This is a genomic window from Mangrovicoccus sp. HB161399 (genome assembly GCF_013184745.1).
Classification (GTDB): domain Bacteria; phylum Pseudomonadota; class Alphaproteobacteria; order Rhodobacterales; family Rhodobacteraceae; genus Mangrovicoccus.
This window is the reverse complement of record NZ_JAATVU010000003.1, coordinates 94,159-149,766: the sequence shown is the minus strand read 5'-3', so window position 1 is coordinate 149,766 and position 55,608 is coordinate 94,159. Positions and strand designations below refer to the sequence as shown.

Sequence of the window (55,608 nt, the reverse complement as noted above, 5' to 3'; positions counted from 1 at the left end):
TTGCCGGTCTGCAGGAAGGGAATGCGGTTGGCGGAGGTCACCGGGACCAGCGCCAGGTCGACATTCAGCTTGGTCGCGATCAGCCGCGCCATGTCGATGTCGTAGCCCTGAGGCTTCATGTCGGTGCCGACCGAGCCGAAGGGCGGGAAGTCCTGCGGCACCGCCACGCGGATGACGCCTGCGGACTTGATGTCCTCCAGCGCGTCGGCCATCGCCATCGGCGCGGCGCAAAGGGCGGTGGCGGCGGCCAGTGCCGCGGCGAGGAAGCTGCGTTTGGTGATCATCTGTCGTCCCCGTGGGTGTGAATGAATTTCGGTCAGGTCCGGCGCGTCAGTGTCCCTGTCCGCCCGGCGCCGGGTCGAGTCGGAGGGTGTTCCTGAGGTCTTCGAGCGGATCGCGCGCATCGGGAATGCGCAGCCCCGCCTCCACTTCTTCGAGATGCGCCAGCGACAGGTCCGCGGCACGGTCCATGTCGCCCGCGATGATCGCGCCGGCGATGCCGCAATGGTCGCGGTGCGAGGCCAGCGCCCCCTCGGCCGGCTGGTAGCGCAGCGAGATGAGGATCGTACGCGCGGTGAGGTTGCGCATGATCTCCGCAAGCGGGTCGTTGCCGCCGAGCGCGATGATGCGGCAGTGGAAGTCGCCCATCAGATAGGTCAGCTGCGCCTTGTCACCGGCGTCGATCGCGGCGCGTTCCTCGGCGATATGCGCCTTGAGCCGCTCGATCTGGGCGGGGCCGAAGGGCGCGGAGGTCTTGAGGAAGCCGTATTCGACGGCGCGGCGCGCGGCGAAGACCGCTGCCGCCTCCTCGGCCGAGGGGCGGTTGACGAACCAGCCGCGGCGCGGGCGGACCGAGACGATGTGGCGGGTCTCCAGCCGGGTCAGCGCCTCGCGCACCAGCGTCCGCGACACGTGGAAGGCCTCGGCCAGCTGGTTCTCGCTCAGGCGGCTGCCCGGCGCGATCCGTCCCTCGACGATCGCCGAAAGCAGCGTCTTTTCGATCCCCTTGGGCATGTTCTGCCATCCCAGCCTTGCACATCTAACTTGTACACAAGGCTTGCACCCAAGACTGGGCAATCAGGAAGGGCTTTCCGTCCGGACAGGCATGCCTTTTTTCGGATGCAACAATATTGCGCACAGGAGCGCCGTTCTTGCCTATAGCTGCAACGGAAAATTAATAGACAGCGGGACGAGGGCGGCGCCGGCGGAAGGCCGGCCACCCCGCGCGCCTGTCCGGCAGGCAGGAAGGCCCGACTCGGCCGGCGCCGGGACTCTGTCCCGAGGGCAGCCGGGTCGGGCCCCGCCAGGCCACCAGCGGACCCGCATGGCGGCAGGCGGCGGATCAGGCCGGGGCGAAGGAGTCCCGGTAGGCCTCGCGCAGCACGTTCTTCTGCACCTTGCCCATCGTGTTGCGCGGCAGCTCGTCCAGGATCACGTAGCGGCGGGGGTGCTTGAACCGCGCCAGCCCCTTGGCCACCGTGGCCTCGATCGCCGCGATGTCGGGCGTCTCGCCCTTGCGCGGCACCAGCACCGCGAGCACGGTCTCGCCGAAATCGGGATGCGGCACGCCGATCACCGCGCTTTCCAGCACGCCGGGCTGCTCGTCGAGCACGAGCTCGATCTCCTTGGGATAGATGTTGTAGCCGCCCGAGATGATCAGGTCCTTGCCGCGCCCGACGATGGTGACGTAGCCGTCCGGATCGATCATGCCGAGATCGCCGGTCAGGAAGAACCCGTCCTCGCGCAGCTCGGCGGCGGTTTTCTCGGGCATCTGCCAGTAGCCCTTGAAGACGTTCGGACCGCGCACCTCGATCATGCCGACCTCGCCCTGCGCCAGCGCAGCGCCGGTTTCGGGGTCGGTGACCTTCAGCTCCACCCCGGGCAGCGGCATGCCCACGGTGCCGGCCCGGCGCTCGCCATCATAGGGGTTCGAGGTGTTCATGTTGGTCTCGGTCATGCCGTAGCGCTCGAGAATGCGGTGCCCGGTCCGGGCTTCGAAGTCGCGGTGGGTCTCTGCCAGCAGCGGCGCGGAGCCGGAGACGAAGAGGCGCATGCCCTTGGCCAGGTCTCCGGTGAAGCGGGGATCGGACAGCAGGCGGGTGTAGAAGGTCGGCACGCCCATCATCGCGGTAGCCTGCGGCAGGGCCGCGAGGATCTGGTCGAGGTCGAACTTCGGCAGGAAGATCATCGTTCCGCCCGCGGCCAGCATCACGTTGGTCGCCACGAACAGCCCGTGGGTGTGGAAGATCGGCAGCGCGTGGATCAGCACGTCCTGCCCGGTGAAGCGCCAGTGCTCCACCAGCGTCAGCGCGTTCGACAGCAGGTTGTCCTGGGTCAGCATCGCGCCCTTCGACCGGCCCGTCGTGCCGGAGGTATAGAGGAACGCGGCCAGATCCCCGCCCGTCCGCGCCACGGTTTCGAAATCGGCGGGCATGGCCCGGGCGATCTCCGCGAGCGTGCCCGAGCCGTCGGCATCCAGCGTCTCCAGCCGGGCGCCGCAGCGGGTGGCCATTTCCGACAGCGAACCCTCCTTGGCGCCGTCGCAGACCAGCAGCTTCGCCCCGGAATTCGTCACGAAATAGTCGAGCTCATCGGCGGTATAGGCGGTGTTCAGCGGCAGGAAGATCACCCCGGCCTGCGCGGCGGCGGCATAGAGCGACAGCGCCTCGGGCGATTTCTCCACCTGCACGGCCATGCGGTCGCCCGGCTCCAGCCCGCAGGCCGCCAGCGCATGGGCCATGCGCGCGGCGCGGCGCAGGAACTCGGCATAGCTGACCGTGCTGCCGTCGGCGAGCTGCAGGAACGGACGGGTGCTGCCCGCATGTTTCCCGAAGAGCGTGTCGTAGAGCGGATTAGCCATCTGTCTTTTCCCTGGCTCTGGAGGTCTCGTTATGGGCGGCGAGCGCCCGGACGGGCTGCGAAGCGGCGATCTCGCCCCGCTGGGCATAGGCCTCGTGGTTCGGGGTCACCTTTGCAAGGTCGTAGAGATAGTTGACCATGGCCCCTCCCGATTGCGCCAGCCCGTTCGGCGAGGTATCGGCACCGCCATGCACCGCATGGACCTGCGCGCCGTTGCCCAGGTGGAAGCGCGCCACCGGATCGGCAGGCTTGCCGTCGGGCCGCCTTGCATGCAGCAGGTAGCGTGCCGCCAGCGCCCGCATCCGTGCGTGGTCCTGCGGATCGTGCTCCAGCCCCTCCGCCTCTATCCAGCGCATCAAGCCGGGGATCGGCGAGAGGGTGACGAAGGTCTTCAGCCCCGGCAGCTCCGCGGCGAGATCCGCGGCGACCTGCTTGATCAGGAAATTGCCGAAGCTGATCCCGGCAAGCCCGTTCTGGCAGTTTGAAATGGAATAGAACACCGCCGTGTCCGCCTCCTGCGCCGAAAGCGCGGCGCGGTCGTCGTCCAGAAGTCCCTGGATCGAGCCCGGGATGCCGCTGGTCAGCGCCACCTCGACGAAGATCAGCGGCTCCTCCGGCATGGCGGGGTGGAAGAAGGCAAAGCAGCGCCGGTCTGCGGGGGCAAGCCGCAGCCGCAGGTCGTCCCAGCTCTGGATCGCATGGACCGCCTCGTAGGCGATGATCTTCTCCAGCACGCTCGCGGGGCTGTCCCATGTCACCGGGCGCGACACCAGGAATCCGCGGTTGAACCAGGAGCGGAAGAGATGCCGGAAATCCTGGTCGAGCGCCCTGAGCTCCGGCGCCTCGCGCGACAGGCGCAGCAGGTCGGCGCGCATCTCGACCAGCCGGTGGGTGGCGCCCGGCACCTGGTTGAAGCGGCGGATCAGCTCCTGCCGCGGCGGCTCGGCCGCGGCGAGGAAGGCGCGGTAGGCCTCGCCCGAGCGCGTGCCCTCATAGGCCTCCAGCGCCTCTCGCACCGCAGCCGGATCGATGTCCATCCGCCCGGCGAGATGGCGGAAGAACCCGGCGCGGTCCTCATCGCCGAGGAACTCGTAGCGGTCGAGCATCTGGCGGGCGAGGGTCAGGCCCTCGGTCTCGGCGGAGGCGCCCATCAGCGCCGCCGCCAGCTCCGCCATGTCCCGCCCGTCGGCCTTCGCGGCGGGACCGCGCCCGCGCCGCTCGAATACGGTGGACAGCAGATCGGCGAGGATGGTCACGGTTCTGCCCCCATCACCAGATCCGGCAGCCAGGTCGCGATGCCCGGGAAGAGGCACAGCAGCACGATCCCCGCCACCATGCAGCCGACATAGGGCAGCGAGCCGTAGAGGATGGTCTTCAGCTTGATGTCGGGCGCGATGCCGTTGATGACATAGAGGTTCAGCCCGACGGGCGGCGAGATCAGGCCGATCTCCATGTTGATGGTCAGCACCACCGCGAACCAGACCGCGTCGAACCCGGCCGTCTCGATGATCGGCATCAGGATCGGCGCCGCCATCAGGATCACCGCCACGGGCGGCAGGAAGAAGCCCGCGACCAGCAGGAACACGTTGATCGTGCCCATCAGCACCCAGCGGTTGACCTCGAGCTGGCTGATCCATTCGGCGATCGACTGGGTGATGTAGAGCGACGACAGCATGTAGGAGAAGACGCCGGCCGCGGCGATGATGAAGAGGATCATCACCGATTCCTTGGTGCTGTCGCGCAGCACGGTCCAGATCGCGCGCGGGGACCAGAGCGAATAGATCACCATGGCGATCACGAGGCAGAGGATCGCGCCGACCGCCGCCGTCTCGGACGGGGTCGCGATGCCGCCGTACATCGCGTAGAGCACGCCGACGATGATGATCAGGAACGGCACGACGCGGGGCAGGATCTCCAGCCGTTCGCGCCAGGAATAGCTGCCCGCGGACAGCGCCACGGAATCGCCGGTCTTCCAGGTCGACCAGATCGACCAGGCCATGAACAGCCCGACCAGCATCAGCCCCGGCACGAGGCCGGCCAGGAAGAGGCGGCCGATCGAGGTCTCGGTGGCGATGCCGTAGACGATCATGGTGACCGAGGGCGGGATCAGGATGCCCAGCGTGCCGCCCGCGGCGATGGAACCGGCGGCGACGCCGTCGGGATAGCCGCGCTTGCGCATCTCGGGGATGCCCATCTTGCCGATGGCGGCGCAGGTTGCGGGCGAGGAGCCGGACATGGCGGCGAAAAGCGCGCAGGCGCCGAGATTCGAGATCACCAGCCCGCCGGGCACTCGGGTCAGCCAGCGCTCCAGCGCCTCGTAGAGGTCCGCCCCTGCCCGCGTGGAGGCGATGGCCGCGCCCATGATGATGAACATCGGGATCGAAAGCAGCGCGAAATTGTCGAGCTTGCCGAAGAAGATCTCCGGCAGCAGTTCCAGCGAGCGCGGCCCGTCGAAGACGATCAGGAAGCCGGCCGAGACGATCAGCAGCCCCAGCGCGACCGACACGCCGGAGAACAGGACCAGGATCGTGGCGGCAGCCACGATGGCGGCAAGAAGCAGCGGATCCATCACTCGCTCTCCAGGTTGAAGGGACGGTCGACGCCGGTCGCCAGCGCCACCATGTCGGCGACCAGCTGCAGGAGCAGCAGGCCGAAGCCGACGGGAATGGCCAGGTAGGGGATCCAGAGCTTCACGCCCCAGACGCTTTCCGAGCGCCAGCCGCGGTCCCAGGCGAAATGCCAGAACTCGTAGCCGTGCCAGAACATCACCGCGACGATGGCGATGGACAGGCCCAGCGTGGCGAAGCAGAGCACCCGGCGCGCGCGGAACGGCAGCGCCAGCGGGATCAGGTCGACATTCACGTGGCCGCGCAGCCGCTGCACGTAGGGCAGCCCGACCAGCGTGGCCGCGATGACCAGGTAGATCACCGCCTCGGTCTGCCAGACGGTCGAGCCGTTCAGCACGAAGCGGATGAAGATCATCTGGCAGGTGATCAGCACCGCCGCCACGACCATGGCGGCGGAACACCAGCCGGCGACGGTCGATATGGCGGCGACGGCGCGCAGGAATCCGTTGTCGCCCGTGCGCGCGGTCACGGCGAAGCTGTGGGTCGCCATTTGCAGGCTCCGTTGCTAGGGGGCTGTCGGGGGCGGCCTGCGCCGCCCCGCAAGGTCACTGGACGGCAAGCGCCATGTCGAGCAGGGTCTGGCCGTCATCGTCCATGTCCTCGACGAAGGCCTTGTAGGACGTCTCCTGCGCGATGGCGCGCCATTCGTCGAATTCCTCGGAGGTCATGTCCTTGATCTGGACGCCGTTCTGCTCGAACACTTGCCGGGATTCCGCGTCTTCCTTCTTGGCTTCCTCGAGGTAGAAGGCCTGCGCCTTGGCCGAGGCATCCAGCAGCGCCTGCTGCTGCGCGTCGTCGAGCTTCCCGAAGGTGGTCTTGTTGATCAGGAGCGGCTGGTACATGAACCACAGCGCGTATTCGCCGGGCGGGGTGTAGCAGGCGACCTGCTCGTAGATGCGGTAGCTGACGAAGGACGAGGACGAGGTGTTCGCCGCGTCGAGCACGCCGGTCTGCATGGCGTTGTAGATCTCCGACGAGGCCATCGAGGCGATCGACGCCCCTGCCCCGGCCAGCATCTGCTCGAAGGCCTTGCCGGCCGCGCGGGTCTGCAGGCCCTTCACGTCCTCGGGCCCGGTGATGCAGCCCTCCTTGCCCGCAAAGCCGCCGGCCAGATAGCCATGGACCAGCGGCATCACGTCATCCTCGGCCATGATCTTCTCCAGCTCGTCCATGAAGGGGCTGGAGGTCAGGCGCGCGGCATGGTCGTGGTTCTTCACCAGTCCCGGCATCAGCGTCAGGTTGTAGGCCGGCTGCTGGCCGCCGGCATAGCTCAGCGGCAGCACCGTCATGTCGAGCTGGCCGCGGCTGAGCGGCTTGTACTGCTCGCGCGCCTTGAACAGCGACTGGCTGGGAAAGATCTTGATCTCCAGGTTGACATCGGCTGCCGCGACTTCGTCAGCGACGATCTTCGCCACCTGGTGGCGGACGTCCTTGTCGGACCATTGATGCGACAGGCGCAGTTCGGTGGCTCCCGCGGCGACGGCGCCCGCAAGGACAGCCACCCCGGCCAGGGCCGTGGTCAGCTTGAAATTCATGGTTTCCTCCCTTGGAACGGCGGATGTGCCTCCGCTCGCCTTTCACGCTAACCGACTCTTGTTTTTCACGTCAACCTCCTTGTATACAAAAAATGCACGCTTGCATCTCTCAGGAGGGGCCATGGAAAGACGCCGCGCCGACATCATCGCCGAGACCCTGGAGGAACGGATCTGCGACGGCACCTATCCCGACGGCGAGCGCCTGGACGAGGTGCGGCTGGCCGAAAGCTTCGGGGTGTCGCGCACGCCGCTGCGGGAGGCGCTGCAGAAGCTGGCGCTCTCGGGGCTGGTGGAGCAGCTCCCGCGACGCGGCGTCTTCGTGCGCCAGCCCGGCCCCGTGGAGCTGATGGAAATGTTCGAGGTCATGGCCGAGATGGAATCCGTCTGCGGCCGGCTCGCGGCCGGACGGATCTCGGACGAGGCGCTGGCCGAGCTCGACGCGGCCAATGCCGAATGCCGCAAGGCGGTGGCGGCGCAGGATGCCGATGCCTACTACCTGGAGAACGAGCGCTTCCACCACATCATCTACCGCGAATCCGGCAACGGATTCCTGGCGCAGGAAACCGGCGCGCTGCACCGGCGGCTGAAGCCGTTCCGGCGCATGCAGCTGCGCCTGCGAGGGCGGCTGCCGCAATCCATGTCCGAGCACGAGCAGATCGTCGCCGCCCTGCGCGCGGGCGACGGGCCGGCGGCGGCCGATGCCCTGCGCGCCCATGTGGCCGTGCAGGGCGAGAAGTTCCGCTTCCTGATGGCGCGGCTGAAATCAGCGGCCGAATGAGTCCCGCACGGCTTCGGCGTTCAGCGCGGTTTCGGGGATGCCGCCTCCAAGCGCGGTGATGACGTTCTCGGCCGAGGCCACCGCCACCCGGATCAGCGCCTCTTCGGTGGTGGCGCCCAGATGCGGCGTGAAGATCGCCCCCGGCGCGCGGCCGAGCCGTCCGGTCGGCGCGTCGTCCGTATAGACGTCGAGCCCCGCCCCCGCCAGCCGCCCCTCTTCCAATGCCCCGGCCAGCGCCTCCTCGTCCACCAGCCCGGCCCGCGCCGTGTTGACCAGCACCGCGCCGGGCTTGCACTGCGCCAGGCTCGCGGCATTGATCATGTTGCGGCTCTGCGGCGACATCGGCGTGTGCAGCGAGATCAGGTCAGCCGCGGCCAGCCCGGCCTCCAGCGTCTCCGGCCGGGCGAATCCGCCGGTCTCGGGCGCGCGCGGCGACCAGACCAGCACCTCCATGCCGAAGCCGCGCGCCAGGCTCTCGCCGGCCATCCGCCCGATCCGGCCCCAGCCGACGATCAGCGCGGTCTTGCCGAAGAGTTCGCCGAAGCTGCGGGAATAGCGGAATCCCGCCGTGCCGGACCGTTCGGCGGCGTCGCCCGCCGCAATGCCCCGGCTCGCCGCAATGGCCAGCCCGACGGCCAGCTCGGCCACCGAGCGCGCGTTCAGTCCCGGCGCATTGGCCACCAGCACGCCCTTTGCGCTGGCCGAGTCCTTGTCCACGGCATCATGGCCCGAGCCATGCACCGCCACCACGCGCAGCCTGTCCGCCGCAGCGAAGGCCGCCGCCGAGAAGCCGCCGTCGCGGGTGATCGCCGCCACGCAGCCGGGCACAAGCCGCGCCACGGTCTCCATCGAGGCATCTGGGCAGAGCACCGGCTCGATCCCGGCGGCGCGCAGCCGCGCGAGCCCCGCCTCGTGGACGGGCTGGACGATCAGGCATTTCATCGCGGCATCTCCGGACTGGTGAACACGCCTCCAAATGCCCGCCGCCGGCGCCGAGGGCAAGGCCCGCCGCGGCATGGTCAACCTGCTTCCGCAATCGCATTGACTTTCGCCTGCCGAAGCCCGATTCCGGCGTTCCGTCGGGTGGGCCCGGCGGCATCCGGGACGAGGGCACCGGAAGAACCGAAATGCGGTAGGGGGCATGGCGAAGGAAATCGAACGCAAGTTCCTTGTCACCGGCGACGGCTGGCGCGGCGCGGTGCTGCATGCCGTGGAGCTGCGCGACGGGCTGCTATCGGACCATGGCGGCCGCAAGGTGCGGATCCGCTTCTATGACGGGCATGCCACGCTGACCGTGAAGGGTCCGCGCATGGGGATCAGCCGCGACGAATTCGAATACGACATCCCGGCCGAGGACGCCGAGGCCATGCTGCTGCGGCACTGTCCGGGCGGCACGGTAGAGAAGGTGCGCCACCACGTGCTTCATGACGGGCTGGAATGGTTCGTCGACGAGTACCGCGGCTTGCTCGCCGGAACGGTCTTCGCCGAAATCGAGCTGCCCTGCGAGGAGGCCGTCTTCTCCTGCCCATCCTGGATCGGCCGCGAAGTGACCGGCCTCCCGGAGTTCCGCCAGGCGAACATGCTGGAGGCGCGCCGCCGGTTCCGGAGCAGCACGGGCTAGGCGGCTCCGGCAGAATCGCATCCGATGGTCCGCCATGCGGCAAGGTCTTGCATATTGTCACGGAGCAGCCGCGCAGGATCGCAAGCCATGACCGTCTGCCAGCCGGAACGCACCGAGGATTTCGTCACGCCGCCTTGATGCCTTCGGCCCCGCGGCGGGAAGTTGATCGTGTCCCATCCTGTGGCTTGGCTCACCGTGGCCTCGCGCCGACCGGCGGGTCCAGCTTGCCAGCTGCAGTTTTCCAAAGGCAGGCTGACCACGACGCCATCGCAGACTGGCGCGAGGGTTGCCGGTATCAGGTCGCGGCCGCGCTGCCCCACATAGCTCAGGCAGCCCCATCAGGATCGCGCCGACCGGCCTGCGGATCGGCACGCACTCACGCGATCCGGCAGGCCGTCCATGGCGTGCATGCACCGCTCGATTGCGATTTCGGCAGCCTCGAAGGAGGATTTGCCTCGCCGCGGCAATGCCGCAACGGCTGTACCCAGCCGGCCTGGGCCGGTTCCCGGTCTCCGCAGGGGCCGCGCCTGCCGGAGGGTCCGATGCTGCGTCACTCGCCGTTCAGTCGGGTCGCAGGTCCGGGAAAGCGGAGGGCGGACGGGCTGTCCCGGAAAAAGATCTTAACGCGAAGGACCGATGCCCCGGACCGCGCTTCGACCGGGACCCGCAAGCCCATGCCCAGCGTCCTGGCCCGTCGCAGGATGGCGCCGCTTTTGCAGGACGCCCGTCTTCGCCCAGTTTGACGCTTGCCGGAGTCCGGGCACCCGAAAAGAGGGTCCGGAAGCATGGGGCGCCACGCTGGAGGCTGCGGACGATCCGTTCCCCCCGCAAGGTCCGGCCCGGCTCGCATATCCCGCCCGGCCGGCGGCAGCCGCTATGCCGGAGCCAGCTGCTTGGACGCTCCCGTGACGTTCCATGAGAAGGACGGACGGTACCGTCCGGAGCCTCCGAGCAGCACGGCCGACCGCAGGACCAGCGCGGCGCGTCTCTGCGCACACCGATCGTCCGGGCACGGAAAACATCCGCCGGTCTGCACGGCTCCCCAGCCGCCCCCCGTGGGATCGCGCGGCGCGGCGGCAGAAGCATTGGAACCGGGCCGACGTGATCGGCAATCCGACGGCCGGGCGTTCGCTCCGGTCAATCGAGAAACGAGCGGGGTCGCAATGCTGCAACCCAAGCGGCCGCGGACCGCGTTCGCCCTTTGCACGGAAGGGAACGCCCATGCCACCAGGCTCTCCGCCCCGGCGCCGCTCGGGCGGGCCCTGTTCGCCGCGCAGCCTACACGCAGAGCAGGCGGTGCATCCGCCCCCCTAGATCGCGGTTCGTGGTGTTTCCGGTGGTGATAGAGTCGCGAGGCATGCCGGTTCCTGCGTCCTTGGACGCGCATGACGGCATGGCGAGCTTCTTGACAATTTTACAGCATGTCGCGGGCGAAGGGTGTACCGGATGACGCCGCCCTGAAAAGGTGCGGGAGCGCCATCGTGCTCCCCTCGCCCATGGCCGGGAGACAGGTGCCGGCCCGCGCATTGCCGGTTTCAAGCCAGCAAGGCCGGAAAAAAGGTGGTCCGGATTTCACAGGTGCGGCCCCATCGGACAAGGCGCAAGGCTGTGCTCACTGCAACAGGCAGGGCTGCGTGGACCCACCCAGGGATCAGAACAATCTGGTTCGGTTCCATCGGCCGCCAGACCGTTGAGAATGCCGCGCAGGAAGGCTTTGTCCCGGCCCCCTCTCCGGAGCTTCGGCGATCGCGCCCCCTCCGACGTGTCCCGCCGGACGACGTCCAGCGCATGACGTCGGAGGACCGCGATGGTCGCCGGGCCGCTGTCCTTCCGGTTGCGCGCCGCGTCCCCCCTGAACGAGACGTCGAGTTGCCGGTGCAGCGCGTTCCCGATCACTCAGCGGGCGCGAACGGCAGCCAGAAAAACCTCGAGCGCGGGCAGCCGGGACGGCGCGAAGAACCGGGTCGCGGAGGTGGTCCTGCCGTCGATCCCTCGCGACGCCTCGATCTGCCCGACCCCTTGGAGCCCGGGAATTTCATAGCGCTCCGCCGACCTCTTGGCCGGGACGACCATGGCCGTTTGCGTCTCCTTCCGGCGCAGGTTGCCGCCCCGCAGAGCACCGCGGCGAAGGCGTTGACGAGGCGCTCGCCGAGGTCATGGCGCGCGTTGCCCGCCCGCGGGTCGGGGATGTCATCGAAGGCGGAGAGAAAGATCTGCCTGGCAGCGGCGCGGCTCCGGGGATCATGTCCGCCGTCCAGACTCCATCTTGCCCTCCAGCCCAAGAGGCTATGCCGAGTCTATCAAATCCGAACGCGATTCTCCTGACCCCGGAGACGGGGATCGCGGTCCAGATGGAAACGGAGAAGTTGGCGGCTCGGCAGTTGAGAACTGGGCATGTGCCTGGCTCCTGCGTCCGGCACGATAGGCCGCGGAAGGAACGCCGGGGAACAGTGTCTGCCGACGGAAAAGTTCCGGTATCAGCTCGGGAAAAACGCCTTTGGGCGCGGTAGGATCAGGTCCTGCCGGGCCGTGAGCCCGCACCTCTGAAGTGGTCCACCCACAATGCGCGAAGTCCGGCAGGATTCCGGTGGACAGGAGGACTGCGGAATGTCTGGAAAGCGGAAGACATCGCCACCAAGCTTCGGCAAGTCGGCGTGCTGCATGGCCAGGGCTCGTCGATGGCCGGTGCGGTGCCCAGATAGGGATATCGCAGCATGCGTTCTGCCGGTGGCGGAAGCGGCATGGCGGGATGAACCGGACGCGGCTGCCGCGGCTGAAGGAACTCGAGAAGGAGAACCCGAGGCTGCGGCGGGCGGTGTCCGACCTGACGCCCGGGAAGCTGATCCTGGCCGAGGCTGCCCGGGGAAACTTCCGGGCCCTCCGCGCCGCCGCGAGTGCGCGGAGCATGTGCGCGAGACGCTCGGCACCTCCGAGCGCCGGGCCTGTCGGGTGCCCGGCCAGCCTCGCTCCACGCAGCGCAAGCCGCCACAGGGCCGGGAAGATGAGGCGCGGCTGACCGTCGGCGTCCTCGGGCTGGACCGGTGTCAATGGCGGAGCAAAATCCGGCCTTGTGGCGGCGCGAAACCAGGCCAGTCATGGGCGGGCCTGCGACTTTGGAGAGCATCATTTTGGGGCCAGAGTTGCCCTGCGCGGACTACGAGCATGATCGTTGGACTGGGGCGACAGGCCGTCAGGTTGCTTCCGGTTCTACCCTGCGGGAGCGGCTCCGGGCCAGGCGGTAGCTTTCGCCGTTCATCTCGAGGATGTTGACGTGGTTGGTCAGCCGGCCGAGCAACGCGCCGGTCAGGCGTTCCGTCCCGAATGCGGATTTCCGCTCGTCGAACGGCAGGTTGCTCGTAATCATGGTGGACCCGCGCCCGCAGCGCTGCGAGATCAGTTCAAACAGGAGCTCGGCGCCGGTCCTGGAGAGCGGAACGAAGCCCCGTTCGTCGATGATGGGCAGCTTGACGGCGGCCAGTTGCTTCTGCAGGCGCAGCAGGCGTCGTTCGTCGCGGGCCTCCATCATCTCGTTGACCAGCGCCGCCGCCGGGGTGAAGGCGACCGACATGCCCTATTGGGATGCGGCGGGGCCGGGACCCAAGGAGACGTGGGTCTTGCCGGTTCCACTGGGCCCGAGGGCGATGACGTTTTCGCGTCCGTCGATCCATTCGCAGCGGGCAAGTTCCAGCACCTGCGTTCGACCGCTCTCTCGGACGGGTCGCGGTCGCGGTCTCACTGTTGAGCTTGGGGATCGCCTTGAAGTCGAAGCTGTCCAGGCTCTTGGCCGCCGGGAACTTCGCGGCGTTCTGCGCCTTCGAACGGTCCCCCGGACCATTTGATCCGCTGGCGCGGACCAGCGTGAACTCCGCCGCTCGCGGTCGCGCCAAAGGCGCGCAATGAATGAACATGGCGGCGTCCGCCGCCGGGCAATTTTATCTCGACCAGACGCGCCGGGACCTGGACATGATCCACGCCCTCGGCGGCGCAATGGCGCGCAACCTTCTCGCATTCCCGCAGGAATCTCGGCAACTTCAGCGTCTTCAGATGGTGGGCAAGCAGGGTCTTCGGCGTTTCGGTCATGCTGCATCTCCCGTCAGCAGCGACATGCAGCTTGCCGTGGATGTGGTCCCGACTTCTGCGCGCGGCAGGCAGGGGCAGACATCGAGGTCGAGCTTTGGCGGCCTCTTCTCGACCTGGCAAAGCACGAGATGCTTCACGGCGCCGAAGCCCGCAGCACCGAGGTGCAAAGCCTGTCTGATGGCCGCATGTGAGGCTCGTCGATGCCGAAGGTCTCCGGCAGACGCAGAACCTGGACATGCTCCCGGCGTCCGGCCTTGACCAGGCGCGGGACCAAGCTGGCAGACAGTCCCGGCAGCCTGTTTGGCGAGTTGATCCCGTTCTTCGTGCCGCAGATCGATCATGCGTCCTCAGCGCGCTTCGACGACCGTCCTGTCGGCAGCTGGGATATCTGGATGAACGTGATCAACGTGGAAGCGGATCACGGCACGACCGAAGCCGCTCTGGTCGAAACCCTCTATGGCGAGCCCCATGACTGGCACACCGGAGGCTGGCGGGAGAAGGGCGCGTTTTCGTCATGCGTCCTGAGACCGCCGGCATGGGCGGGGCTGATCAGCGAGATACTTAAAGGCGATCCCGGGAGCTGGGTCTCCCACGTCTTCAAGACCCCGCTATGGCGCAGCGCGATCCGTCTGGAAACGGATGCCCAGATTGCTCCGATTTGCGTTCAATAGATACGTCTTGCCGGGCGATGCGGGTCTCATGATCGCGGATCATTCCAGGTGATGCGCTTCAATGAACCACCTGGGAGTTTCTCGAGCTGCCGCGCCGCCGCAAGGCCGGTCGGAGCCCCAAAGCGGGCGCATCACCACGGACTTGTTTCGTGGGTGCAGCATTACTATCGCTCGCGCAAAAGCCTCAATGTTGCGGTCAGCTACTCAGGCAACGAAAGTCGACTTTAGAGCCCCGGCGTCCCCCCGACGGGCCTGACCCGGCAAGGACAATATGTCGTCCCGCAGCGCTTCCGCATCGGCAGCCGCTTGGCTATCCAGAGGCCGTACCGGACGAGGAGCAGGGCATGAGTTACGGCAGGCACATCCTGATGGGCGCGATTGCCGCCGCGGCGGCAGCGATGGCGCTCTGGCCGCCGGGCGCCCTGGAGCCGCTCCAGGCCCGCACGCTGGCGGTGGTGATCGTGACGCTGGGCTTCTGGGCAACCTCGCTGCTGCCGGGGTTCCTCACCGCCATGGGCTTCTTCGCGGCGCTGCTGATCTCGGGACTGGCACCGCCGGACCTGGTCTTCTCGGGATTCACCTCGGCGGCGATCTGGCTGGTCACCGCGGGCTTCGTCATCGGCAAGGCGATCCAGGTCACCGGGCTGGGCCAGCGCCTGGCCGAGGCCGCGGCGCCGCACCTGTCGCGCAGCTACCCGATGCTGATCGGCGGGCTGATGCTGATGGGCGCGCTGCTGGGCTTCCTGATGCCCTCCTCGGTCGGGCGCGCGATGCTGCTGGTGCCGATCGGCATGGCGCTGGCCGACACGCTGGGGCTGAAGCCCGGAAGCACCGGCCGCACCGGCGTCGCCGTCTGCATCGCCTTCGCCGCCAACCTGCCCGGCTTTGCCATCCTGCCCGCCAACCTGCCCAACATGGTGCTGTCTGGCGCCGCCGACAGCATCCTGGGCATCCATTTCGGCTATGCCGACTACCTGGCGCTGCACTATCCGATCCTCGGGCTGGCGCGCTGCGCCATCCTCGTGGCGCTGATCCTGCGGCTGTTCCCGGCCGACGCGCCGGAGCTGGCCGCCGCGTCCGCGGCAGCGGCCGAGCCGGGCGGGCGGCAGCTGCGGCTGATGGCGGTCCTGCTGGCAACTCTGGCGCTCTGGGCCACCGACGGGCTGCACGGCATCAACCCGGCCTGGGTCGGGCTCGGCGCGGCAGTACTGCTGCTGCTCCCCCGGATCGGCTTCGTCACGCCCGCGCAGTTCCGCGAGTCGGCGGACTTCCCGACGCTCCTGCTGGTCTCGGGCGTGCTCGCGCTCGGCGCGGTGGTCAGCCATGCCGGGCTGGGCGCGGTTCTCGCCGACCTGGTGACCGGCGTGCTGCCGATGGCGCCGGGGCGGGATTTCCTGAATTTCGTCTCGCTGTCGCTGCTGGCGACGCTGACCGCGCTGATCGCCACCATGCCGGGCGTGCCGGCCGTGCTGACGCCGCTGGCCGAGCAGCTGTCGGCGCAGACCGGGCTGCCGGTGGAGACGGTGCTGATGACCCAGGTGATCGGCTTTTCCACGGTGCTGCTGCCCTACCAGGCGCCGCCCTACCTGATCGCGCTGGGGCTGGCGAAGGAGCCGCCGCGGGTCATCGTCAAGATGCTGATGATCCTCGCGGCGGTCACCTTCCTGGTGCTGGTGCCGCTCGATTTCCTGTGGTGGCGCCTTCTGGGCTGGATCTGAGCTCAGCCGCCGCAGGCGAATTCGCCCAGCCAGGCCTCGTCCGGGTCGAGGCCGGAATAGTCCAGCCCCTGCTCTGCCAGCCACGGGCCGAGCAGGCGCAGGAACGCCGACGGACCGGTCTGCACCGGGCGGAAGCGCGGATGCCAGGGCGCCGGGCGGTAGGCGCCGGACGGGTCGCGGTCGCCGCCGTTCCAGTCGCCCCAGGGCGCGGCAGGATGCAGATGCGCGCCGAGCCGGGAGTTCAGCACGACGCATTTTCCGACCGACTCCAGCGTTTCCCGGCTGATCGTGCCGGACGGCGGCTCGTAGGCGGAAGCCGGACCGAGACGGCAGGCGAACCCGTCGACCGGCGAGGTTCCGTAGGGCGTGGCGCGCACCCCCTCGAACCATTGCCGCCCGAGCTGGAACCGGCCGGCCAGCGCGCGGGGGCTGCCGTCATGGGTGAAGTCGCAGGCATCGAAGACCAGCCCGTATTCGGCGCGGATACTGGTCGAGGGCGCAGTGGCCCAGGCCATTTCGGCGCGGGTCCCGCGCGAGCGGATGGTGCAGTCCTCGAACCACGCGGTCGCCTGGCCGAAGATGAAATCGACATCGCCCTCGATCTCGCAGTCGCGCACGAAGGCGCGGACGGTGCGGTCCTTCGGTCCCTGCAGGTAGAGCGTGTCCTGGAAGCTCGACAGCCTGAGGCCTTCGGCATGCAGCCGGTCGGCCGAGGCCGAGAGCAGCGCGACCGCCTGGTGCTGCCCGCTGCCCGCCTGGCCCGCGGCGTTGAAGGCGGTGGGCTTGTCCATCGCCTCGGGGCGGTCGCAGTTGTAGGTGTTGACGATGCCGAACCCGCCCAGCCGCGTGCCGTCCGCTTCGACCCGCAGGACCGAGGCATTGGCCGTGGTGATCTTGTCCCGCGCGGCGATGCGCTCGAATATCTCACGTGTCTCTTCCGAGACGCCCTCGAACTGCGCGGCGAAGCGGCGGCGGTATTCCGCACCGGTCATCTCGGCGTCGATATTGTCCTCCAGCACCGCGCCGGTGCCGCGCAGCGTGAAGCTCAGCCAGCCGGTTCCGACCCGCACCCGCGGCAGATACACGAGCCCCGCGTGCCGCCCCGGGGCGAGCCCGATCACGACGTGGCGCGGATGGCCCGCCGCCTTCGCTCCGGCAATCGCGGCCTCGACGGCCATCTGCACCGCGCCGGGCGGCCCGGGCTCCACCGTCACGTCGGGCAGCGTCCAGGGCTCGGCAAAGGGGTCCCAGTGATCCGCCACCTCCGCGCCGAAGCGCCCCGCCCGGGCCAGCACCCGGGACCGGGTGAACCGCTCTGCCTGCGTCCCGCTCAGTTCGGGGCGCGCCGGAGTTCCGTCCAGCATCAGGCCACCCGTGCCTCGGCGGCGTCGCTGCCGCGCTCCAGATGGGCGGCATAGCTCATCATCAGCGGGCCGACGCCCTTGATGTCGTCGGCGACACGGCGCTCGGTCAGGTAGTATTCGGCCGAACCGTCGCGGAAGCGGTTCTCGAAATAGCCCAGACCTGCGACCTCGCAGATCTCCGCCATCTCCTGCCCGCCGCCCGCGCGCTTGCGCACCACCTTGGACGCGAGGATGTCGAAGAGGTCGGCGGGCGGCTCGGCCGCGAGGCCCAGCATCGCGGCCTTTTCCAGCGCATATACGAACATGGCGGAGGCCGAGCTTTCCTCGTAGTTGCCCTCCAGGTCCGGACGGTCGATGACCTGAAGCCAGATGCCGCCCGGCACGCGCAGCTCCATGATCCGCGCCAAGAGCGCCCGGGCCTGCGGCTCCAGCGGGCGGAACCGCTCGGGACCGGCGAGATCCGCGATGTCCACGAGCGCCATGGCCAGCCAGCCGAGCGCGCGCGACCAATGCGCCTTGTTGTGCCCGGTGTCGCGGTCCGACCAGGGTTGCTTGCGGGCCTCGTCCATCGCGTGCGCGTAGAGCCCGGTCGACTGCACCAGCGTCATCTCCAGCGCGGTCACCACCTGCGCGATCGCGTCCTCGACCAGCGCCTCGTCGCCGGTCTTCAGCCCGTAGCCGATCTGGAACGGCGCGCCCATGTAGAGGCCGTCGAGCCACACCTGCCACGGATAGCGCAGCTTGTGCCAGTAGACGCCGGATTTCGTCCGCGGATGGGTGGCGAGCTGGTCGATCAGGATCGCCGCGGCCGCCATGTATTTCGGGTCGCCGGTCACCTCGCCGAGATAGAGCAGCGCCTTGCCCGACATGATGTTGTCGATGTTGTAGTCCGAGACGTTGTAGCCCGCCAGCGACGTGCCGTCGCCGATCTGCGCATCCACCCGCGCCTGCATCTCGTCCAGCCAGCGCGCTTCGCCCGTCGCGCGGTGCAGCAGTTCCAGCCCGCGGTAGAGGCAGCCGTCCTCGTAGCACCAGGGCCCGCCCTTGTAGGGCGTGTAGGCAGCCGTGAAGGCTGCGAAATAGTCGGTCAGCATGGCTCTGGATCCTTCGTCGTCTCGAAAATCTCGATGGCACCGGTCACTTCGGCAAAGTCGGCACGGATGGTCTCGCGGCAGGCGGGGGCGACCCCGGTCGCCATCAGCGGCACGCCGGGCGCTGCATCCGGGTCGAAGCTGGCGCGGACGCGCTCCAGCACGATGCCGCGGATCGGGCTTTCCGGCAGGCCGAGCAGCGCCACCACGGCCAGCGTCACGCCGGTGGCGGTCACGTCGCGGAAGGTGACGCCCTCGATCACCGGGGTCGTCCCGTCCACCGCGGCCGGGATGCGGGTCTGCACCCAGTCGTCATGCCCGTCCGGGTCGCAGAAATAGAAGGCATTGGCGGCGAAGGGCGTCGGGACATCGGTCATGACGACATGGTCCAGCGTGACCCGCGCGACCGTCCCGCCCCTGCCCCGCCGGGTCTTGATCCGCAGCCCGCGGTCGGTGCCGTCGAAGCTGCAGGCGCGGATCGTCACGTCTGTGATCTCGCCCGACATCTCCGAGCCCAGCACCACGGCGCCATGGCCGCGCTCCATGTGGCACTGCACGACCTCCAGCCGCCGGGTCGGGGCGAGGTGGTCCTCCTGCCCCGGCGCGCGCTTGCCCGCCTTGACCGCGATGCAGTCGTCGCCGACCGAGAAATGCAGCCCCGCCAGCGTCACGTCCTCGCAGCTTTCCGGATCGAGCCCGTCGGTATTCGGGCTGTCATGCGGGTTCTCGATGAACATCGCGGCGGCGGTCAGCCGGTCGCAGCGGAAGGGATGCACCGTCCAGCTGGGCGAGTTGCGCACGGTGAAGCCCGACAGCTCGACATCCGGGGAATGGGCGAGGAACAGCGTCCGCGGACGGCGGGCGCCGTCGCGGGTCTCCTTCGGCCAGCTCCACCAGTCGCCGCGGTCGCCGCCGCCGTCGAGGATGCCGCGGCCGGTGACCTTCAGCCCTGCGCAATCGATCGCGGTCACGACCGAGGCGAAGGAGGTCTCGGGCAGGCCCTCCCAGGTGCCGATGACGCGGCCGTCCCCGTCGCGGGCGGGCAGCTGCGGCCAGCCGGCGCGGTCCGCCTTGCCCGCGATCTCGGCCCCCTCGGGCAGCCAGAAGGTGATGCCGGGCCTGAGGAAGACCGGGCCGGTGACATAGCGGCCGCGCGGCACCATGAGCGTGCCGCCCTCGGGCGTGGCGGCGACCGCTGCGGCGAAGGCGGCGGCATTGTCCTCCGCGCCGGCCTCCAGCCCGTGGTCGCGGGCATCGACAAGCCCGGCACAGCGCGGCGTGGAGAATTCCAGATCCCCCAGCTCGCAATCGAAGAGATAGTCATGCCCGGGCAGCAGGTCCTCGACGAAGACGGGCGCGGTCGTGGCCGTGCCCTCGTAGTACATCACGCCGTCGCGGCTGATCCGCCAGGCGACCGGATGCGGCAGCTTGTAGAGCGCGCCCGGGGGCGAGAGCAGGATCGTCGCCGAACGGGACGACAGGGTGACGAGACGGGGTGCGGTCATCGCGGATCGGGCCTCTGCGGAAATGGGCGGGGGGCGGCGGCACGCCGCCGCCCCCCTGGGGAGGAACCTCAGGACTTGATGTCGTCCAGCGCTTCCTGGATGGCGTAGATCATCTCGTCGGCCGCGGTTTCCGCGTCGATTTCGCCGTAGGCGAAGAGTTCGAGATTGTCTTCCATCGCGGCGCGGACGTCGGGATGTTCCATGTAGGGATGGATCGCCGGACCCTCGGCATTGATCACCAGCTCCTGTGCCGCGATCTGGCCGGGCTTCAGCACGCCCTCCTCGGTCAGCTGGGCCAGCGCGGCCTTGGAGGCCGGAACTCCGCGGGCGGAGCCCATGGCGGCGATTCCCTCGGGCTCGTTCAGCAGGCAGTTGACGATCTGGGCGGCGGCTTCGGGGTTCTCCGAGTTCTTCGAGATCGAGAACACCATCGACGCCTTGCGGTAGACGCCCTCGGTCAGTTCGCCCGCCTGGTCGATGATGCCGGTGTATTCAAGCTCCTGGCCCTCTTCCATCGGGTCGGAGATCTTGAAGTAGGTGCTGTCCCACTGGTAGCTGCCGGCGATCTCGCCCTTGGTCCATTTCGGGTTTTCGTGGATCGGCAGGTTGCCTGCCGCCAGGACGTCCGACCAGGGCTGGATGACATGGTTGTCGACCAGGCTCTGGTAGAAGGTGATCGCGTCGGCCAGCTCGTCGACCGACCACAGGATCTCGTTGGTATCGGGGTCGATCAGCGGCTTGCCGGTCTTCTGCGTGCCGTAGAGCGTGACCAGCAGCGTGCCGTCCAGCGCGATCCCCTCGAACGGGTAGTAGGCGTCGCCCAGCTTCTCCTGGAAGATCGGGCCGGCGGCCAGCAGGTCGTCCCAGGTCTTGGGCAGCGGCAGCCCCGCCTTGTCATAGGTGGTCTTGTTGAAGACGAAGAGGCGCCCGGTGGTCGAGACCGGCAGGCCGTTCAGCACGCCGTTGCGGCGCCCCGCTTCCAGCTGCTCGGGGGTCCAGTTCGACAGGTCGATCGCGTCGAGCTGCTCGAGATCGGCGAAGCCGTCGCCGCGCGCCGAGAAGATCGGCAGCCAGGGCCAGTTGATCTGCATGATGTCCGCCTCGGTCCGGCCGGCGATCTGGGTCGCGACCTTCTCGAAATGGCCCTGCCAACCGGTGAATTCCGGCTTGATCGTGTGGCCGTATTTCTCGCCGCAGACCTTCAGCGCCTCCTGCGTGGCCAGGTGGCGGCTGTCGCCGCCCCACCAGCTCATCCGCAGCTCGGCCGCCTGGGCAGCCCCGGCCAGGGCCGTGGTTGCAAGCGCGAGGCTCATCAATGCCGTTTTCATCCTGTTCTCCTCCCTTGGATGTTCAGTTGAGCGCGCCCTTGAGCGAGACATTCTCGCCCGAGGACACGTCGAAGACATGCGCGTGGCTGCCCGAGACGGTCAGGCCGACCCGGTCCCCGCGCTGCGTGTTGCGGTCGAATTGCTCGGACGGAACGACCGCGACGAAGGGGGCATTGCCGACCTTCGCGTGGAGGTTCACCTCGTGGCCCATGAATTCGATGTTGGCGACGGTGCCGGTCAGGCTGTTCGGGCTGCCCGCCGGGACCACGCCCAGATGCTGCGGGCGGATGCCCAGCGTCACGGGCCCGTCCTGGATGTAGAGCCGCCGCGCGAGGTCGTCGCCCGCCTCCACGGTCTGCCCGTCCAGCGTCAGCTGCGCGCCGATCCCGCGGGTCAGCACGGCCGGCACCAGGTTCATCTCGGGCATGCCGATGAAGCCCGCGACGAAGGCGTTTGCCGGGCGCTCGTACAGCGTCACCGGATCGGCCACCTGCATGATGTGGCCGTCCTTCATCACGCAGATGCGGTCGCCCATGGTCATCGCCTCGACCTGGTCATGGGTCACGTAGACCACCGTCGCCGGGCGTCCCTCGGCCTTCAGCCGCTTGTGCAGGTCGGTGATCCGCACCCGCATCGCGGCGCGCAGCTTCGCATCGAGGTTCGACAGCGGCTCGTCGAAGAGGAAGACGTCCGGATGCTTGATCAGCGCGCGGCCCACCGCGACCCGCTGGGCCTGTCCGCCCGAGAGCTGCTTCGGCAGCCGGTCGAGGAGCTTCTCGATCTCGAGGATCTCCGACACCTCGTCGGTCGCCGTGGCGATCTCGTCCTTGGGCTTGCCGCGCAGCTGCAGGCCGAAGCCCAGGTTGCGGCGCACCTTCATGTGGGGGTAGAGCGCGTAGTTCTGGAACACCATGGCAATGCCGCGCTTGCCCGGGACGAGATCGTTGACGACATTCTCGCCGATGCGGATCTCGCCCCCCGTTATGGTCTCGAGACCGGCGATCATCCTCAGCGTGGTGGACTTGGCGCAGCCCGAAGGCCCCACCAGCACCATGAATTCGCCTTCCTGGACATCGAGGTTGATCCCGTGGACCGCCTTGAAGCCGTTGCCGTAGGTCTTTTCGACCCCTTTGAGTTGAAGTTCAGCCATCAGCCTTTGACTCCTCCGGACGAGATGCCTTCGATGAAGTATTTCTGTGCCATGAAGAACACGATGAGGGACGGGGCGAGCGCGAGGACCGACATTGCGAGGATCTGGTTCCAGGCGAAGGCCTCGGTCGTGTCGATGGAGAGCTTGAGCGCCAGGCTCACCGGGTATTTCTCGACCGACGAGATGTAGATCAGCGGGCCGAGGAAGTCGTTCATCGTCCACATGAACTGGAACAGGCAGACCGAGATCAGCGCGGGCATCAGCATTGGCACGACGATGTAGATCAGCGTCTGCAGCGTCGTCGCGCCGTCGACGCGGGCGGCCTCCTCCATGTCGCGCGGGATGGCGCGCAGGAACTGGATCACCATGAAGACGAAGAATGCATCGCCGGCGAGCGCCGAGGGCACCCAGAGCGGCAGGAAGGAGTCCAGCCAGCCGATGTCGCGGAACAGCAGGTATTGCGGGATCCGCGTGACCACGTTCGGCAGCAGCAGCGTCGCGATCACGGTGGCGAAGAGGAACTTCTTCCCCGGGAATTCGAAGCGGGCGAAGCCGTAGGCCACCAGCGTGCAGGAGATCGCCGTCCCGATGGTCTTGGGAATGATGATCCACAGCGTGTTCACGAAGAACTTGCCGAACGTGTAGGGCGTCGAAGTCTGCCAGCCCTCGATATAGCCCGAGAGCGTCGGCTCCTTAGGCCAGAACCCGGCCGAGGAGAACATCTCGGCATTGGTCTTGAAGGAAGCGCCGATCAGCCAGATCAGCGGGTAGATCATGATCAGACCGACGATGGTCAGAAGGCCGTAGCGCAGGATCGAGGAACGCAGGGCCTGGCGGCGGTGCTTCAGCTCGATGGCGGTGGGCGGTTCGGGACTTTTCGCGACAGGAATGTCGGTAATGGCGGCCATTGGATCAGCTCCTCTTGTCGCCGGCGTAGTAGACCCACTTCTTCGACGACCAGAACGCGATGAGGGTCAGGACCATGATGATGGCGAAGAGCACCCAGGCGATGGCGGAGGCATAGCCCATGTCGAAGCTCTTGAAGGCCTTGTCATAGATGTAGAGCGGCAGCAGGTAGGTGGATTTCATCGGGCCGCCGTCGGTGATGATGTAGGGGCCGTTGAATTCCTGGAACGCCTGCACCGTCTGCATGATCAGGTTGAAGAAGATCACCGGGGTGATCAGCGGCAGCGTGATGTGGCGGAAGATCTTCCAGGGTCCCGCCCCGTCGATCGCGGCGGCTTCGTAGAGCGACTTGTCGACCGATTGCAGCGCGGCAAGGAAGATCACCATGGCCGAGCCGAACTGCCAGCAGCGCAGCAGCGTGATGGTGAACAGCGCGTTCTCGGGATCGCCGAACCAGTTGATCGGCTCCATGCCGAGGCTGCCCAGCATGATGTTCACCAGGCCGGTATCGGCGAAGATGTAGCGCCACAGCACCGCGATCGCGACCGAGCCGCCGAGGATCGATGGCACGTAATAGGCGGTGCGGAACAGGTTGATCGCCTTCAGCCGGTAGTTCAGCACGACCGCGATGAACAGCGCGAAGGCCAGCTTCAGCGGCACCGTGGTGAAGACGTAGATCAGCGTCACCTTCAGCGACTTGTCGAAGGTCCGGTCGCGGGTGAAGAGCTTCTCGTAATTGTGCAGCCCGACCCATTCGGGCTTGTTCAGCAGGTCATAGTCGGTGAAGCTGAGATAGAAGGATGCGAGGAAGGGGAAGGCCGTGAACAGCAGAAGCCCGATCACGTAGGGCGACACGTACCACAGCCCCATCCATTTGCTTTCGCCACCCATCATGCGGCTCCTTTCCGGTTTCGGGCGATCCGGGCGGCAGGGCCTGCCCGGAATGCGTCTCGGGATCCGCCGGGACTGCCCTCGCGGGCCCCGCGGAACGGTGTTCTGTCGTCGGACTGGGTCATGGTGATGACGGCGGCTGCACGGATCCCGCCCCGGCATTGCCGGGCGGTCCACGCGCCTGAAGCTCCTCCCTTGGACCGGGCTCCCCCGCCCGGGACTCATGGTTATGATTCCATGAAATCAGGGTATTCCAGCTTGCATGGGAGGTAACATGCCGGGTATGGGATAAAAAGATGGAGAAAACCGAACATTTCCCGCTCTCGCTCATGCCGATGCGTTCGCTGTCGCTCCGGCTGGCCCGCTCGGCGATCAAGATGCGCCACAATGCGCGCTGGCGGATCGACAAGCTGAACCCGGTGCACGACCTGGTGATGCCGCTGACGGGCAGCGGCCGCTACTGGATCGGCGAGGACGAATTCACGCTGGAACCGGGCGAGGCCATGCTGATCCCGGCCTATGTCCGCTTCCGCGGGCGGCATGATTGCGGCGACATGGAATATACCGGCGTGGCGCAGCACTTCATGCTGGACCTGTTCGGGCGCGGCGACGTGATTTCCCAGATGAAGCTGGCGCGCAAGGCGCGCTTCCCGGACTGGGAGGCGATGGAGCCGCTGGTGCGCCACTACCGCGAGTCGACCTCGCGGGCAAACACCACGCTGAGCCAGCACCACGCCTTCATGGTGCTCCTGCTGGCGCATCTGGAGGCGGCCTTCGAAGGCTGGCGCACCGAGGACACCACGCCCGAAAGCCAGGACCAGCTGTCGCTGCACATCATGTTCGTGGCCTCGCGGCTGAGCTCGGATCCGCTGGGGGCCGGCGTCGAGGACGCGCTGGCGAACGTGCCCTACAACCCGGACTACTTCCGTCGGGCATTCCGCGACCGGATGGGGATGACGCCGAAGAAATTCCGCGAACTCAAAAGGATGGAGTTCGCGGCGAACCGTCTGGGCATGGGGCTTTCGGTCAAGGAAGCCGCCCTGGAGCTGGGCTTCGCCGACCCCTATTTCTTCAGCCGGATGTTCAAGCAGTATATCGGCGACAGCCCGTCCAGCTACCGCCTCAACAAGGGCGCGGTGCCGCCGCCGGATTCCGGCGACGTCATCGTCTGATCACATCACCGCGCCGATCTGCCAGGGCAGGAACTCGTTGTCGCCGAGGCCCAGAAGCTCGCTTTTCGTCGCCTGCCCCGAGGCAGTCGCGATCACCATCTCCAGGATCTCGCTGCCCTTTTCCTGCAGGCTGACGCCCTTGCTCACCACGTCCCCGGCATTCAGGTCCATGTCGTCCGGCATCGCCTCGTAGAGCGTGTCGTTGGTCGCGACCTTGATCGTCGGCGCTGGTTTCGAGCCGAAGGCCGAGCCGCGCCCGGTGGTGAAGACCAGCACCTGCGCGCCGCCCGCGATCTGCCCCGTCGCCGACACCGGGTCGTAGCCCGGCGTGTCCATGAACACGAGGCCGGGGGTGCGGATCTGCTGGCCATAGGCCAGCACGTCGCGAAGGGGGGTCGATCCCGCCTTTGCGACGGCCCCGAGCGACTTCTCCAGGATGGTGGTCAGCCCGCCCGCCTTGTTGCCGGGGCTCGGATTGTTGTCCATCGAGCCGCCGTTCATCGACGTGTAGCCTTCCCACCAGCGGATGCGCTCCAGAAGTTTCTCCGCAATTTCAGAGCTTTCCGCGCGACGCAGCAGCAATTCCTCGGCCCCGAAGATCTCCGGCGTCTCCGACAGCACCACCGTGCCGCCGAGCCCCACCAGCATGTCGCAGGCAATGCCGAGCGCCGGATTGGCCGATATTCCGGAATATCCATCCGATCCGCCGCATTGAAGCGCCAGCGTCAGCTCCGAAACCGGGCAGTCGGACCGCTCCGCCTTGTTCACCTCAGGCAGCATCTCGCGGATCTTCGCAGCGATCAGCCCGACCGTCGCACGGGTCCCGCCATTCTCCTGGATGGTCAGCCCGTGGAAGCGCTCGCTGCCGGTGGCCTCGAACATCTGCTTCATCCGCGCGATCTGCATCACCTCGCAGCCGAGGCCCACGAAGATCGCCGCGCCGACATTCGGATGGGTTGCATGGCCCCAGAGCACGCGCTGCAGGTTCTCCCAGCCGGGGCCTTCGTTGTTCATTCCGCAGCCGGTGCCATGGGCAAAGGCGACCACGCCGTCGACATTCGGGTACTGCGCCAGGATGCCGGAGCGCATCACTTCCTCGGCCGCCTGCCGGATCACCGTGGCCGAGCAGTTCACCGTCGCGACCAGCGCGATCACGTTGCGCGTGCCGACCCGCCCGTCGCCGCGGCGGTAGCCGCGGAAGCTCCGGGGCGCCATCTCGGGCACCGTCTTCCGCGCGGCCTCCAGATCGGCGCCGATGCCGTAGTCGCGGCCATGGGCGCCGATTTCGCAATTGTGGCTGTGGACATGCTCACCTTCGGAAATGTCCATCGTGGCATAGCCGATCACCTGGCCGAATTTCCGGATCGGCGCGCCCTTGGCGATGGCATGGCGGGCCAGCTTGTGCCCAGGCGAGACCGGCGCCCCGAGCGCCGCGCCCCGGCCCAGCGGGGTCTCCCCGGCCTTGGCGCGGGTGGTCAGGATGGCGACGTCGTCGCGTTCGTCCAGCAGGATCGGGTCGGACATGGGGCTCTCCGGAGGTTGCGGCAGGGCGCAGGGCGCCCCGCCATTTGGGTCAGCGCGCCAGCCAGCCGCCATCCACGTTCAGCACGGCGCCGGTGACGTATTTCGCGGCCGGCGAGGCCAGGAAGCAGACGGCGCCGGCAATGTCCTCGGGGTCGCCCCAGCGCCCGGCCGGGATGCGCTCCAGGATCTGGCGCGAGCGGTCCTCGTCCGCGCGCAGCGCCGAGGTGTTGTTGGTGGCGATGTAGCCCGGCGCCACCGCGTTCACGGTGATGCCCTCGGGCGCCCATTCATTGGCGAAGATCTTGGTGAGGCCCGCCACGCCGTGCTTCGACGCGGTATAGCCCGGCACCCGGATGCCGCCCTGGAAGCTGAGCAGCGAGGCGATGTTGACGATCCGCCCGCCCTCGCCGCGCGCGATCGCCTGCTTGCCGAAGGCCTGGCAGAGCAGGAAGACCGCCTTGAGGTTGACGTTCATCACCTCGTCCCAGTCCAGCTCGGAATGCTTGACCGAGTCCTCGCGGCGGATGATGCCGGCGTTGTTCACCAGGATGTCGAGCGGCGCCACGCTTTCCAGCGCCGCCACCCCGGCATGGGGATCGGAGAGGTCCACCAGCAGCGTCTCGGCGCTGCCGCCCGCTGCCTCGATGATCTCCACCGTCTCGTCGCAGGCACGGCGGCCCGCGGCGATGACGTGGGCCCCGCGCTCGGCAAGGCCCACGGCGATCGCCTGCCCGATCCCGGTATTCGCGCCCGTAACCAGGGCGCGCTTCCCGTCGATGCGGAACGGATCCATCAGCGCAGGTCCTCCATGGCGATGAAGTCCATGTCGGTGAAGTCGGTGTTGTCGCCGGCCATCGCCCAGCAGAAGGTGTAGCTGCCGGTGCCGGCCCCCGAATGGATCGACCAGGGCGGCGAGATCACGGCTTCCTCGTTCGACATGACGATGTGCCGGGTCTCGTCCGGCTCGCCCATGAAGTGGAAGACGCGGGACCCTTCGTCGAGGTCGAAATACAGGTAGGCCTCCATCCGGCGGTCATGGATATGCGCCGGCATGGTGTTCCAGAGGGACCCGGGCAGGAACTGGGTGTAGCCCATGGTCAGCTGGCAGGTTTCCTGGACATCGGGGTGCAGGAACTGGATGATGACGCGCTCGTTGGCGGTGTCCTTGGAGCCCAGCTCGACGCGCTTCGCCTCGGCCGGCTTGATCAGGCGGGTGGCGATGGCGCGGTGCGCCGGGGTCGACAGGATGTAGAAGCGGCCCTGGCCCGAGAACTCGACCGGGCCGGAGCCCATGCCGATATAGAGCACGTCACCCTTCTCCATCGCGTAGCTTTCGCCGCCGACGGTGACGGTGCCGGCCTCGGGGCCGATGTTGAGCACGCCCATCTCGCGGCGTTCCAGCACGGTCTTGGTGCCGGTGTTCTGCACCTCGTCGACGGCCAGCGTGCCGCCGGCGGGCACGGCGGAGCCGAGGATCATGCGGTCATAGTGGGAATAGGTCAGCTTGACCTCGCCGGGGACGAAAAGCCCGCCGACATGGAACTCGTCGCGGAGCCCGTCCGTGTCGAGCGTCTTGGTGGTCCGCGGGTCGATTGCGTGGCGGATGTCGACTTCGGTCATGGGGTTTCTCCTCCTTACAGGAAATCGTCACGTCGGGGGGTGAAGCAGTCGATCAGTTCGCCCTCTTCGAGGCAGACGCAGCCATGCGTCGCGCCCGAAGGGATGACGAAGCTGTCGCCCGGCCCGATTTCGGTGACCGTCTCGCCGATGGTGAAGGCGAAGCGGCCGGTTTTCACATAGGTCGACTGCACGTGCGGGTGGCTGTGCAGCGCCCCTTCCGCATCCTTGGAGAAGCGGAAGGAGACGACCATCAGTTCCGGCGCGTCGGCCAGAACCTGTCTGGTGACTCCGCCAAGATCGACGGGCGGAAAGACATTAGTCATCGGACATCTCCATTGATCTGTATGACAGCCTTTACCGGAAAACGGCGGGAAGCCAAAGCGAAAGTGCCGGGACATATGTGACCAGGATCAGCGTCGCGAAGGCGGCGAAGTAGAACGGCCAGATCGTGCGCATCGCCTGGCCGATGCCGATGTTGCCGACGGCGCAGCCGACGAACAGCACCGAACCGACCGGCGGCGTGCACAGGCCGATGCCGAGGTTGAGGATCAGGATGATGCCGAACTGCACCGGATCGACGCCGAAGGCCTGGGCCACGGGCAGGAAGATCGGCGTGGTGATCACGATCAGCGGGCTCATGTCCATGAAGGTGCCGAGGATCAGCAGGCTGACGTTGATCAGCAGCAGGATCACGATCGGGTTGTCCGAGAAGTTCTGCAGGAAGGCGACCATCGAGGCCGGCACCTTCAGGAAGGCCAGCAGCCAGCCGAAGGCCGCGGCGCAGCCGATCACCAGCAGCACCATCGCGGTGGTGCGCACGGCAGCCAGCGTCGCCTCGACGAAGTCGCTCCAGCTGAGCGAGCGGTAGGCGAAGAGCGTCACCGCCAGCGCATAGACCACCGCGATGCAGGAGCTTTCCGAGGCGGTGAAGATGCCCGAGCGCACGCCGCCGAAGATGATGGCGACGAGGATCAGCCCCGGCACGGCCGAGAGGAACAGCGCGCCCAGCATCTTGCGGCCCGGGAAGGCCTCGGTCGGATAGCCGCGGCGCTTTGCCACGAACCAGGCGGCCATCATCAAGCTCAGCGCCAGCAGGAGGCCCGGCACGATCCCGGCGGTGAAGAGATCGGCGATCGACAGGCGGCCGCCGGCGGAGATCGAGTAGATGATCAGGTTGTGCGAGGGCGGCAGCATCAGCGCGATGATCGACGACGTGACGGTGACGTTGACCGCGTAGTCGGTGTCGTAGCCGCGCTTCTCCATCTGCGGAATCATCAGCCCGCCGATGGCGGAGGCATCCGCCGCGGCCGAGCCCGAAATGCCGCCGAAGAGGCAGGAGGCGAGGATGTTCACCTGTCCCAGCCCGCCCCTGAGATGTCCGACCATGGCGCCCGCGAGCGCGACCAGCCGCCGCGCGATGTCGCCGCGGACCATCAGCTCGCCGGCATAGATGAAGAACGGGATCGCCATCAGCGCGAAGACCGAGACGCCGGAATTCAGCCGCTGGAACACGATCACCGGGGGCAGGCCCATGTAGAGCACGGTGAAGAAGCTGGAGACGCCGAGGCAGAAGGCCACGGGCGTGCCGATCAGCAGCAGGAAGGTGAAGCTTCCGAAGAGGATCCAGAGTTCCATGTCAGTCAGTGCTCCGCCGTGTCGCCGAAGCGCGAGGTGGGAAGGCCGGCCGCGCGGCGGGCGAGCCGCTCGACCGAGAAGAGGACGACCAGGATGCCGCCCGAGATGATCGGCAGGAAGGCGACCGAGCCGGAGAAGCCCAGCGACGGGATGGTCGACCCGGCGGTCTTGGCGGCCAGCTGCCAGCCATAGACGACCATGCCGATCCCGAAGGCGGTCACGACCACGTCGGAAATCGAGTAGAGCACCAGCTTCGCCCGGTCCGGCAGCAGGTACAGCAGCACCTCGAAGCTCAGGTGGTACCCCTCGCGGATGCCGACCGCGGCGCCGAGCAGGATGAACCAGCCCATCACCAGGATCGCCGCCGGCTCGGTCCAGACGAGGCTGTCGTTCAGCACGTACCGGAAGAACACCTGGGCGGCGATCATCGCGGTCATCAGCACAAGCCCGATGCCCGAGATCCACAGCCCGATCCGGGCTACGACCCCGGTAAACTTTGCAATCTTATCCATCCCCTGCCCCTTCAAGCGGTTGGGCCGCCCGCGCGGGGCGGCCCGTCAAGGCTCACTCGGTGGCCTGGATGCGTTCGACGAGATCCTTGAGCTTGTCGGAGGTGACATGCTTCTCGTAGACCGGCTTCATCGCCTCGATGAACGGAGTCTTGTCGATGTCGGTCACGACCTCGACGCCGGCATCCAGCACCTTCTGCTCGGACTCCGCCTCGCGCTCGGCCCACATCTCGCGCATCAGCGGCACGCTGTCCTTGGCGGCCTGGCGCACGGCCTCCTGGTCCTCGGGGCTGAGCTTGTCCCAGCTGGTCTTCGACATCACCAGCACTTCCGGCACGATCAGGTGCTGGTCGAGCGTGTAGTACTTGGCGACCTCGAAATGGCCGGAGGATTCATAGGAGGGCCAGTTGTTCTCGGCCCCGTCGATCACGCCGGTCTGGATCGAGGAATAGACCTCGCCATAGGGCAGCGGCGTGGCATTCGCGCCGAGCGCGGAGACCATGTCGACGAAGATGTCGGACTGCATGACGCGGAACTTCATCCCCGCCAGGTCGGCCATCGAGGTGATCGGCTTTTCCGAGTTGTAGAAGCTGCGCGAGCCGCCGTCATAGAAGGCCAGGCCGACCAGGTCGTGATCCCCGAAGGCCGCGAGGATCTCGTCGCCCACCGGGCCGTCCATCACGTGGTGCATGTGATCGACGGACCGGAAGATGTAGGGCAGCGAGACGACCTGGGTCTCTTCGATGATGTTGTTGAACGGACCCATCGAGACGCGCAGCATGTCGATGACGCCGAACTGGGTCTGCTCGATCGTGTCCTTCTCCTCGCCGAGCTGGGCGGAGGGGAAGACTTCGATGCACAGGCGGCCGCCGGTGCGCTCTTCGAGCATCTTGCCCATTTCCTGCACCGCGACGACGGTCGGGTAGCCTTCGGGATGGGTGTCTGCGGAACGCAGCGTGGTCTCGCAGGCAGTGGCGGCGGTTGCGAGCGCGGAGCCGGCCAGGAGCGCGGCAGTCAGTGTCAGTTTCATGGTCTTCCTCCCCTTTGAAACTGGTGGATGCAGCGCCGGAAGGGAGCACTTGCTCCCTCTCCCTCCCGGCCCTGCGGATCAGGTCAGGCCATAGGCATCCTTGGCCAGGTTGTAGGTCAGGTCGGTCGCGACCTCGAAGGCGTCGGCCTCGCCGAGGCGCCCGGTGGCGACCAGCCCCGCCAGGTAGCTGCAGTCCGAACGGCGCGCGACGTCATGGCGGGCCGGGATCGAGCAGAAGGCCCGGGTGTCGTCGTTGAAGCCAGCGGTGTTGTAGAAGCCGGCCGTTTCCGTGGTGGCCTCGCGGAACCGCTTGATGCCTTCGTAGCTGTCATGGAACCACCAGGGCGGCCCGAGGCGCAGGCAGGGATAGACGCCCGCCAGCGGCGCCCATTCGCGCGAATAGACGGTCTCGTCCAGCGTGAAGAGTAGCACGCGCAGCTTCGGCTCCATGCCGACCGCGTTCAGCAGCGGCGAGAGGCTGCCCACGTAGTCGGTGCGGCCCGGGATGTCGAAGCCCTTGTCGCGGCCGTGCTTTTCGAACACGCCCTTGTGGTGGTTGCGGCGGCTGCCCGCGTGGATCTGCAGGGTCAGGCCGTCCTCGAGGCTCATCCGCGCCATCTCGGTCAGCATCTGGCCGCGGAAGGCATCGGCCTCCTCGGCAGTGCAGGTCCCGGCCAGCGCCTTCTGGAACAGGGCGGCGGCATCCGCCGCGGACAGGTCCTCGGTGCGTGCCGAAGGGTGCCCGTGGTCCGACGCGGTCGCGCCGCCGAATTCCTTGAAATAGGCGCGGCGCGCACGGTGGGCGTTCAGGTAGCCCTCCCAGGTCGCCGCGTCCTCGCCCGTCAGCGCGCCGAGCTGCTCGACATTGCCGGCGAAGCCCTCGAATTCCGGATCGACCGCGGCGTCAGGACGGTAGGTGGTGATCACCTTTCCGCCCCAGCCCGAGGCGGTGATGGCCTTGTGCCATTTCAGGTCGTCGAGCGCGCCCTCGGTGGTCGAGAGCACCTCGATGTTGAACCGCTCGAACAGCGCCCGCGGGGTGAAGTCGGGGGTCGCCAGCTTGGCGTCGATATGTTCGTAATACTCGTCCGCGGTGGCGGCGGAGAGCGGCTTGTCGAGGCCGAAGACGAACTGGAAGGAATGGTTGAGCCACATCGCCGAGGGCGTGCCGCGGAACAGGTGGAAGTTCTCGGCGAAGAGCCGCCAGATCTTGCGCGGATCGGTTTCCGTCTCGCCGCCGTCGACGCGCGGCACGCCCAGATCGGTCAGCGGAATGCCCTGGCTGACCAGCATGCGGAAGACATAGTGGTCGGGAATAACGAAAAGCTCGGCCGGGTTCGGGAAGCGCTCGTTCTCGGCGAACCAGCGCGGGTCGCAATGGCCGTGCGGCGACACGATCGGCAGATCCGCCACGCTTTCGTACAGGCGGCGCGCAAGGCCGCGAAGGCCGGGCTCTGCCGGGAAAAGGCGGTCGGGATCGGTCAGGCTCATCTTCTGCCCCTTTGAATCGGATCTTCTAGCTAGCTAATATGCTAGTCTGACAGTTGTGTCAAAGCGTGAATGATGTATGCTGGCCGCGACAGGATGCAGCCGGACCGCCATGCCAGACACGATCGCCCCTCTTTCCGCCATTCAGACGGCCACGGCCACGGACCAGGTGTTCGAGGCGCTCTACCATGCGTTGATCACCTTCGGACTGCCGCCGGGCACCAAGGTGTCCGAGGCCGAGATCGCCAAGCAGCTGGGCGTCTCTCGGCAGCCGGTGCGCGACGCGTTCTTCCGGCTTTCGCAGCTCGGCTTCCTGTCGATCCGGCCGCAGCGGGCGACGCTGATCACCAAGATATCCGAGCAGGGCGTGCACCAGGCGGCCTTCATCCGCGCCGCCTTGGAGGCGGCCTGCATCCGCGACGCGGTGAAGACCATCACCGGGGCCGACCTGGCCGAGCTCGACACGCTCCTGGCCCGCCAGAAGCTGGCGATCGAGACCGGCCCGCGCAGCGTCTTCCACGAGCTCGACGACCTCCTGCACAAGCGGATCTGCGAAATGTCCGGCCACGGCTACGCATGGTCGCTGATCCAGGAGCAGAAGGCCCATATCGACCGGGTGCGCTTCCTGTCGCTCTCCTTCGGCCAGCAGAATGCCTTCGACCAGCATGTCAGCATCGTCGATGCACTGCGCGCGCGCGATGCCAATGCCGCCGAAGCCTGCCTGCGCGACCATCTGAGCCGCATCCGGAACATCCTGCCCGTGGTACGTTCCGAGCATCCCCAGTATTTCGAGGACCCCGACCAATGACCCGCTTTCTCGCGATCGGCGAATGCATGATCGAACTGTCGCCGACCCCCGACGGAACCTATGCAATGGGCTTCGCCGGCGACACCTTCAACTCTGCGTGGTACGCGAAGAAGCTCGGGGGGCCGGATCTGGAGGTCGCCTATCTTTCGGCGATGGGCGATGACGGCCCCTCCGCGCAGATGGCCGCCTTCATGGACTCCGCAGGAGTGATCCCCGAAATGGCGGTGCGCAAGGGCGGAACGGCCGGGCTCTACATGATTTCGCTGAAGGACGGCGAGCGCAGCTTCTCCTACTGGCGGTCGGCCTCGGCGGCGCGGACGCTGGCGGACGATCTGGAGCGCCTGCCGGCCTCGTCCGGGGACATGGCGCTGTTTTCCGGAATCACCATGGCAATCCTGCCGGAGGCCGGGCGGCGGCGGCTGCTCGAAGTGCTGGCCGGGGCCCGCGCCGCAGGCGTGCGGATCTGCTTCGACCCGAACCTGCGGCCGCGGCTCTGGGCTTCGACCGAGGACATGTGCCGCTGGGTCAGCGAAGCGGCCAAGGTCGCCGACATCGCGCTGCCGTCCTACGAGGACGAGGCCGATTTCTTCGGCGATGCCTCGAAGCGCGCAACGGCAGACCGCTACGCGGCCGCGGGAGCTTCGCTGGTCGTCACCAAGGACGGGCCGGAGCCGGTGCTGATCCTGGAGAACGGCGCCGAGACGCTGGTGCCGCCGCAGATCGTGGCCGAGATCACCGACACGACCGCGGCCGGGGACAGCTTCAATGCCGGGTTCCTGACGGCGCTGCTGCGCGGCGCCTCCCCGGCCGAAGCCGCCGATGCCGGCTGCCGCGTGTCGGCACAGGTGGTGACCAAGCGCGGGGCGCTGGTCGATATCGACCTTCCGGGCCTCAAGGTCCCGGCCTGATCCCCCTCACCCCGGCCCTCTCCCCGGCGGGGAGAGGGAGTGCGCCCCGGGCCGGGCGGGGGTGAGGGTGCGGGAGAGGGCATCCCTCTCCTGCCCGCGTCTCAGGCAAAGCACTCCTCAGGCAGCACGGCGACGGCTTCGGACCCGCCGGTCACAGCGTCGCGGCGCGACATCGCCTCCGGGAAGATCTGGCCGCGGAAGAACTCCGCCAGCCGGATCCGGCCCAGCGTCTCGCCCGCATCCATGCCGGATTTCAGCGCCGCGCGATGCGCGCCGTAGCCCATCTGCCAGCCGCCCAGGGCCACGCCGAAGGCATGCAGCACGTTGACCGCCGCCGCGTTCTGCAGCGCGGGCTCGTCTTTCATGGCGAGAAGCCAATCGACCAGCTCGGAGACGATCTCCGCCCCGGTGTCGATCATCTCCGCCATCGCCGCCCAGTCGGTCTGGTTGCCCTGCGTGCCCCGCACGGCCTCGGCATCGGCGCGCATCTGGGCAACGATCTCGCCTGCCGCCCTGCCGCCGTCGCGGGTGATCTTGCGGCCCACCAGATCCAGCGCCTGGATGCCGGTCGTACCCTCGTAGATCGTGGTGATCCGCGCGTCGCGGTAGAACTGCGCCGCGCCGGTCTCCTCGACGAAGCCCATGCCGCCATGGACCTGCACGCCCATGTTCGCGACATCCACGGCCATCTCGGTGCCCCAGCCCTTCACGACCGGGATCATCAGGTCGACGCGCCGCTGGTGATAGGCCTTCGCCTCCGCATCCGGATTGCGCGCCGCGTGATCGAGCGAGGCCGCGGCCAGGCAGGCCAGTGCACGGGCTGCCAGCGTCCTGGCGCGCATCGCGCCGACCATGCGGCGCACGTCGCCATGGCCCAGGATCGGATCGCCCGCCTGCCCGCCCGACGGCGTGCCCTGGCGGCGTTCCCGCGCATAGGCCAGCGCCCATTGGTACGCATGCTCCGCCACGCCGATGCCCTGAACGCCCACGTTCAGGCGGGCGTTGTTCATCATGGCGAACATGTATTGCAGCCCCTTGTTGGGCTCGCCGATCAGCCAGCCGGTCGCCCCGCCCTTGTCGCCGAACGCGAGCGTGCACGTCGGCGAGGCGTGGATGCCGAGCTTGTGCTCGATCGAGACGCAGCGCACGTCGTTTTCGGTGCCGTCGGGCATGAATTGCGGCACGAGGAAGAGCGAGATCCCCTTCACCCCGGCCGGCGCATCGGGCAGCCGCGCCAGCACGAGGTGGATGATGTTGTCGGTCAGGTCATGCGTGCCGTAGGTGATGAAGATCTTCTGCCCCGAGACCAGGAAATGATCGCCCTCGGGCTCGGCCCTGGAACGGATGGCGGCAAGATCGGACCCGGCCTGCGGCTCGGTCAGGTTCATCGTGCCGGTCCATTCGCCGGAAACGAGCTTCGGCAGGTAGGCTTCCTTCAGCGCGTCGGACGCATAGCCTTCCAGCGCCTCGATCGCGCCTTGCGTCAGCATCGGGCAGAGCTGGAAGGACATGTTGGCGCCCTGGAACATCTCCTGGATACAGGTGTTCACCGCCTGCGGCAGGCCCATGCCGCCATGCTCGGGGCTGGCCGAGGGGCTGTTCCAGCCCATCTCGACCAGCCGGCCATAGGCCTCCTTCCAGCCCGCGGGCGTCGTCAGCTTGCCGTCGGCGAACTTCAGCCCTTCCAGATCGCCCGAGCGGTTCAGCGGCGCCAGCACCTCGCCCGCGAACTTCCCCGCCTCCTCGAGTATCGCGGCCACCGTGTCCGGGGTCGCATCCTCCAGCCCCGGCAGGGCCGCGAGCGCGTCGAGACCGCAGAGTTCCTCGAGGATGAACTGCATGTCTTTGAGAGGGGCGGAATAGGTCATGGGAGGATCCTTTTCACTCGGGACCGGGTCAGAACGATTTCTGGATGAAGGCCCTCAGCTCGCCGATCACGCCGCGGCGGAAGCTGAGCACGCAGATCACGAAGATCACCCCCAGAACGACCGGGACCCATGCCGAAAGCGGACCAGAGGCCAGCAGATTCTGCAATGCGACGATGATGCCCGCGCCCACGGCCGGGCCTGCGATCGTGCCCACGCCGCCGAGCAGCGTCATCAGCACCACCTCGCCCGACATGTGCCAGTGCGCGTCGGTCAGAGAGGCCAGCTGGAACACTACCGTCTTCAGCGCGCCGGCCAGGCCCGCGAGCGTCGCCGAGAGCACGAAGGCCTGCAGCTTGTAGCGGTCGACATCGTAGCCGAGCGAGACCGCGCGGGGCTCGTTGTCGCGGATCGCGCGCAGCACCTGTCCGAAGGGCGAATGCACGGTGCGCGCGATCAGCCAGAAGGCGGCGAGGAAGATCGCGAGGGTGAAATAGTACATGGCCATGTTGTCCTGCAGGTCGACCATGCCCAGGAGCGTGCCGCGCGGCACGCCCTGGAGGCCGTTCTCGCCGCCGGTGAAGGGTGCGGAGATGAACAGGAAATAGGCCATCTGGGCGAGCGCCAGGGTGATCATGGCGAAGTAGATGCCCTGCCGCCGGATGGCGAGCATGCCGGCTGCGAGCCCCATGATGCCGGCCGCGGCGGCGCCGGCGAGCAGGCCCAGCTCGGTCGGCAGGCCCCAGACCTTGATCGCGTGGCCGGTGATGTAGGCCGCGCCGCCGAAGAACGCGGCATGGCCGAAGCTCAGGAGCCCGCCGAAGCCGAGGATCAGGTTGAAGGCGCAGGCGAAGAGCGCGAAGCACAGGAACTTCATCAGCAGCACCGGATAGAGGAAGAACGGTGCGATCAGCAGAAGCACGAGGGCGACGGCATATCCGAGTTTCGTGGTCATGGCGTCCTCCTCACGCGGTCCGGCCGAACAGGCCGGCGGGCCGCAGCACCAGCACCACGGCCATGACGAAGAAGATCACGGTGGCCGAGGCCTCGGGCCAGAACACCTTGGTCAGACCCTCGATCAGCCCCATGGCGAGCCCGGTGACCACCGCGCCCATGATCGAGCCCATGCCCCCGATCACCACGACGGCGAAGACGACGATGATCAGGTTCGAGCCCATCAAGGGCGAGACCTGGGTGATCGGCGCGGCCAGCACGCCGGCGAAGGCCGCCAGCCCGACGCCGTAGCCATAGGCCAGCGTGGTCAGGAGCGGCACGTTCACGCCGAAGGCCTGCAGGAGCTTCGGGTTCTCGGTGCCCGCGCGCAAATAGGCGCCGATCTTGGTCATCTCGAAGATGTACCAGGTCACGCCGCAGGCGATCAGCGAGGCGACGACGACCCAGCCGCGGTACCAGGGCAGGAACATGAAGCCCAGGTTGATGCCGCCCGTCAGCGCCTTCGGCGTCGGATAGGGCTGGCCGGAGGCGCCGAAGAGCTTGATGAAGACGCCCTCGATCACCAGCGCCAGGCCGAAGGTCAGCAGGAGCCCGTAGAGATGGTCGACCCCGGCAAGGCGACGCAGCAGGAAGCGTTCGAGCAGCATGCCGAAGCCGCCCACCAGCACCGGCGCGGCGAAGAGCGCCACCCAGTAGTTCAGCCCGAGGAAATGCGCCAGCGCCCAGGCGGCGAAGGCGCCGAGCATGTAGAGCGCACCATGGGCGAAGTTCACGATGTTGAGGAGTCCGAAGATCACCGCCAGGCCCAGCGACAGGACGGCGTAGAAGGCTCCGTTGATGAGGCCCAGCAGCAGCTGCCCGAAGAGCACCTGCGGCGGAAAGCCAAGTAGGTCTGTCAGCATGGCGTCATCCCGTCCCGGTCAGGCGGCCCCCCGCAGGCGCGGAGGGCCGGAAGGTTCATTTCGTCGGGCAGGTGCTGTCCGAGAGGGGACCGTAGGCTTCCTCGCCGGGGATGGTGCGGACGATCTCGTAATAGTCCCACGGGCCTTTCGACTCGGCAGGCGACTTCACCCGCGCCAGGTACATGTCGTGGACCATGCGGCCGTCGGAGCGGATCGTGCCGCCCTTGGCGAAGAAGTCGTCGATCGGCCGGTCGCGCATCCATTCCATGACGGTGTCGGTGTCGTCGCTGCCTGTCGCCTCGATCGCCTTGAGGTAGAAGCTGACGGAGGAATAGACCCCGGCCTGCACCATCGACGGCATCTTGCCGGTGCGCTCCATGAACTTCTCGGACCAGGCGCGGGTCTCGTCATCCATGTCCCAGTAGAAGCCGGTGGTCAGCTGGATGCCCTGCGCGGTCTCCAGCCCCAGCGCGTGGACATCGGTGATGAACATCAGGAGCGCCGCGATCGACTGGCCGCCCGCGACAAGGCCGAACTCGTTCGCCGCCTTGATCGCGTTCGTCGTGTCGGCGCCGGCATTGGCGAGGCCGATCACCTTGGCGCCGGAAGCCTGGGCCTGCAGCACGAAGGAGGAGAAGTCGGAGGCCGGGAACGGGTGGCGGATCGAGCCAAGCACCTTGCCGCCCGCCCCCTCCACGACCTTCGTCACGTCGGCTTCCAGCGCCTGGCCGAAGGCATAGTCGGCGGTCAGGAAGTACCAGGTGTCCCCGCCCTCGGCCACGACCGCCTTGCCGGTGCCGTTCGCCAGCGCGGTGGTCGAATAGGTGTAGTGGATGCCCGAGGGGATGCAGGCGTCGTTGGTCAGCGGCGAAGAGGCCGCGCCGGAGACCAGCACCACCTTGTTCTGCTGCTTGGCGATCTCGTAGACGGCCAGCGCGGTCGAGGTGGTGACGAGTTCCGCAAAGCTGTCGACCTGCTCGGCCTCGCCCCATTCGCGCGCCTTGTTGGCGGCAATGTCGGCCTTGTTCTGGTGGTCGGCGGTGACCAGCTCGATCGGCGCGCCGGCGACGGTGCCGCCGAAATCCTCGATCGCCATCTCGGCGGCAGCGACGGCACCCGGGCCGGCGAGATCGGAATAGGTGCCCGACATGTCGGTCAGGAGGCCGATCTTGACCTTGCCGTCGGAAATCTCCGCAGAGGCGGCCGAGGCCATGGCCAGGGCGGACGCGCCGAGCGCGAGCGTTTTCAGGGTTTTCATGTGTCTCCTCCCAGTGACGTTTTTCCCGCGCCGTTCAGACGCTGAGGTATTCCTCGAAGACATGCGCCTTCGTTTCCAGCTCGCCGGCCTCCACGGTCTCGGCGATGTGGCCGTGGTCCATGATGAAGTGACGGTCGGCGAGCGGGGCGGCGAAACGGAAGTTCTGCTCCACCAGAACGATCGTGTAGCCGCGGGTCTTCAGCACGCCGAGCACGTCGGCGAGCTTGTCGACGATCACCGGGGCGAGGCCTTCGGTGATCTCGTCGAGCAGCAGGATATTGGCGCCGGTGCGCAGGATGCGCGCCATGGCGAGCATCTGCTGCTCCCCGCCCGACAGCCGCGTGCCGGGGCTGCGGCGGCGCTCGGCAAGGTTGGGGAACATCTCGTAGAGTTCCTCCACCGTCATGCCGCCGCCGGCCACGACGGGGGGCAGCAGCAGGTTCTCCTCCACCGAGAGCGAGGCGAAGATGCCGCGCTCCTCCGGGCAGTAGCCGACGCCGAGATGGGCGATGGCATGGGGCGGACGGGCGATGATCTCCTCGCCCTTGAGCCGGATGGACCCTGTGCGCTTGCCGATCAGCCCGACGATGGAGCGCAGCGTCGTGGTCCGCCCGGCGCCGTTGCGGCCCAGCAGCGTGACCAGCTCGCCCTGGTAGACGGTCAGGTCGATCCCGTGCAGCGCATGGCTCTCGCCGTAATAGGCATGCAGGTCGGAAATGTGGATCTCGGCGATCCGCTCGGCGGCATGGGCGCCGCCGATCTCGTGGTTGTGGCCCGAGACCGCGTTCATGCCGCCCTCCCCATGTAGGCTTCCTTGACGCGCGGGTCGGAGGAGACCTCCTCGTAGGTCCCCTCGGTCAGGATCGCGCCGCGCTGGAGCACGGTAATCCGGTCGCAGAGAGCCGAGACCACGCCGAGGTTGTGCTCGACCATCAGCACGGTGCGCGACTTGGCGACCTCGCGGATCAGCTCGGTGATGCGCTGCACGTCCTCTCGGCCCATGCCCTGGGTCGGCTCGTCGAGCAGCATCAGCTTCGGCTCCTGCGCCAGGGTCGTGGCGATCTCCAGCGCGCGCTTGCGCCCGTAGGCCATCTCGTGGACCTCGGTTTCGGCGTAGCGCTCCAGCCCGACCATCGTCAGCAGCTCCATCGCCCGCTCGTCGAGCACGCGCAGGGATTTCTCCGAGCGCCAGAAATGGAAGGACGTGCCCAGCTCGCGCTGCAGGGAAACCCGGACGTTTTCCAGCGCCGTCATGTGCGGGAAGACGGCCGAGATCTGGAAGCTGCGCACCATGCCCATGCGGGCGATCTGCGCGGGCTTGGCGCGGGTGATGTCGCGCCCGTCATAGGTCATGGTCCCGCGGGTCGGCTGGTGGACCTTGGTCAGCAGGTTGAAGACCGTGGTCTTCCCCGCGCCGTTGGGGCCGATCAGGGCGTGGATGTCGCCGGTCCTCACCTTCAGGGTGACGTTGTCGACCGCGGTGAAGCCGAGGAAATCCTTCGACAGCCCGTCGGTGACGAGAATATGCTCTTCGCTCATGGGAAATCCGTGTCTGCGGTTGCGGGGAACGGCCCGGAGGCCGCCCGGCGGGTTCAGGCCTTGGCCTTGTCCCGGGCCTGGTCGCGCAGCACGAATTTCTGGATCTTGCCGGTCGAGGTCTTTGGCAGCTCGGTGAAGATGACCGAGCGCGGCGCCTTGAAATGCGCCATGTGGTCCCGGCAGAAGGCGATGACCTCTTCCGCGGTCAGGCTGGCGCCGGGCTTCAGCGTGACGAAGGCGCAGGGCGTCTCGCCCCATTTCTCGTCGGGCTTCGCCACCACCGCCGCTTCGAGGATCGCGGGATGCTTGTAGAGCACGTCCTCGACCTCGACCGAGGAGATGTTCTCGCCGCCCGAGATGATGATGTCCTTGGAGCGGTCCTTCAGCTCCACATAGCCGTCCGGGTGCATCACGCCCAGGTCGCCGGAGGCGAACCAGCCCCCCTTGAAGCTCTTGGCGGTGGAGGACGGGTTCTTCAGGTAGCCCTTCATCACGTTGTTGCCGCGCATGAAGATCTCGCCCAGCGTCTGGCCGTCCGAGGGGACCGGCTCCAGCGTGTCGGGATCGGCCACCATCAGCCCGTCGAGCGCGACGTTGCGCACGCCCTGGCGCGCCTTCAGCTTGGCCTTGGCCTCGCCCGACAGCCCGTCCCATTCGTCGCCCTTCCAGGCGCAGACCACCGACGGCCCGTAGGTCTCGGTCAGGCCGTAGACATGGGTGACCTCTACGCCCATCGCCTCCATCTTCTCGATCACGGCGGCGGGCGGGCTGGCGCCGGCGGTCATGACCTTCACCTCGTGGGAGAAGTCCTTCAGCTCGTCGGGGGCGTTGGCCAGCAGGTTCAGCACGATCGGCGCGCCGCAGAAATGGGTGACCTTCTCGTCGCGGATCAGCTGGTAGATCTTGTCGGCCCGCACCGCGCGGAGGCAGACGCAGACCCCGGCATTGGCGGCGATGGTCCAGGGGAAGCACCAGCCGTTGCAATGGAACATCGGCAGCGTCCAGAGATAGCGCGAATGCTGCGCCATGCCCCAGGTGACGATGTTCGACATGGCGTTCAGATGCGCGCCGCGATGGTGGTAGACCACGCCCTTCGGGTCGCCGGTGGTGCCCGAGGTGTAGTTCAGGCTTATCGCGTCCCATTCGTCCGCGGGCAGGTCCCAGGCGAAATCGGGATCGCCCTCCTCCAGCAGCGCGCCATAGGTCAGGCTGCCGATCGGGCTGCCGCCTTCGTAGGTGGCGTCCTCGATGTCAATCACCAGCAGGTCGGCGTAATGCCCGGTCATCCGCACCGCGCGGCCGACCACCTCGGAGAATTCCGGATCGACGATCACCGCCTTGGCCTCGCCGTGGTTGAGGATGAAGGCGATCGCCTCGGCGTCGAGGCGGGTGTTGATCGTGTTCAGCACCGCGCCCGACATGGGGATGCCGAAATGCGCCTCGAACATCTCGGGGATGTTCGCCGCGACGACAGCCACCGTGTCGCCCTTGCCGATGCCCCGCGCGGCAAGCGCCGAGGCCAGGCGGCGGCAGCGGGCATAGGTCTCGGACCACGTGCGCCGGACCTCGCCATAGCTCACCGCCAGGTTGTCGGGATAGATGTCCGCGGTCCGCGCCAGGAAGCTCAGCGGCGACAAGGCCGCGTAATTCGCCCCGGTCTTGTCCAGACCCGACTCGTAGATGTTGACTCCTCCCGCCCCAGACATCTGACCACCTCCCCGCAGAAATTCTGATTGTCCAATCTGTGGCGCGGCGATGTTTCCCAAGATTTGCGCAAAGCTTACGAATTGTAACGGGGTCTTCGCGGGCGGCGAAAATGTCCTAGACTAGGCCGACCCGGGGGAAGAGGGGCGATGCACCACGCGACAGAAGCCGATACCAGCGCCGACGAACTGTTCCAGGCAGGGCTGGACCATATCGACCAGGGCATCACGATCTTCGACCGCAACCTGCGCCTCGTGGGCTGGAACAAGCGGTTCATCGACCTGCTGGGCTTTCCCGAGGACCTCGCCTATCCCGGCGCGCCCTTCGAGATCTTCATACGGCACAATGCGGAACGCGGCGAATACGGACCCGGCGACCCGGAGGAACAGACCAGGTTCCGCGTCGAGCGCGCCCGCCTCTTCGAGCCGCACCTTTTCGAGCGGCCCCGCCCCGACGGCCGCATCCTGCGCGTCGAGGGCGTGCCGATGACGACCGGCGGATTCGTCACCGTCTATACCGACATCACCAACGAGAAGAGCCGCGAGGAGGTGCAGGAGCGGCTGATCCGCGAGCGCACCGCGGCGCTTCGCCTCAGCGAGGAGCGGCTGCGGCTGATCGCCGACAACGTGCCCGCCGGCATCGCGCAGGTCGACCGCGACATGCGCATCCGCTTCGCCAACATCCGCTTCGCCCGGGCCTACGGGCTGACCCCGGTCGAGATCCTCGGGCTGACCTGCGACGACATCCTGAAATCCGAGACGCTGGATTTCTCGCGGCCGTTCTTCGAGCAGGCCCGCCAGGGCATCCCGGTCGATTACGAGATGACCGTCACCCTGCCCTCGGGCCGCGTGATCGACATCCGCACCTTCCTGCGCCCGGACCGTCCGGGCGACGGCACGCCCTGCGGCTTCTACCTGCTGTCGGTCGACATCACCCGGCTGAAGAAGGCGACCGCCGCGGCCCTGCAGGCGCAGAAGATGGACGCGCTGGGGCAGCTGAGCTCGGGCATCGCGCATGATTTCAACAACCTGCTGACGGTGATCATCGGCAATCTCGTGCCGCTCTGCGACCGGCTGGGCGACAGCGAGATCACCCGCGAACTGGCGCAGCCCGCGCTTGCCGCCGCCCGGCGGGGCGCGAATTTCACCCGGCGGCTGCTGGCGGTGGCGCGGCGGCAGGCGCTGCAGCCCTCGGCGGTCGATGTCGAGGATGCGATCGGCCAGCTGGTGAAGCTGCTGCGCCCGTCGCTGCCCGACAACATCGAGATCTCCACCCGGCTGCGAGGCGGCTCGAAACCGGCCTTCGTCGATCCGGGGCAGCTGGAGATGGCGCTGCTCAACCTCGCGATCAATGCCCGCGACGCGCTGAAGGAGGGCGGCCGGATCGAGCTGGCCACCATGCTGCAGACGCTGGGTGCCGCCGAGGCCGAGGCGATGAAGCTGAAGCCCGGCGATTACGTGCGCATCTCGGTCTCCGATGACGGGCCGGGAATGCCGCCGGAAACCGCGGCGCGCGCCTTCGAGCCGTTCTTCTCGACCAAGACCGACGGCGGCGGCTCGGGGCTGGGCCTTGCCATGGTCTACGGCTTCGTCCGCCAGTCCGAGGGCGCGATCCAGCTCGACACCGCCGAAGGCTACGGCACGCGCTTCGACATCTTCCTGCCGGCGGTCTGCGCCTCCGTCCTGCCCGTGCCGGAGGAGGAGGACGGCATCGTGCTGACCGGCGAGGCGCCCGGGCTGGCGCTGCTCGTGGAGGACAACCCGGACGTGCGCCGGGTGATCCGCCGCCAGCTGGCCGAGCTCGGCTATCCGATCATCGAGGCCGGCACCGCGGAGGAGGCCGAGGAGACGCTGGACGCGGTCTCGGACATCCACCTGGTCGTCACCGACGTCGCGATGCCCGGCGCGACCGACGGGCGCGAACTGGCACGGCGGCTGCGCGCCGCCCGGCCGGAGATTGCCGTCGTCGTCATGACCGGGCATAGCGAGGTGCCCTCGACCGAGACCGGCGCGGCGGCGATTCCGTTCCTGAGGAAGCCCTTCGAACGCCCCGCCCTTGCCGCCGCCATCGCCGCCGAGGCCAACCGCATTGCCTGCCTGGAGGAAAAGGCCTGATGGCGCAGCTCGTGTTCCTGCTCGAAGATGACAGCGACGTCGCCACCGTGCTGCGCCGCTCTCTCGAAGAGCACGGCTTCGAGGTCGAACGCTTCGCCCGCCGCGCCGACATCGTCGCCCGGCTGTCGCGCGTCCGCCCCGATGTCTGCCTCGTCGACCTGGGCCTGCCCGACGGCGACGGGCTCAGCGTGGTCGGCCACCTGATGCGCGATCTGGCCATCCCGACGATCATCGTCTCGGGCCGCGGCGAGGTGACGGACCGCGTCGTCGGGCTGGAGCTCGGCGCCGACGACTACCTCGTCAAGCCGGTGGAGCCGCGCGAGCTTGTCGCCCGCGTGCGTTCGCTGCTGCGCCGCGCCACGGTCGCGCAAGCCCCGGACCGCTCGCGCGAGGTCGCGCGCTTCGACGGCTGGACCGCCGATTTCGGCGCCTGCACCCTGACCGATCCCGAGGGCAAGGCGGTATCGCTCTCGGCGGCCGAGGCCTCGCTGCTGCGCGCCTTCGCCAATGCCGCCGGCCGGGTGCTGAGCCGACGCTTCCTGCTGGACATCGAGGGCCCTTCGGACCTTGAGACCTTCGACCGCGCCATGGATGTGCGGATCTCGCGGCTGCGCCGCAAGCTCGGGGACGACCCGAAGAAACCGCGCGCGATCAAGACGGTATACGGCGCGGGCTATGTCTTCACGCCGCGCGTCGAGTGGGTGCAGGGCGCCCCGAGCGAGGCACCCTGACGCGGGTCGCAAGTATTTGATCGAAACAGTCGGGTTTCTTCTGTACTCTCCGGGACATTCTCCCTAGAGATCGCGACAGAAGGAGCCAGCCACCGCCACGCTCTGTGATTGTCCCAAGCATTCCAGGAGCCTGCCGATGGAATCCCGTCCCTTCATGGCCGCGTTCGGCCTTGCCGCAATCGTCGCCTCTGCCGCCGCTGCCGACCCGCTGACCGTGGACACCGCGCGCGGCCCGGCCGAGCTGGAGGGCCGCCCCGCCACGATCGCCGCCTATGACACCGCTGCCATCGACACGCTCCAAGCGCTCGGCGTGAAGATCGCGGGCGCGCCCGATCCCCTGCTGGTGCCCTACCTGCAGGACGTGGTCGCGGAGTCGACCGGCGTCGGCACGCTGTTCGAGCCGGACCTGGAGAAACTGGCGCAGCTCGCCCCCGACCTGATCATCGTCGGCGGCCGCTCCGCTGCGCAGCTCGAGTCGGTTGCGCGCGTCGCCCCGGCGATCGACATGACCATCCCGACCGAGGACATGGTCGCCACCGCGCTGCAGCGGATCGACACCTATGGCGCACTCACCGGGCACGAGGCCGAGGCCGCCGCGCTGGAGGCCGAGATCCAGTCCAAGCTGGAGGCCGCCGAGGCCGCCGTCGCGGGCAAGGGCAACGGGCTGATCATCCTCACCAACGGTCCGAAGGTCTCGGCCTATGGCGCGGGCTCGCGCTTCGGCTGGATCCACGATGCCGTCGGCCTTCCGCAGGCGCGCGAGGGCCTGTCGACCCAGACCCATGGCGAGGCGGTCTCCTTCGAATTCATCGCCGAAGTGAACCCCGACTGGCTGCTGGTCGTCGACCGCGGCGCGGCGATCGGCGCCGAGGGCGAAAGCGCGGCGCAGACGCTGGACAATGCGCTGGTGCGCGAGACCAAGGCATGGAAGAACGGCCATGTCGTCTATCTGGATCCGGCGCGCATGTATATCGCGGGCGGCGGCGCGCAGGCCCTGACCGGCGTGCTCGACCAGATCACGGAAGCCTTTTCCGCCTCCGACAGCTGACACGACAGTCTCCAGCCTGACGCCATGAGCCGCCCCCTGCTCCTGACCTGCCTCGCCCTCGCGGGGCTCGTCGCCGCCTCGCTCTGCGTCGGCGCGGCTTCGGTCTCGCCGCTGCAGCTGTTCAGCGACCCCGAGGGGGTGAAGCTGCTGCTGCTGAGCCGCCTTCCCCGCACCGCCGCGGCAATGCTGTCGGGCGCCTCGATGGCGGTGGCGGGCGTGATCATGCAGCTTCTGGTGCGCAACCGCTTCGTCGAGCCGGGCACCACCGGCACGGTCGAAGCGGCGATGATGGGACTGCTGGCCGTCACCATGCTGGCCCCCGGCACGCCGATCCTCGGCAAGATGGGCATCTCCGCCGCCGCCGCGCTGATCGGCATGGCAGGGTTCCTGGCGCTGATCCGCCGCCTGCCCCCCGAAGAGCCGCTGATGGTGCCGCTGGTCGGCATCATCTACAGCGGCATCATCGGCGCCGGCACGACCTTTGCCGCCTACCAGGCCGACCTGCTGCAATATCTGGGCACCTGGATGAACGGCGAGTTCTCGGGCGTGCTGGCCGGGCGCTACGAACTGCTCTGGCTCGCGGGTCTCGTCGCCGGGCTCGCCTATCTCTACGCCGACCGCTTCACCATTGCCGGGCTGGGCGAGACCGCCAGCATCGGGCTGGGGCTGAACTATGCCCAGACGCTGTGGATCGGCATGGTCACAGTTTCCGTCGTCACCGCCATGGTCGTGGTCACGGTGGGCGCGGTGCCCTTCGTCGGGCTGGTCGTGCCGAACATCGTGGCACGGATCATGGGCGACAACCTGCGCGCCTCGCTGCCCGTGATGGCCGGGATGGGTGCTGGGCTGGTGCTCGCCTCCGACGTGCTGGGCCGGATCATCCGCTTTCCCTACGAAATTCCCGCCGGGACGATCTTCGGCGCGGTCGGCGCCGCGGTGTTCCTCTGGCTCCTGCTGGGACCGAAGCCCCGTGTCCGATAGACGCCTGATCGCCCTGGGCCTCGCCCTGATCGCCGCCTGCGCCTTCTTCCTGTTCTGGGGGCTGAAAGGTCCCGCAGGCTTCATCCTTGAGCTGCGCGCCGTCAAGCTTGCATCACTTCTGCTGGTCGGCGCCGCGGTCGGCGTCTCCACGGTCGTGTTCCAGACCGTGACCGGCAACCGCATCCTGACGCCCTCGATCATGGGCTTCGACTCGCTCTTCCTGCTGGTGCAGAGCCTGATGGTGCTGACCATGGGGGGCTTGGGCTACGCGATGACGGGCGGCCCGGCGAAGTTCCTGCTCGACACCGCGCTGATGATGGCGGCCTCGCTGGCGCTGTTTTCGCTGCTGATGGGGCGCGGGCGGGGCGACCTGCACCGGATGATCCTCGTCGGCGTGATCTTCGGCCTGTTCTTCCGCTCGATGACCGCCTTCGTGCTGCGGCTGATCGATCCCAGCGAATTCGCCGTGGTCCAGCAGGTGATGTTCGCCAGCTTCGGCGCGGTTGACACGACCCAGCTGGCGATGGCCGCAGCGCTGTTCGTGCCGGTCTTCGCCCTCCTGTGGCGCCTGGCGCCGTCGCTCGACATCGTGGCGCTGGGGCGCGACAGCGCGGTCGGGCTGGGGCTGCGCCACGACCGGCTGGCGACCGTCCTCCTGCTGCTCGTCTCGGCGCTGGTCGCGGTCTCCACCGCGCTGGTCGGTCCGGTCAGCTTCCTCGGCCTTCTCGTCGCCGCGCTGGCCCACCAGCTGATGCAGACGCCGTGCCATGCGCTGCTGCTGCCCGCTGCCGCAATGATCGCCGGACTGGTGCTGGTGATCGGCCAGGGCGTGTTCGAACGTGTCCTCGGCCTGCAATCCACCCTCGCCGTGATCATCGAATTCTTCGGCGGGCTTCTCTTCCTCTATCTCGTGCTCGGAGGCCGCCGCAGATGATCGCCGTCCGCAATCTCAGCCACCGGATCGGCGGGGCGCCGATCCTGACCGACCTGACGCTCGACCTGCCGAAGGGCGGGATCACCGCCATCATCGGGCCGAACGGCGCGGGAAAATCGACGCTGATGGGGCTGATGGCAAGGCTGCTGCCGATCCAGGAGGGACAGGTCGAGGTCGACGGGCATTGCGTGGCCCGGACCAAGACCGAGGCGCTGGCCAAGCGGCTGGCAATCGTCACCCAGCGGGTCGGCGTGGCCAGCCGCCTGCGGGTCGGCGACCTGGTGGGCTTCGGCCGCTGGCCGCATCACCATGGCCGCCCGCGGCCGGAGGACCATGCGGCAGTGGAGCGCGCGCTCGAAGCCTTCGACCTTCTGGAGCTGCGCGGCCGCTTCCTCGACGAGCTGTCGGGCGGGCAGAACCAGCGCGCCTTCATCGCGATGGGGCTGGCGCAGGAAACCGACTGGCTGCTGCTCGACGAGCCGCTGAACAATCTCGACATGTACCATGCCCGCGCGCTGATGGCGCGGATCCACGGGCTCAGCCGCGCGGGCGTGCGCTCGGTGGTGATGGTGGTGCACGACATCAACTATGCCGCCGCCTGGGCGGACCATGTCGTGGCGCTTAAGGACGGGAAGCTGGATTTCCAGGGCGCGCCGCGCGAAGTGCTGACCTCTGCGCGGCTGTCGGAGCTCTTCGGGATGAAGATCGGCGTCGAGGAGATCGCCGGCCGGCCGACCGTGCTGCACCACGCCTGAAGCGGGGAGAGGGATGCTCCCTCCCCGGCCCCTCCCCCGCGCGGGCCGCGGGCTCAGCGCATCCTGAGCAGGACGTCGGTCTTCCACCAGAAATGGTGCACCAGCGCCGCGGCGACATGCAGGACGACCAGCGCCATCAGCGCATTGGTCAGGAGTTCGTGGATCTCCGCCGCGAAGCCCGCCTGGCCGAACCAGGCGACGAGCCCGGTGAGCGGCAGGATGAAGAGCAGCGCATAGATCGCGGCATGGGCGATCTTCGAGCCGAGCTTGGCCAGGTCCGGCTCTTCCGCCGGTTCGGGCGGCGTGCCGTGGGTCAGGCGCAGCGCGATCCGCCAGGCGGCCAGCGCCAGCGTCAGCACGCCGATGCCCAGATGCATCGCCGGGGTCAGCGTGTAGGTCGCCGTGCCGGTGTCCATCAGCTGGTGGAAGGGGCGGCCCATGCCGTCGAAGAGGAAGTACTGCGCGGCGAGCAGAACCACCACGGCCCAGTGCAGGGCCTTCTGCATGTTGCTGAAGCTCGGGGCTTCCTTGAAGAAATCCATTGTCCGGTCTCCGGGTCTGTCCTTGGAACAAGTCCTGAACGCAGATGGGCCCGGCTTCCGTCGCGTTTCAATGCGGTAGATCGGGACCCCGACAATTCTCCGGAAAAAGTGTCCGGCCGCCCGCCGCGGCGCGGCCGGACCGGGCTTCAGCCGAAGCGGGCCGAAATGGTGCCGAGCGGACCGAAATCGGCCAGCACCGCGTCACCGGCGCGCACCGGCACCGGACGGGTGAAGCCGCCGCCCAGCACCAGGTCTCCGGCCTTCAGCCCCTCGCCCGCCGCGGCGAGCCGTCCGGCCAGCCAGGCGAGACCGGCCAGCGGATCCCCCCCGAGCGCGGCGGAAACGCCAGTTTCCTCGACCGTGCCGTTCTTCGACAGGACGGCGGCGATCCAGCGCAGGTCGACTTCCGCCGCGGACAGCGGCGTGCCGCCGGTGACGACGGCGCCCAGACCGGCATTGTCGGACACGGTGTCGATGATCGTCGCGGGCTGTTCGGTGCGGCTGTCGGTGATTTCCAGCGCGGCGCCGACGGTGGCGATGGCCGCAAGGACCGCGTCGCGGGCGACCTCGGGACCGGACAGATCGGCGCCCAGGGTGAACACCAGCTCGGCGGAGACCTGCGGCAGCGCGAAGGTCCCCTTGCCGAATTCCGCGCCGTCGGCGAACAGCGCATCCTGGAAGATCACGCCGCAATCCGGGCCCGCCACCCTGGCGGCGGCCTGCATCGGCCGCGTGGCAAGGCCGATCTTGCGGCCCGCGATCCGCGCGCCGTCGCCGAGGCGCAGCTGCGTCCAGCGGGCCTGGATGTCATAGGCGTCTTCCATGGTCATGCCCGGGAAGATGCGCGAGGGCGCGACGCAGGTGTCGCGGGATTTCCCGGCATCCCAGATGGCCTCTGCGGCGGCCTGGCGGTCGTCTTCGGTCAGCACGTGTCATGTCCTTCCGGCTCTGCCCGCGCCGGGATGGCGCAGGCCCCGCCCTGTCCAAGCACGTGCCGCGCCAGCGGCGGCTCAGCTGCCGAGGGCCAGCACCGCGGCGGCCAGGTCCTCGGCCGAGAGGCCCACGGACTTGAAGACGGTGCGCTCCGCGGGGCTGGTCCGGCCGGGATGGGTGCCGCGGATCAGCTCGGGCAGGTCGGCCCGGATGTGGTCTTCGCCGAAGGCGCCTTCCGCGATCGGCTGGGCCAGATCGCCGGCCAGCAGCGCGCCGGGACGGCCGTCGACGAAGAGCGACGCCTGCGAGATCGCGGCAGTGTCGCTTTCGCGCATGTCGGCCTTGAAGGCACCGATCAGGTCGAGATGGCTGCCCTCGGAGAGCCATTCGCCCAGCACCAGCGGCACGGTGGAGGCGGTCACGCAGCTGACCGTGCCGGCCGCACGCACCCCTGCCTCCAGATCGGTGCAGACCTTCGCCGGAAGCCCGTTTTCCGCCAGCGCGGCGGCAATGGCGGCGGCTTTCTCCGGGCTGCGGCCCCAGATGGAGATGTCGTCATAGGGGCGGACGGCGGAATGCGCCTCGGCCACGCCCATGGCAAGCTGGCCGGTGCCGACGACCAGCAGGCGCTGCGCGTCCTCTCGGGCGAGATAGCGGGCGGCCAGCGCCGAGGCGGCGGCCGTGCGGCGGGAGGTCAGCGCGTCGCCTTCCAGGACCGCGCGCATCTGGCCGGTCGCGCCGTCGAACATCAGGTAGCCGGCATTGATCGTCGGCAGGCCCTTCCCGGCATTGCCCGGAAAGAAGGTCACGACCTTCACCCCCGCCGCGCGGCCGCCCTCCCAGGCGGGCATCAGCAGGAGCGACGCCTCGGTCCCGTCGGGCATCTTCATCTGGTGGACATGGCGCGGGGGCGCCTCGACCGCGCCGCGGCCCAGCACCTCGGCCAGCGCGCCGATCAATGCGCCCCAGTCCAGCCGCTCCGACAGGTCGTCGTGATCGAGAAATTCCATGGCGCCATCCCCTTCTGCCGCTTTCCGGCGGAGAGTAGCGCAGAACCCGCGGGACCTCTGCTCCGGTCCCGCGGGCGCATCGTCGCGGCCCGGGATGCTGGTTCCGGGCCGCGGCAATGTCACTTGGCTGTCTTGGCTTCGACCATCTTCGTCGCGCCGGAGAGCTGGCCCAGATGGGTCCCGGCCGTGACCTTCGGCTCGTTGATGCGGCTGCCTTCGGTCTTCTGCTCGCCGATCTCGAGAACCTCGTCGAGATCTTCCGGAGCAATGAACAGGATGCCGGTATCGTCGGCCAGGACCGCATAGCCCGGCAGGGCCGCCGCCCCGCCGATGGAGACCGGCACGTTGAAGCCGCCGCCGGTGTTGTAGAGTCGCGTGGTGACCGGGGACGGTCCGCGCGACCACATCGGGAACTGCTGCTCCTCGATCTCCAGCGTGTCGGTATGCGGGCCGTCGACGCAGCCGCCGTCAAGGCCGATCATCGCCGCCATCCGGGTCACGCCGCCGCCCCAGCAGGCGTATTTCGTGTCGCCCAGGCGGTCGACCGCCAGGAAGTAGCCCGGGCCGCAATCGCTGAGGCAGTGGTGCAGCAGCGTGGAGTCGAGCCCGGGGATCGCCAGGGTGGTCAGGGTCGAGGCAATGGTCTTGCCGCGCAGCACCGGCTGGATCGCCGGGGAGGCGAAGCCGAAATGGTAGAAATGGCCGATCGTGGCGGTTTCGAGCTTGGCCAGCCGGTCGAGCTTCTCCTGCGGGATCTTCGGCGGCATCGGGTTGAGCTTGTAGACAAGGTTGCTCACGGGGAACTCCGTTCTCAGTTGGATTGCGGACCGAGGATCAGGTCCGGCAGGAAGGTGACCACGCCGGGGACGTAGGTCAGCAGGATCAGCACCGCGAAGAGCGGCAGCAGGAAGGGAAGCACCGCCATCGTCACCTTCTCGAAGCGGACGCGGCCGACCTCGGAGACGATGTAGAGACCGATGCCCATCGGCGGGGTGGCGATCCCGATCAGCAGGCCGAGCTGGATGATGATGCCGAAATGCACCCGGTCGATGCCGTAGGCGTCGATCACTGGCAGCAGCGTCGGCACGAGGATCAGCTTGGCGGGCACCCCCTCGACGACGCAGCCGACGAGGATGATGAAGACCAGCAGCAGCGCAAGGAACACGTTCTTGTTGTCGGTCAGCGCGAAGGTCGCCTCGGCGAGCTTCTGCGGGGCCTGGTCGATGGCCAGGAGCCAGCCCATCGCGATCGAGAAGGCGATGATGATCATGATGACGGCGGTCATCATCGCGCTGTCGGATAGCGCGTCGAGGAACTTGCGGAAGGTCAGTTCCTTGTACCAGACGCCGAGTCCGATGCAGTAGATGCAGGCCAGCACGCCCGCCTCGGTGGCGGTGACGAAGCCGAACATGATGCTGCCCAGGATGATCGCCGGGGCGACCAGCGCGAGGAAGCCGTGCCGCGCGGTGCCCGCCACTTCGCGCACGGTGGCGCGCGGCTGGGTCGGGAAGTCGCGGAACTGCGCCACCATCCGGACATAGAGCATCAGCGCGAGGCCGACGACGATGCCGGGGACGAGACCGGCGAGGAACATCCGCTCGATCGACTGCTGGGCGAGGAAGGCATAGAGCACCAGCCCGATGGAGGGCGGGATCAGCGGGCCGATGACCGAGGAGGCCACGGTGACGGCGGCGGCGAAATCGCCCTTGTAGCCGGCTTCGCGCATCGCCTTGATCTCGATCGCGCCGAGACCGGCGCAGTCGGCGACGGCGGCGCCCGAGATGCCCGCGAAGATCATCGACGACAGGATGTTCACCTGGGCGAGGCCCGCGCGCAGATGGCCGACGAGAGAGTTGGCGAAGGCGAAGATGCGCTCGGTCACGCCGGTGACGTTCATCAGGTTGCCGGCCATGATGAAGAAGGGCACGGCGGTCAGCGAGGCCTTGTTCACGCCTTCGAGCATCTGCTGCGGGATGATCTGCAGCACGCCGGAGAAATCCGAGGTCAGGAAGGTCACCAGCGTCGAGACGCCGATGGCGATGGAGATCGGCACGCGCAGCAGGATCAGCGACAGGAAGGAGCCGAAGAGGATATAGGCCATGTCAGGTCTCCGGGTGATGCTCGGTGAGGTTTTCCGGCAGGCCTGCGAACATCTTGCCCATGTCGATCAGGGCGGAGATGCAGATCAGGAAGGCGGAGACGAAGAGCGGGATCGACAGCGCCTGTCGCGGCAGTTCCTCGCCGTCGGGGAAGATCGCCCCGTCGACCACGCCCGAGGAGGTGGCGAGCACGGTGGGGAAGAGCTTCAGCAGCACCGCGCAGAGCGCCAGCGCGCAGACATCCGACAGCAGCCGCGTCGCCGGGTAGCCCCAGCGGCCCAGATGGTTGGCGAGGAAGTCGATGCGCACGTCCTTCAGCCGCGCGACGACGGCGAAGAAACCGAAGAAGCTGAGCCAGACGAAGAACACCATCGTCCAGGGCCAGATCCAGTAGGCCGAAAACCCGAAGGGGCGGCCGACAATCGTTACGGTGGTCAGGGCCAGCATCACGATGAGGCAGGCATTGGCGATCCACATGAACACGCCGCCCAGGCCCCAGTTCAGCCGGTCCGCGATGAGGAGGGCTGCCTGCAGCCCTCCCTTCGGAGAAATCTCGCGGAAGGCGATCATTCGGTACGCGCCGCCTCGACCGCTTCCATGTAGCCTTCGGGCAGTTCGCCGGAGGCCGCCATCTCGTCGTAGAACGGCTTCATCGCCTCGACGAAGGGCGCGGTGTCGAGCTCCACGTAGGTGGCGCCCTCGTCGGTCATCCGCTCGATGCTTTCGTCGGCGACCTTGAACATCAGATCCTGGCTGTATCCGCCGGCCTCGTTATAGGCCTTCAGCAGCCCAGCCTTCACGTCCTCGTCGAGCGCGTCATAGGCCTTGAGGTTCATCATGAAGCCGATCGACTGCCAGTATTCGTCGTGGCGCGCGATATAGGGGGCGACCTCGTTGAAGCGCATCGACTCGACCAGCGCGATCGGCGAGTTCACGGCCTGCACGATGTTCTTCTGGATCGACTGGTAGACCTCGGTCCAGGGCAGCGTGATCACTTCGGCGCCCAGATGCGACCAGGACGCGATGGCCAGCTTGTCGGGATGCATGCGCAGTTTCAGGCCCTGGACGTCCTCCAGGCTGTTGACCGGCTTGTTCGACACCATCACGCGGAACGGGCCGCGCAGCACGGCGGTGGGATCGCCCAGCGGACCGACGCCGGAGATCTCGGCGGCCTTCTCGAACCAGCCTTTCACCAGGTCGGAGCCCATGAAGCGCTGCCAGTGGGCGTAGTCGTCGAAGACGAAGGCCGGGGAGATCCAGCTAAGCTCCGGCGCCCATTTGCGCATGTAGCCGAAGCCCTCGGCGTAGATGTTGACGACGCCCGCCTGCATCTGCTCGAGGACGGCGTCCTCCTTGCCCAGCTGCTCGTTCGGGAAGACCTGGATGGTCAGCTTGCCATCGGTGTACTCGTCGGTCAGCTC

Annotated in this window: 52 protein-coding genes and 3 pseudogenes (1 of these 55 only partly in view); 14 read left to right on the top strand and 41 right to left on the bottom strand. The window is 67.8% G+C overall.

From position 1 onward, the window contains the following. The 7 genes from HCC78_RS02965 to dctP form a co-directional block, all read right to left on the bottom strand. Positions 1–284, bottom strand: partial view of a transporter substrate-binding domain-containing protein gene (locus HCC78_RS02965; protein ID WP_172327247.1) — the beginning only. The gene continues 505 nt to the left of window position 1, outside the view; the window shows 284 of its 789 coding nt (coding positions 1–284); its start codon is at positions 282–284; its stop codon lies beyond the left edge, outside the window. A gap of 46 nt (positions 285–330) precedes the next feature. Then, positions 331–1,014: a GntR family transcriptional regulator gene (locus HCC78_RS02960; RefSeq protein WP_172327246.1), complete on the bottom strand. Its 684-nt coding sequence runs from the start codon at positions 1,012–1,014 to the stop codon at positions 331–333. Between the two features lie 328 nt (positions 1,015–1,342). Beyond that, positions 1,343–2,860, bottom strand: coding sequence for a malonyl-CoA synthase (locus tag HCC78_RS02955; protein ID WP_172327245.1), 1,518 nt, complete (start codon positions 2,858–2,860; stop codon positions 1,343–1,345). Then, positions 2,853–4,115 (bottom strand): malonyl-CoA decarboxylase domain-containing protein, encoded by a 1,263-nt coding sequence (locus tag HCC78_RS02950; RefSeq protein ID WP_172327244.1) that lies wholly within the window; start codon positions 4,113–4,115, stop codon positions 2,853–2,855. The genes HCC78_RS02955 and HCC78_RS02950 overlap by 8 nt, the downstream gene beginning before the upstream one ends. Then, on the bottom strand, positions 4,112–5,428 hold the full coding sequence (locus tag HCC78_RS02945) for a TRAP transporter large permease (protein WP_172327243.1): 1,317 nt from the start codon (positions 5,426–5,428) through the stop codon (positions 4,112–4,114). The genes HCC78_RS02950 and HCC78_RS02945 overlap by 4 nt, the downstream gene beginning before the upstream one ends. Beyond that, entirely contained in the window at positions 5,428–5,976 is a 549-nt protein-coding gene (locus HCC78_RS02940) for a TRAP transporter small permease (protein ID WP_172327242.1), read from the bottom strand. The genes HCC78_RS02945 and HCC78_RS02940 overlap by 1 nt, the downstream gene beginning before the upstream one ends. A gap of 55 nt (positions 5,977–6,031) precedes the next feature. Beyond that, on the bottom strand, positions 6,032–7,021 hold the full coding sequence (gene dctP, locus HCC78_RS02935; RefSeq protein WP_172327241.1) for a TRAP transporter substrate-binding protein DctP: 990 nt from the start codon (positions 7,019–7,021) through the stop codon (positions 6,032–6,034). Positions 7,022–7,142: 121 nt separating this feature from the next. Here dctP and HCC78_RS02930 point away from each other — a divergent pair, with 121 nt between their 5' ends. Next, positions 7,143–7,799: a GntR family transcriptional regulator gene (locus HCC78_RS02930; protein ID WP_172327240.1), complete on the top strand. Its 657-nt coding sequence runs from the start codon at positions 7,143–7,145 to the stop codon at positions 7,797–7,799. Here HCC78_RS02930 and HCC78_RS02925 read toward each other — a convergent pair. Then, positions 7,785–8,741 (bottom strand): NAD(P)-dependent oxidoreductase, encoded by a 957-nt coding sequence (locus HCC78_RS02925; protein WP_172327239.1) that lies wholly within the window; start codon positions 8,739–8,741, stop codon positions 7,785–7,787. The genes HCC78_RS02930 and HCC78_RS02925 overlap by 15 nt on opposite strands. 199 nt (positions 8,742–8,940) lie before the next feature. Here HCC78_RS02925 and HCC78_RS02920 point away from each other — a divergent pair, with 199 nt between their 5' ends. Next, a complete protein-coding gene (locus HCC78_RS02920) occupies positions 8,941–9,420 on the top strand; it encodes a CYTH domain-containing protein (RefSeq protein WP_172327238.1) in 480 nt (159 codons plus the stop codon). 1,896 nt (positions 9,421–11,316) lie between these two features. On the opposite strand, the gene HCC78_RS02915 is transcribed toward HCC78_RS02920, so the two are convergent. Both HCC78_RS02915 and HCC78_RS34700 read right to left on the bottom strand, forming a co-directional pair. Next, entirely contained in the window at positions 11,317–11,493 is a 177-nt protein-coding gene (locus HCC78_RS02915; RefSeq protein WP_172327237.1) for a hypothetical protein, read from the bottom strand. A 20-nt stretch (positions 11,494–11,513) separates the two neighbouring features. After that, a pseudogene (locus HCC78_RS34700) lies at positions 11,514–11,633 on the bottom strand (ISAs1 family transposase); the annotation flags it as partial. A gap of 335 nt (positions 11,634–11,968) precedes the next feature. On the opposite strand from HCC78_RS34700, the gene HCC78_RS34695 reads away from it, so the two are divergent. Next, positions 11,969–12,436, top strand: coding sequence for a transposase (locus HCC78_RS34695; RefSeq protein ID WP_371743769.1), 468 nt, complete (start codon positions 11,969–11,971; stop codon positions 12,434–12,436). A 174-nt stretch (positions 12,437–12,610) separates the two neighbouring features. Here the strand turns inward: HCC78_RS34695 and HCC78_RS02905 are convergent. Then, positions 12,611–13,500 (bottom strand): annotated as a pseudogene (locus HCC78_RS02905) (ATP-binding protein). Next, positions 13,497–13,756 (bottom strand): annotated as a pseudogene (locus HCC78_RS33510) (IS21 family transposase); the annotation flags it as partial. The pseudogenes HCC78_RS33510 and HCC78_RS02905, both read right to left, overlap by 4 nt. On the opposite strand from HCC78_RS33510, the gene HCC78_RS02900 reads away from it, so the two are divergent. Both HCC78_RS02900 and HCC78_RS02895 read left to right on the top strand, forming a co-directional pair. After that, entirely contained in the window at positions 13,755–14,171 is a 417-nt protein-coding gene (locus HCC78_RS02900) for a hypothetical protein (RefSeq protein WP_216671003.1), read from the top strand. The pseudogene HCC78_RS33510 and the gene HCC78_RS02900 overlap by 2 nt on opposite strands. Before the next feature lie 344 nt (positions 14,172–14,515). Continuing rightward, on the top strand, positions 14,516–15,889 hold the full coding sequence (locus tag HCC78_RS02895; RefSeq protein WP_172327235.1) for an SLC13 family permease: 1,374 nt from the start codon (positions 14,516–14,518) through the stop codon (positions 15,887–15,889). Between the two features lie 2 nt (positions 15,890–15,891). Here HCC78_RS02895 and HCC78_RS02890 read toward each other — a convergent pair whose 3' ends face one another. From HCC78_RS02890 to HCC78_RS02860, 7 genes are all read right to left on the bottom strand, one after another. Beyond that, positions 15,892–17,253, bottom strand: coding sequence for a pectinesterase family protein (locus tag HCC78_RS02890; protein ID WP_216671002.1), 1,362 nt, complete (start codon positions 17,251–17,253; stop codon positions 15,892–15,894). Then, a complete protein-coding gene (locus tag HCC78_RS02885) occupies positions 17,253–18,347 on the bottom strand; it encodes a glycoside hydrolase family 105 protein (RefSeq protein ID WP_172327234.1) in 1,095 nt (364 codons plus the stop codon). Before HCC78_RS02885 ends, HCC78_RS02890 begins: the two co-directional genes overlap by 1 nt. Beyond that, complete coding sequence (locus tag HCC78_RS02880; RefSeq protein WP_172327233.1) at positions 18,341–19,849, bottom strand: glycoside hydrolase family 28 protein; 1,509 nt, start codon at positions 19,847–19,849, stop codon at positions 18,341–18,343. The genes HCC78_RS02885 and HCC78_RS02880 overlap by 7 nt, the downstream gene beginning before the upstream one ends. 68 nt (positions 19,850–19,917) lie before the next feature. After that, a complete protein-coding gene (locus HCC78_RS02875) occupies positions 19,918–21,177 on the bottom strand; it encodes an ABC transporter substrate-binding protein (protein WP_172327232.1) in 1,260 nt (419 codons plus the stop codon). A gap of 22 nt (positions 21,178–21,199) precedes the next feature. After that, positions 21,200–22,327, bottom strand: a complete 1,128-nt coding sequence (locus HCC78_RS02870; protein ID WP_172327231.1) for an ABC transporter ATP-binding protein — start codon at positions 22,325–22,327, stop codon at positions 21,200–21,202. Next, positions 22,327–23,235, bottom strand: a complete 909-nt coding sequence (locus HCC78_RS02865; RefSeq protein WP_172327230.1) for a carbohydrate ABC transporter permease — start codon at positions 23,233–23,235, stop codon at positions 22,327–22,329. Before HCC78_RS02865 ends, HCC78_RS02870 begins: the two co-directional genes overlap by 1 nt. Positions 23,236–23,239: 4 nt before the next feature. Beyond that, the gene (locus tag HCC78_RS02860) at positions 23,240–24,124 is read right to left on the bottom strand and encodes a carbohydrate ABC transporter permease (RefSeq protein ID WP_172327229.1); all 885 of its coding nucleotides are present in this window, start codon (positions 24,122–24,124) and stop codon (positions 23,240–23,242) included. A 296-nt stretch (positions 24,125–24,420) separates the two neighbouring features. On the opposite strand from HCC78_RS02860, the gene HCC78_RS02855 reads away from it, so the two are divergent. Continuing rightward, positions 24,421–25,296, top strand: coding sequence for an AraC family transcriptional regulator (locus HCC78_RS02855; protein WP_172327228.1), 876 nt, complete (start codon positions 24,421–24,423; stop codon positions 25,294–25,296). Here the strand turns inward: HCC78_RS02855 and HCC78_RS02850 are convergent, their stop codons facing one another. The 8 genes from HCC78_RS02850 to uxaC all read right to left on the bottom strand — a co-directional run bounded on the left by HCC78_RS02850 (position 25,297) and on the right by uxaC (position 33,105). Continuing rightward, the gene (locus tag HCC78_RS02850) at positions 25,297–26,820 is read right to left on the bottom strand and encodes a UxaA family hydrolase (RefSeq protein WP_172327227.1); all 1,524 of its coding nucleotides are present in this window, start codon (positions 26,818–26,820) and stop codon (positions 25,297–25,299) included. It abuts the gene before it with no gap. A gap of 49 nt (positions 26,821–26,869) precedes the next feature. Then, positions 26,870–27,613 (bottom strand): 2-dehydro-3-deoxy-D-gluconate 5-dehydrogenase KduD, encoded by a 744-nt coding sequence (gene kduD / locus HCC78_RS02845; protein WP_172327226.1) that lies wholly within the window; start codon positions 27,611–27,613, stop codon positions 26,870–26,872. Further along, positions 27,613–28,440 carry a 5-dehydro-4-deoxy-D-glucuronate isomerase gene (kduI, locus tag HCC78_RS02840; RefSeq protein WP_172327225.1) on the bottom strand — a complete coding sequence of 276 codons (828 nt, stop codon included), beginning with the start codon at positions 28,438–28,440 and terminating at the stop codon, positions 27,613–27,615. Before kduI ends, kduD begins: the two co-directional genes overlap by 1 nt. 14 nt (positions 28,441–28,454) lie before the next feature. Further along, complete coding sequence (locus HCC78_RS02835) at positions 28,455–28,763, bottom strand: cupin domain-containing protein (protein WP_172327224.1); 309 nt, start codon at positions 28,761–28,763, stop codon at positions 28,455–28,457. 31 nt (positions 28,764–28,794) lie between these two features. Beyond that, complete coding sequence (locus HCC78_RS02830; RefSeq protein WP_172327223.1) at positions 28,795–30,075, bottom strand: TRAP transporter large permease; 1,281 nt, start codon at positions 30,073–30,075, stop codon at positions 28,795–28,797. 5 nt (positions 30,076–30,080) lie between these two features. After that, the gene (locus HCC78_RS02825; protein ID WP_172327222.1) at positions 30,081–30,587 is read right to left on the bottom strand and encodes a TRAP transporter small permease; all 507 of its coding nucleotides are present in this window, start codon (positions 30,585–30,587) and stop codon (positions 30,081–30,083) included. A 52-nt stretch (positions 30,588–30,639) separates the two neighbouring features. Beyond that, positions 30,640–31,614, bottom strand: a complete 975-nt coding sequence (locus tag HCC78_RS02820; RefSeq protein WP_172327221.1) for a TRAP transporter substrate-binding protein — start codon at positions 31,612–31,614, stop codon at positions 30,640–30,642. 78 nt (positions 31,615–31,692) lie between these two features. Beyond that, a complete protein-coding gene (gene uxaC, locus HCC78_RS02815) occupies positions 31,693–33,105 on the bottom strand; it encodes a glucuronate isomerase (protein WP_172327220.1) in 1,413 nt (470 codons plus the stop codon). 109 nt (positions 33,106–33,214) lie between these two features. On the opposite strand from uxaC, the gene HCC78_RS02810 reads away from it, so the two are divergent. Both HCC78_RS02810 and HCC78_RS02805 read left to right on the top strand, forming a co-directional pair. Then, positions 33,215–33,910, top strand: a complete 696-nt coding sequence (locus HCC78_RS02810) for a GntR family transcriptional regulator (protein WP_172327219.1) — start codon at positions 33,215–33,217, stop codon at positions 33,908–33,910. Next, positions 33,907–34,818: a sugar kinase gene (locus HCC78_RS02805; protein WP_172327218.1), complete on the top strand. Its 912-nt coding sequence runs from the start codon at positions 33,907–33,909 to the stop codon at positions 34,816–34,818. Before HCC78_RS02810 ends, HCC78_RS02805 begins: the two co-directional genes overlap by 4 nt. A 101-nt stretch (positions 34,819–34,919) precedes the next feature. Here HCC78_RS02805 and HCC78_RS02800 read toward each other — a convergent pair whose 3' ends face one another. Genes HCC78_RS02800 through HCC78_RS02770 form a run of 7 tightly spaced genes read right to left on the bottom strand, consistent with a single transcriptional unit; the run spans position 34,920 to position 43,042 of the window. After that, positions 34,920–36,686, bottom strand: coding sequence for an acyl-CoA dehydrogenase (locus HCC78_RS02800; protein ID WP_172327217.1), 1,767 nt, complete (start codon positions 36,684–36,686; stop codon positions 34,920–34,922). Between the two features lie 28 nt (positions 36,687–36,714). Next, positions 36,715–37,638, bottom strand: coding sequence for a branched-chain amino acid ABC transporter permease (locus tag HCC78_RS02795; RefSeq protein WP_172327216.1), 924 nt, complete (start codon positions 37,636–37,638; stop codon positions 36,715–36,717). Positions 37,639–37,648: 10 nt separating this feature from the next. After that, positions 37,649–38,539, bottom strand: coding sequence for a branched-chain amino acid ABC transporter permease (locus tag HCC78_RS02790; protein WP_371743768.1), 891 nt, complete (start codon positions 38,537–38,539; stop codon positions 37,649–37,651). A 55-nt stretch (positions 38,540–38,594) separates the two neighbouring features. After that, entirely contained in the window at positions 38,595–39,797 is a 1,203-nt protein-coding gene (locus HCC78_RS02785) for an ABC transporter substrate-binding protein (protein WP_172327215.1), read from the bottom strand. 34 nt (positions 39,798–39,831) lie between these two features. Next, entirely contained in the window at positions 39,832–40,530 is a 699-nt protein-coding gene (locus HCC78_RS02780) for an ABC transporter ATP-binding protein (protein WP_371743771.1), read from the bottom strand. Between the two features lie 53 nt (positions 40,531–40,583). Next, complete coding sequence (locus HCC78_RS02775; protein ID WP_172327213.1) at positions 40,584–41,336, bottom strand: ABC transporter ATP-binding protein; 753 nt, start codon at positions 41,334–41,336, stop codon at positions 40,584–40,586. 53 nt (positions 41,337–41,389) lie between these two features. Continuing rightward, positions 41,390–43,042, bottom strand: coding sequence for an acyl-CoA synthetase (locus tag HCC78_RS02770; protein ID WP_172327212.1), 1,653 nt, complete (start codon positions 43,040–43,042; stop codon positions 41,390–41,392). A gap of 147 nt (positions 43,043–43,189) precedes the next feature. Here HCC78_RS02770 and HCC78_RS02765 point away from each other — a divergent pair, with 147 nt between their 5' ends. From HCC78_RS02765 to HCC78_RS02740, 6 genes are all read left to right on the top strand, one after another. Next, entirely contained in the window at positions 43,190–45,154 is a 1,965-nt protein-coding gene (locus HCC78_RS02765; RefSeq protein WP_172327211.1) for a PAS-domain containing protein, read from the top strand. Next, positions 45,154–45,885, top strand: coding sequence for a response regulator transcription factor (locus tag HCC78_RS02760; RefSeq protein WP_172327210.1), 732 nt, complete (start codon positions 45,154–45,156; stop codon positions 45,883–45,885). Before HCC78_RS02765 ends, HCC78_RS02760 begins: the two co-directional genes overlap by 1 nt. Before the next feature lie 136 nt (positions 45,886–46,021). After that, positions 46,022–46,933, top strand: coding sequence for a siderophore ABC transporter substrate-binding protein (locus tag HCC78_RS02755; RefSeq protein WP_371743767.1), 912 nt, complete (start codon positions 46,022–46,024; stop codon positions 46,931–46,933). A gap of 24 nt (positions 46,934–46,957) precedes the next feature. Continuing rightward, positions 46,958–47,914: an ABC transporter permease gene (locus tag HCC78_RS02750; RefSeq protein ID WP_172327209.1), complete on the top strand. Its 957-nt coding sequence runs from the start codon at positions 46,958–46,960 to the stop codon at positions 47,912–47,914. Beyond that, positions 47,904–48,848, top strand: a complete 945-nt coding sequence (locus HCC78_RS02745) for an iron chelate uptake ABC transporter family permease subunit (RefSeq protein WP_172327208.1) — start codon at positions 47,904–47,906, stop codon at positions 48,846–48,848. Before HCC78_RS02750 ends, HCC78_RS02745 begins: the two co-directional genes overlap by 11 nt. After that, positions 48,845–49,603: an ABC transporter ATP-binding protein gene (locus tag HCC78_RS02740; RefSeq protein WP_172327207.1), complete on the top strand. Its 759-nt coding sequence runs from the start codon at positions 48,845–48,847 to the stop codon at positions 49,601–49,603. Before HCC78_RS02745 ends, HCC78_RS02740 begins: the two co-directional genes overlap by 4 nt. A 53-nt stretch (positions 49,604–49,656) precedes the next feature. On the opposite strand, the gene HCC78_RS02735 is transcribed toward HCC78_RS02740, so the two are convergent. From HCC78_RS02735 to HCC78_RS02705, 7 genes are all read right to left on the bottom strand, one after another. Beyond that, on the bottom strand, positions 49,657–50,145 hold the full coding sequence (locus HCC78_RS02735; protein WP_172327206.1) for a cytochrome b: 489 nt from the start codon (positions 50,143–50,145) through the stop codon (positions 49,657–49,659). Between the two features lie 146 nt (positions 50,146–50,291). Continuing rightward, a complete protein-coding gene (locus tag HCC78_RS02730; protein WP_172327205.1) occupies positions 50,292–51,074 on the bottom strand; it encodes a 2-keto-4-pentenoate hydratase in 783 nt (260 codons plus the stop codon). Positions 51,075–51,155: 81 nt separating this feature from the next. Then, complete coding sequence (locus HCC78_RS02725; RefSeq protein ID WP_172327204.1) at positions 51,156–52,088, bottom strand: ornithine cyclodeaminase family protein; 933 nt, start codon at positions 52,086–52,088, stop codon at positions 51,156–51,158. 119 nt (positions 52,089–52,207) lie between these two features. Next, entirely contained in the window at positions 52,208–52,885 is a 678-nt protein-coding gene (locus tag HCC78_RS02720; protein ID WP_172327203.1) for an RraA family protein, read from the bottom strand. A 14-nt stretch (positions 52,886–52,899) separates the two neighbouring features. Beyond that, positions 52,900–54,189, bottom strand: coding sequence for a TRAP transporter large permease (locus HCC78_RS02715; protein WP_172327202.1), 1,290 nt, complete (start codon positions 54,187–54,189; stop codon positions 52,900–52,902). Position 54,190: 1 nt separating this feature from the next. Next, positions 54,191–54,757 carry a TRAP transporter small permease gene (locus HCC78_RS02710; protein WP_172327201.1) on the bottom strand — a complete coding sequence of 189 codons (567 nt, stop codon included), beginning with the start codon at positions 54,755–54,757 and terminating at the stop codon, positions 54,191–54,193. Beyond that, the coding region (locus HCC78_RS02705) for a TRAP transporter substrate-binding protein (protein WP_172327200.1) at positions 54,754–55,608 on the bottom strand (855 nt) is incomplete at its 5' end. The genes HCC78_RS02710 and HCC78_RS02705, both read right to left, overlap by 4 nt.

Coding starts and splice junctions, on each gene's coding strand:
- HCC78_RS02855 (WP_172327228.1), top strand. CDS start 24,421: ATGGAGAAAACCGAACATTTCCCGCTCTCGCTCATGCCGATGCGTTCG.
- HCC78_RS02740 (WP_172327207.1), top strand. CDS start 48,845: ATGATCGCCGTCCGCAATCTCAGCCACCGGATCGGCGGGGCGCCGATC.
- HCC78_RS02770 (WP_172327212.1), bottom strand. CDS start 43,042: ATGTCTGGGGCGGGAGGAGTCAACATCTACGAGTCGGGTCTGGACAAG.
- HCC78_RS02860 (WP_172327229.1), bottom strand. CDS start 24,124: ATGGGTGGCGAAAGCAAATGGATGGGGCTGTGGTACGTGTCGCCCTAC.
- HCC78_RS02765 (WP_172327211.1), top strand. CDS start 43,190: ATGCACCACGCGACAGAAGCCGATACCAGCGCCGACGAACTGTTCCAG.
- HCC78_RS02755 (WP_371743767.1), top strand. CDS start 46,022: ATGGAATCCCGTCCCTTCATGGCCGCGTTCGGCCTTGCCGCAATCGTC.
- HCC78_RS02835 (WP_172327224.1), bottom strand. CDS start 28,763: ATGACTAATGTCTTTCCGCCCGTCGATCTTGGCGGAGTCACCAGACAG.
- dctP (WP_172327241.1), bottom strand. CDS start 7,021: ATGAATTTCAAGCTGACCACGGCCCTGGCCGGGGTGGCTGTCCTTGCG.
- HCC78_RS02880 (WP_172327233.1), bottom strand. CDS start 19,849: ATGACCGCACCCCGTCTCGTCACCCTGTCGTCCCGTTCGGCGACGATC.
- HCC78_RS02850 (WP_172327227.1), bottom strand. CDS start 26,820: ATGTCCGACCCGATCCTGCTGGACGAACGCGACGACGTCGCCATCCTG.
- HCC78_RS02805 (WP_172327218.1), top strand. CDS start 33,907: ATGACCCGCTTTCTCGCGATCGGCGAATGCATGATCGAACTGTCGCCG.
- kduD (WP_172327226.1), bottom strand. CDS start 27,613: ATGGATCCGTTCCGCATCGACGGGAAGCGCGCCCTGGTTACGGGCGCG.
- HCC78_RS02795 (WP_172327216.1), bottom strand. CDS start 37,638: ATGACCACGAAACTCGGATATGCCGTCGCCCTCGTGCTTCTGCTGATC.
- HCC78_RS02715 (WP_172327202.1), bottom strand. CDS start 54,189: ATGGCCTATATCCTCTTCGGCTCCTTCCTGTCGCTGATCCTGCTGCGC.
- HCC78_RS02800 (WP_172327217.1), bottom strand. CDS start 36,686: ATGACCTATTCCGCCCCTCTCAAAGACATGCAGTTCATCCTCGAGGAA.
- HCC78_RS02895 (WP_172327235.1), top strand. CDS start 14,516: ATGAGTTACGGCAGGCACATCCTGATGGGCGCGATTGCCGCCGCGGCG.
- HCC78_RS02825 (WP_172327222.1), bottom strand. CDS start 30,587: ATGGATAAGATTGCAAAGTTTACCGGGGTCGTAGCCCGGATCGGGCTG.
- HCC78_RS02820 (WP_172327221.1), bottom strand. CDS start 31,614: ATGAAACTGACACTGACTGCCGCGCTCCTGGCCGGCTCCGCGCTCGCA.
- HCC78_RS02750 (WP_172327209.1), top strand. CDS start 46,958: ATGAGCCGCCCCCTGCTCCTGACCTGCCTCGCCCTCGCGGGGCTCGTC.
- HCC78_RS02925 (WP_172327239.1), bottom strand. CDS start 8,741: ATGAAATGCCTGATCGTCCAGCCCGTCCACGAGGCGGGGCTCGCGCGG.
- HCC78_RS02775 (WP_172327213.1), bottom strand. CDS start 41,336: ATGAGCGAAGAGCATATTCTCGTCACCGACGGGCTGTCGAAGGATTTC.
- HCC78_RS02920 (WP_172327238.1), top strand. CDS start 8,941: ATGGCGAAGGAAATCGAACGCAAGTTCCTTGTCACCGGCGACGGCTGG.
- HCC78_RS02945 (WP_172327243.1), bottom strand. CDS start 5,428: ATGGATCCGCTGCTTCTTGCCGCCATCGTGGCTGCCGCCACGATCCTG.
- uxaC (WP_172327220.1), bottom strand. CDS start 33,105: ATGAGCCTGACCGATCCCGACCGCCTTTTCCCGGCAGAGCCCGGCCTT.
- HCC78_RS02955 (WP_172327245.1), bottom strand. CDS start 2,860: ATGGCTAATCCGCTCTACGACACGCTCTTCGGGAAACATGCGGGCAGC.
- HCC78_RS02710 (WP_172327201.1), bottom strand. CDS start 54,757: ATGATCGCCTTCCGCGAGATTTCTCCGAAGGGAGGGCTGCAGGCAGCC.
- HCC78_RS02810 (WP_172327219.1), top strand. CDS start 33,215: ATGCCAGACACGATCGCCCCTCTTTCCGCCATTCAGACGGCCACGGCC.
- HCC78_RS02870 (WP_172327231.1), bottom strand. CDS start 22,327: ATGGCTGAACTTCAACTCAAAGGGGTCGAAAAGACCTACGGCAACGGC.
- HCC78_RS02890 (WP_216671002.1), bottom strand. CDS start 17,253: ATGCTGGACGGAACTCCGGCGCGCCCCGAACTGAGCGGGACGCAGGCA.
- HCC78_RS02760 (WP_172327210.1), top strand. CDS start 45,154: ATGGCGCAGCTCGTGTTCCTGCTCGAAGATGACAGCGACGTCGCCACC.
- HCC78_RS02930 (WP_172327240.1), top strand. CDS start 7,143: ATGGAAAGACGCCGCGCCGACATCATCGCCGAGACCCTGGAGGAACGG.
- HCC78_RS02865 (WP_172327230.1), bottom strand. CDS start 23,235: ATGGCCGCCATTACCGACATTCCTGTCGCGAAAAGTCCCGAACCGCCC.
- HCC78_RS02725 (WP_172327204.1), bottom strand. CDS start 52,088: ATGGAATTTCTCGATCACGACGACCTGTCGGAGCGGCTGGACTGGGGC.
- HCC78_RS02830 (WP_172327223.1), bottom strand. CDS start 30,075: ATGGAACTCTGGATCCTCTTCGGAAGCTTCACCTTCCTGCTGCTGATC.
- HCC78_RS02960 (WP_172327246.1), bottom strand. CDS start 1,014: ATGCCCAAGGGGATCGAAAAGACGCTGCTTTCGGCGATCGTCGAGGGA.
- HCC78_RS02785 (WP_172327215.1), bottom strand. CDS start 39,797: ATGAAAACCCTGAAAACGCTCGCGCTCGGCGCGTCCGCCCTGGCCATG.
- kduI (WP_172327225.1), bottom strand. CDS start 28,440: ATGACCGAAGTCGACATCCGCCACGCAATCGACCCGCGGACCACCAAG.
- HCC78_RS02735 (WP_172327206.1), bottom strand. CDS start 50,145: ATGGATTTCTTCAAGGAAGCCCCGAGCTTCAGCAACATGCAGAAGGCC.
- HCC78_RS02885 (WP_172327234.1), bottom strand. CDS start 18,347: ATGCTGACCGACTATTTCGCAGCCTTCACGGCTGCCTACACGCCCTAC.
- HCC78_RS02940 (WP_172327242.1), bottom strand. CDS start 5,976: ATGGCGACCCACAGCTTCGCCGTGACCGCGCGCACGGGCGACAACGGA.
- HCC78_RS02790 (WP_371743768.1), bottom strand. CDS start 38,539: ATGCTGACAGACCTACTTGGCTTTCCGCCGCAGGTGCTCTTCGGGCAG.
- HCC78_RS02875 (WP_172327232.1), bottom strand. CDS start 21,177: ATGAAAACGGCATTGATGAGCCTCGCGCTTGCAACCACGGCCCTGGCC.
- HCC78_RS02915 (WP_172327237.1), bottom strand. CDS start 11,493: ATGGTCGTCCCGGCCAAGAGGTCGGCGGAGCGCTATGAAATTCCCGGG.